The sequence below is a fragment of the Neobacillus sp. K501 genome (assembly GCF_053749995.1).
Genome location: NZ_JBSLYA010000002.1, coordinates 516661 through 574331, shown reverse-complemented (window position 1 = coordinate 574331; position 57671 = coordinate 516661). Strand labels below are relative to the sequence as shown.

Annotated in this window: 62 protein-coding genes, 1 other RNA gene and 3 other annotated features (2 of these 66 only partly in view); of the genes, 52 read left to right on the top strand and 11 right to left on the bottom strand. The window is 38.6% G+C overall.

The window, feature by feature from the left end:
• A protein-coding gene (locus ACWM35_RS07410) for an NAD kinase (protein WP_454816911.1) crosses the window boundary here: on the bottom strand, positions 1-169 show its beginning. The gene continues 632 nt to the left of window position 1, outside the view; only the first 169 of its 801 coding nucleotides appear in the window; its start codon is at positions 167-169; its stop codon lies beyond the left edge, outside the window.
• A gap of 157 nt (positions 170-326) precedes the next feature.
• Here ACWM35_RS07410 and sppA point away from each other — a divergent pair, with 157 nt between their 5' ends.
• The 9 genes from sppA to ACWM35_RS07365 all read left to right on the top strand — a co-directional run bounded on the left by sppA (position 327) and on the right by ACWM35_RS07365 (position 7886).
• Complete coding sequence (gene sppA / locus ACWM35_RS07405) at positions 327-1337, top strand: signal peptide peptidase SppA (RefSeq protein ID WP_454816910.1); 1011 nt, start codon at positions 327-329, stop codon at positions 1335-1337.
• 11 nt (positions 1338-1348) lie between these two features.
• On the top strand, positions 1349-1885 hold the full coding sequence (locus tag ACWM35_RS07400; protein ID WP_454816909.1) for an RDD family protein: 537 nt from the start codon (positions 1349-1351) through the stop codon (positions 1883-1885).
• An 85-nt stretch (positions 1886-1970) separates the two neighbouring features.
• On the top strand, positions 1971-2663 hold the full coding sequence (locus ACWM35_RS07395; protein ID WP_454816908.1) for a DUF2953 domain-containing protein: 693 nt from the start codon (positions 1971-1973) through the stop codon (positions 2661-2663).
• A gap of 17 nt (positions 2664-2680) precedes the next feature.
• A complete protein-coding gene (gene ytfJ / locus ACWM35_RS07390; protein WP_454816907.1) occupies positions 2681-3178 on the top strand; it encodes a GerW family sporulation protein in 498 nt (165 codons plus the stop codon).
• Positions 3179-3332: 154 nt separating this feature from the next.
• On the top strand, positions 3333-3833 hold the full coding sequence (gene tpx / locus ACWM35_RS07385) for a thiol peroxidase (RefSeq protein ID WP_454816906.1): 501 nt from the start codon (positions 3333-3335) through the stop codon (positions 3831-3833).
• A 204-nt stretch (positions 3834-4037) separates the two neighbouring features.
• Entirely contained in the window at positions 4038-5021 is a 984-nt protein-coding gene (locus ACWM35_RS07380) for a class I SAM-dependent methyltransferase (RefSeq protein WP_454816905.1), read from the top strand.
• A gap of 235 nt (positions 5022-5256) precedes the next feature.
• Positions 5257-6441, top strand: a complete 1185-nt coding sequence (locus tag ACWM35_RS07375) for an acetate kinase (protein WP_454816904.1) — start codon at positions 5257-5259, stop codon at positions 6439-6441.
• A gap of 90 nt (positions 6442-6531) precedes the next feature.
• Positions 6532-7374 (top strand): EcsC family protein, encoded by an 843-nt coding sequence (locus tag ACWM35_RS07370; RefSeq protein ID WP_454816903.1) that lies wholly within the window; start codon positions 6532-6534, stop codon positions 7372-7374.
• Complete coding sequence (locus ACWM35_RS07365; protein ID WP_454816902.1) at positions 7371-7886, top strand: MogA/MoaB family molybdenum cofactor biosynthesis protein; 516 nt, start codon at positions 7371-7373, stop codon at positions 7884-7886. The genes ACWM35_RS07370 and ACWM35_RS07365 overlap by 4 nt, the downstream gene beginning before the upstream one ends.
• 37 nt (positions 7887-7923) lie before the next feature.
• Here the strand turns inward: ACWM35_RS07365 and ACWM35_RS07360 are convergent, their stop codons facing one another.
• On the bottom strand, positions 7924-8238 hold the full coding sequence (locus ACWM35_RS07360) for an ABC transporter C-terminal domain-containing protein (protein WP_454816901.1): 315 nt from the start codon (positions 8236-8238) through the stop codon (positions 7924-7926).
• Positions 8239-8310: 72 nt separating this feature from the next.
• Positions 8311-8760 (bottom strand): universal stress protein, encoded by a 450-nt coding sequence (locus tag ACWM35_RS07355; RefSeq protein ID WP_454816900.1) that lies wholly within the window; start codon positions 8758-8760, stop codon positions 8311-8313.
• A gap of 104 nt (positions 8761-8864) precedes the next feature.
• On the opposite strand from ACWM35_RS07355, the gene ACWM35_RS07350 reads away from it, so the two are divergent.
• From ACWM35_RS07350 to ald, 3 genes are all read left to right on the top strand, one after another.
• Positions 8865-9038, top strand: coding sequence for a hypothetical protein (locus ACWM35_RS07350; protein ID WP_454816899.1), 174 nt, complete (start codon positions 8865-8867; stop codon positions 9036-9038).
• A gap of 148 nt (positions 9039-9186) precedes the next feature.
• Positions 9187-9387 (top strand): hypothetical protein, encoded by a 201-nt coding sequence (locus ACWM35_RS07345; protein ID WP_454816898.1) that lies wholly within the window; start codon positions 9187-9189, stop codon positions 9385-9387.
• A 211-nt stretch (positions 9388-9598) separates the two neighbouring features.
• Complete coding sequence (ald, locus tag ACWM35_RS07340; RefSeq protein WP_454816897.1) at positions 9599-10720, top strand: alanine dehydrogenase; 1122 nt, start codon at positions 9599-9601, stop codon at positions 10718-10720.
• A gap of 46 nt (positions 10721-10766) precedes the next feature.
• On the opposite strand, the gene ssrS is transcribed toward ald, so the two are convergent.
• Both ssrS and ACWM35_RS07330 read right to left on the bottom strand, forming a co-directional pair.
• A non-coding RNA gene (ssrS, locus tag ACWM35_RS07335) (6S RNA) lies at positions 10767-10964 on the bottom strand.
• 56 nt (positions 10965-11020) lie between these two features.
• Positions 11021-12118 carry a M24 family metallopeptidase gene (locus ACWM35_RS07330; RefSeq protein WP_454816896.1) on the bottom strand — a complete coding sequence of 366 codons (1098 nt, stop codon included), beginning with the start codon at positions 12116-12118 and terminating at the stop codon, positions 11021-11023.
• 164 nt (positions 12119-12282) lie between these two features.
• Between ACWM35_RS07330 and ACWM35_RS07325 the strand changes: the two genes are divergently transcribed.
• The 3 genes from ACWM35_RS07325 to ACWM35_RS07315 all read left to right on the top strand — a co-directional run bounded on the left by ACWM35_RS07325 (position 12283) and on the right by ACWM35_RS07315 (position 14700).
• On the top strand, positions 12283-12963 hold the full coding sequence (locus ACWM35_RS07325; protein ID WP_454816895.1) for a metal-dependent hydrolase: 681 nt from the start codon (positions 12283-12285) through the stop codon (positions 12961-12963).
• Between the two features lie 64 nt (positions 12964-13027).
• Positions 13028-13261, top strand: a complete 234-nt coding sequence (locus tag ACWM35_RS07320) for a hypothetical protein (protein ID WP_454816894.1) — start codon at positions 13028-13030, stop codon at positions 13259-13261.
• A gap of 119 nt (positions 13262-13380) precedes the next feature.
• Positions 13381-14700, top strand: coding sequence for a DRTGG domain-containing protein (locus ACWM35_RS07315; RefSeq protein ID WP_454816893.1), 1320 nt, complete (start codon positions 13381-13383; stop codon positions 14698-14700).
• Positions 14701-14737: 37 nt separating this feature from the next.
• On the opposite strand, the gene ACWM35_RS07310 is transcribed toward ACWM35_RS07315, so the two are convergent.
• A complete protein-coding gene (locus ACWM35_RS07310) occupies positions 14738-15046 on the bottom strand; it encodes a YtpI family protein (RefSeq protein ID WP_454816892.1) in 309 nt (102 codons plus the stop codon).
• A gap of 100 nt (positions 15047-15146) precedes the next feature.
• On the opposite strand from ACWM35_RS07310, the gene ACWM35_RS07305 reads away from it, so the two are divergent.
• Positions 15147-16085, top strand: coding sequence for a DHH family phosphoesterase (locus tag ACWM35_RS07305; protein ID WP_454816891.1), 939 nt, complete (start codon positions 15147-15149; stop codon positions 16083-16085).
• A gap of 321 nt (positions 16086-16406) precedes the next feature.
• Here ACWM35_RS07305 and ytrI read toward each other — a convergent pair whose 3' ends face one another.
• Together ytrI and ACWM35_RS07295 are read right to left on the bottom strand one after the other, a co-directional pair.
• Positions 16407-16910 carry a sporulation membrane protein YtrI gene (ytrI, locus tag ACWM35_RS07300; RefSeq protein ID WP_454816890.1) on the bottom strand — a complete coding sequence of 168 codons (504 nt, stop codon included), beginning with the start codon at positions 16908-16910 and terminating at the stop codon, positions 16407-16409.
• Positions 16907-17242: a YtrH family sporulation protein gene (locus ACWM35_RS07295; protein ID WP_454816888.1), complete on the bottom strand. Its 336-nt coding sequence runs from the start codon at positions 17240-17242 to the stop codon at positions 16907-16909. Before ACWM35_RS07295 ends, ytrI begins: the two co-directional genes overlap by 4 nt.
• A 198-nt stretch (positions 17243-17440) precedes the next feature.
• Between ACWM35_RS07295 and dnaE the strand changes: the two genes are divergently transcribed.
• The 8 genes from dnaE (at position 17441) to ACWM35_RS07255 (ending at position 28455) form a co-directional block, all read left to right on the top strand.
• Entirely contained in the window at positions 17441-20806 is a 3366-nt protein-coding gene (gene dnaE / locus ACWM35_RS07290) for a DNA polymerase III subunit alpha (RefSeq protein WP_454816886.1), read from the top strand.
• Between the two features lie 128 nt (positions 20807-20934).
• Positions 20935-22173 carry an NAD(P)-dependent malic enzyme gene (locus tag ACWM35_RS07285; protein ID WP_454816884.1) on the top strand — a complete coding sequence of 413 codons (1239 nt, stop codon included), beginning with the start codon at positions 20935-20937 and terminating at the stop codon, positions 22171-22173.
• A 56-nt stretch (positions 22174-22229) separates the two neighbouring features.
• Positions 22230-22802 (top strand): FadR/GntR family transcriptional regulator, encoded by a 573-nt coding sequence (locus tag ACWM35_RS07280; protein WP_454817113.1) that lies wholly within the window; start codon positions 22230-22232, stop codon positions 22800-22802.
• A 205-nt stretch (positions 22803-23007) separates the two neighbouring features.
• Complete coding sequence (gene accD, locus ACWM35_RS07275; RefSeq protein ID WP_454816882.1) at positions 23008-23886, top strand: acetyl-CoA carboxylase, carboxyltransferase subunit beta; 879 nt, start codon at positions 23008-23010, stop codon at positions 23884-23886.
• The gene (accA, locus tag ACWM35_RS07270; protein ID WP_454816881.1) at positions 23880-24857 is read left to right on the top strand and encodes an acetyl-CoA carboxylase carboxyl transferase subunit alpha; all 978 of its coding nucleotides are present in this window, start codon (positions 23880-23882) and stop codon (positions 24855-24857) included. Before accD ends, accA begins: the two co-directional genes overlap by 7 nt.
• 353 nt (positions 24858-25210) lie before the next feature.
• Positions 25211-26170: a 6-phosphofructokinase gene (gene pfkA / locus ACWM35_RS07265; RefSeq protein WP_454816879.1), complete on the top strand. Its 960-nt coding sequence runs from the start codon at positions 25211-25213 to the stop codon at positions 26168-26170.
• A gap of 32 nt (positions 26171-26202) precedes the next feature.
• A complete protein-coding gene (pyk, locus tag ACWM35_RS07260) occupies positions 26203-27963 on the top strand; it encodes a pyruvate kinase (RefSeq protein WP_454817111.1) in 1761 nt (586 codons plus the stop codon).
• A gap of 105 nt (positions 27964-28068) precedes the next feature.
• Positions 28069-28455 carry an FxsA family protein gene (locus ACWM35_RS07255; protein WP_454816877.1) on the top strand — a complete coding sequence of 129 codons (387 nt, stop codon included), beginning with the start codon at positions 28069-28071 and terminating at the stop codon, positions 28453-28455.
• 51 nt (positions 28456-28506) lie between these two features.
• Here ACWM35_RS07255 and ytvI read toward each other — a convergent pair whose 3' ends face one another.
• A complete protein-coding gene (ytvI, locus tag ACWM35_RS07250; RefSeq protein WP_454816875.1) occupies positions 28507-29622 on the bottom strand; it encodes a sporulation integral membrane protein YtvI in 1116 nt (371 codons plus the stop codon).
• Between the two features lie 209 nt (positions 29623-29831).
• On the opposite strand from ytvI, the gene ACWM35_RS07245 reads away from it, so the two are divergent.
• From ACWM35_RS07245 to ACWM35_RS07130, 24 genes are all read left to right on the top strand, one after another.
• Entirely contained in the window at positions 29832-30293 is a 462-nt protein-coding gene (locus ACWM35_RS07245) for a DUF441 domain-containing protein (RefSeq protein WP_454816873.1), read from the top strand.
• Positions 30294-30656: 363 nt separating this feature from the next.
• Complete coding sequence (gene citZ / locus ACWM35_RS07240) at positions 30657-31775, top strand: citrate synthase (RefSeq protein ID WP_454816872.1); 1119 nt, start codon at positions 30657-30659, stop codon at positions 31773-31775.
• 148 nt (positions 31776-31923) lie between these two features.
• Complete coding sequence (gene icd, locus ACWM35_RS07235) at positions 31924-33192, top strand: NADP-dependent isocitrate dehydrogenase (RefSeq protein ID WP_454816870.1); 1269 nt, start codon at positions 31924-31926, stop codon at positions 33190-33192.
• 87 nt (positions 33193-33279) lie between these two features.
• Positions 33280-34218: a malate dehydrogenase gene (mdh, locus tag ACWM35_RS07230; RefSeq protein ID WP_454816868.1), complete on the top strand. Its 939-nt coding sequence runs from the start codon at positions 33280-33282 to the stop codon at positions 34216-34218.
• A gap of 79 nt (positions 34219-34297) precedes the next feature.
• Positions 34298-34774, top strand: a complete 477-nt coding sequence (locus tag ACWM35_RS07225; protein WP_454816866.1) for a MaoC/PaaZ C-terminal domain-containing protein — start codon at positions 34298-34300, stop codon at positions 34772-34774.
• A gap of 126 nt (positions 34775-34900) precedes the next feature.
• Positions 34901-35617 (top strand): winged helix-turn-helix domain-containing protein, encoded by a 717-nt coding sequence (locus tag ACWM35_RS07220; RefSeq protein ID WP_454816864.1) that lies wholly within the window; start codon positions 34901-34903, stop codon positions 35615-35617.
• Positions 35614-37377, top strand: a complete 1764-nt coding sequence (gene pnpS, locus ACWM35_RS07215) for a two-component system histidine kinase PnpS (protein WP_454816862.1) — start codon at positions 35614-35616, stop codon at positions 37375-37377. Before ACWM35_RS07220 ends, pnpS begins: the two co-directional genes overlap by 4 nt.
• Positions 37378-37395: 18 nt before the next feature.
• Positions 37396-40029, top strand: coding sequence for a DNA polymerase I (polA, locus tag ACWM35_RS07210; RefSeq protein WP_454816860.1), 2634 nt, complete (start codon positions 37396-37398; stop codon positions 40027-40029).
• A 43-nt stretch (positions 40030-40072) separates the two neighbouring features.
• Positions 40073-40900 carry a DNA-formamidopyrimidine glycosylase gene (gene mutM, locus ACWM35_RS07205; RefSeq protein WP_454816858.1) on the top strand — a complete coding sequence of 276 codons (828 nt, stop codon included), beginning with the start codon at positions 40073-40075 and terminating at the stop codon, positions 40898-40900.
• 90 nt (positions 40901-40990) lie between these two features.
• A complete protein-coding gene (ytaF, locus tag ACWM35_RS07200) occupies positions 40991-41626 on the top strand; it encodes a sporulation membrane protein YtaF (RefSeq protein WP_454816856.1) in 636 nt (211 codons plus the stop codon).
• 18 nt (positions 41627-41644) lie between these two features.
• Positions 41645-42247 (top strand): dephospho-CoA kinase, encoded by a 603-nt coding sequence (coaE, locus tag ACWM35_RS07195; RefSeq protein ID WP_454816855.1) that lies wholly within the window; start codon positions 41645-41647, stop codon positions 42245-42247.
• A gap of 168 nt (positions 42248-42415) precedes the next feature.
• Complete coding sequence (locus ACWM35_RS07190; RefSeq protein WP_454816853.1) at positions 42416-43447, top strand: glyceraldehyde-3-phosphate dehydrogenase; 1032 nt, start codon at positions 42416-42418, stop codon at positions 43445-43447.
• Between the two features lie 315 nt (positions 43448-43762).
• On the top strand, positions 43763-44137 hold the full coding sequence (gene speD, locus ACWM35_RS07185; protein WP_454816851.1) for an adenosylmethionine decarboxylase: 375 nt from the start codon (positions 43763-43765) through the stop codon (positions 44135-44137).
• A gap of 108 nt (positions 44138-44245) precedes the next feature.
• On the top strand, positions 44246-44644 hold the full coding sequence (locus tag ACWM35_RS07180; protein WP_454816849.1) for a hypothetical protein: 399 nt from the start codon (positions 44246-44248) through the stop codon (positions 44642-44644).
• Positions 44645-44738: 94 nt separating this feature from the next.
• Positions 44739-45200 (top strand): transcriptional regulator NrdR, encoded by a 462-nt coding sequence (gene nrdR, locus ACWM35_RS07175; RefSeq protein ID WP_454816847.1) that lies wholly within the window; start codon positions 44739-44741, stop codon positions 45198-45200.
• A 96-nt stretch (positions 45201-45296) separates the two neighbouring features.
• Positions 45297-46682, top strand: coding sequence for a replication initiation and membrane attachment family protein (locus ACWM35_RS07170; RefSeq protein WP_454816845.1), 1386 nt, complete (start codon positions 45297-45299; stop codon positions 46680-46682).
• 11 nt (positions 46683-46693) lie between these two features.
• Positions 46694-47623, top strand: a complete 930-nt coding sequence (dnaI, locus tag ACWM35_RS07165) for a primosomal protein DnaI (RefSeq protein WP_454816843.1) — start codon at positions 46694-46696, stop codon at positions 47621-47623.
• A gap of 140 nt (positions 47624-47763) precedes the next feature.
• Entirely contained in the window at positions 47764-48636 is an 873-nt protein-coding gene (locus ACWM35_RS07160; protein ID WP_454816841.1) for a putative sporulation protein YtxC, read from the top strand.
• A gap of 141 nt (positions 48637-48777) precedes the next feature.
• Positions 48778-49020: a binding site (T-box leader), on the top strand.
• Positions 49021-49131: 111 nt separating this feature from the next.
• Entirely contained in the window at positions 49132-51066 is a 1935-nt protein-coding gene (thrS, locus tag ACWM35_RS07155) for a threonine--tRNA ligase (RefSeq protein ID WP_454816839.1), read from the top strand.
• 169 nt (positions 51067-51235) lie between these two features.
• Positions 51236-51367 (top strand) — a sequence feature (ribosomal protein L20 leader region).
• A gap of 126 nt (positions 51368-51493) precedes the next feature.
• Entirely contained in the window at positions 51494-51997 is a 504-nt protein-coding gene (gene infC / locus ACWM35_RS07150; protein ID WP_454816837.1) for a translation initiation factor IF-3, read from the top strand.
• Between the two features lie 17 nt (positions 51998-52014).
• Positions 52015-52215, top strand: a complete 201-nt coding sequence (rpmI, locus tag ACWM35_RS07145) for a 50S ribosomal protein L35 (RefSeq protein ID WP_454816835.1) — start codon at positions 52015-52017, stop codon at positions 52213-52215.
• 36 nt (positions 52216-52251) lie between these two features.
• The gene (gene rplT, locus ACWM35_RS07140; protein WP_454816833.1) at positions 52252-52611 is read left to right on the top strand and encodes a 50S ribosomal protein L20; all 360 of its coding nucleotides are present in this window, start codon (positions 52252-52254) and stop codon (positions 52609-52611) included.
• Between the two features lie 61 nt (positions 52612-52672).
• Positions 52673-52927: a DUF1294 domain-containing protein gene (locus tag ACWM35_RS07135; protein ID WP_454816831.1), complete on the top strand. Its 255-nt coding sequence runs from the start codon at positions 52673-52675 to the stop codon at positions 52925-52927.
• A 61-nt stretch (positions 52928-52988) separates the two neighbouring features.
• Positions 52989-53561, top strand: coding sequence for a TVP38/TMEM64 family protein (locus tag ACWM35_RS07130; protein WP_454816829.1), 573 nt, complete (start codon positions 52989-52991; stop codon positions 53559-53561).
• A gap of 12 nt (positions 53562-53573) precedes the next feature.
• Here the strand turns inward: ACWM35_RS07130 and ACWM35_RS07125 are convergent, their stop codons facing one another.
• Positions 53574-53960 (bottom strand): sigma-w pathway protein ysdB, encoded by a 387-nt coding sequence (locus ACWM35_RS07125; RefSeq protein ID WP_454816827.1) that lies wholly within the window; start codon positions 53958-53960, stop codon positions 53574-53576.
• 99 nt (positions 53961-54059) lie between these two features.
• On the opposite strand from ACWM35_RS07125, the gene ACWM35_RS07120 reads away from it, so the two are divergent.
• Positions 54060-54551 carry a dUTP diphosphatase gene (locus tag ACWM35_RS07120; RefSeq protein WP_454816826.1) on the top strand — a complete coding sequence of 164 codons (492 nt, stop codon included), beginning with the start codon at positions 54060-54062 and terminating at the stop codon, positions 54549-54551.
• A gap of 63 nt (positions 54552-54614) precedes the next feature.
• Positions 54615-55700, top strand: coding sequence for a M42 family metallopeptidase (locus ACWM35_RS07115; protein ID WP_454816824.1), 1086 nt, complete (start codon positions 54615-54617; stop codon positions 55698-55700).
• An 81-nt stretch (positions 55701-55781) separates the two neighbouring features.
• Here ACWM35_RS07115 and sspI read toward each other — a convergent pair whose 3' ends face one another.
• Complete coding sequence (gene sspI, locus ACWM35_RS07110; RefSeq protein WP_454816822.1) at positions 55782-55988, bottom strand: small acid-soluble spore protein SspI; 207 nt, start codon at positions 55986-55988, stop codon at positions 55782-55784.
• A 107-nt stretch (positions 55989-56095) separates the two neighbouring features.
• On the opposite strand from sspI, the gene ACWM35_RS07105 reads away from it, so the two are divergent.
• The gene (locus ACWM35_RS07105) at positions 56096-56845 is read left to right on the top strand and encodes a TrmH family RNA methyltransferase (protein WP_454816820.1); all 750 of its coding nucleotides are present in this window, start codon (positions 56096-56098) and stop codon (positions 56843-56845) included.
• Between the two features lie 60 nt (positions 56846-56905).
• Positions 56906-57144, top strand: a binding site (T-box leader).
• Between the two features lie 74 nt (positions 57145-57218).
• Positions 57219-57671: the 5' end (the start) of a phenylalanine--tRNA ligase subunit alpha gene (gene pheS / locus ACWM35_RS07100; RefSeq protein ID WP_454816818.1), read on the top strand. 585 nt of this gene lie beyond the right edge of the window; 453 of the gene's 1038 nt are visible here — the first part of the coding sequence; the start codon lies at positions 57219-57221; the stop codon falls past the right edge of the window.

The following is a 57671-nucleotide window of genomic DNA, read 5'->3' as shown; positions in this document are numbered from 1 at the left end:
CTTGAAGAAAAGTCCCATCATCACCAATACTGGCGATAATATTGGCTTTCCGATAATCTTTTACAATCGTAAGGCCGTAATTATTCGCGTATTCCTCTAGTTGATTCTTTCTTGAAAGCATGTCTTCATCCTGCTTGTAGTAATAATAAATATTTTTTCGATTTAACATATATTCCCTCCTAATGTTGATTTTGTAAATAGTTCCCCATTTTAAATTTATTATTTGGTAAAATAAAACATAGTCTTAGTTAAGTTTAGCATTTTCATGAAACGATATGAAATTGCATAGGCTAAAATTCAAACAATAGACATAAGGAGGAGAGACTATGAACGGAAAACGATGGGCTGCCTTGGGTATTGCGGCTGCATTATTTTTTGTCTCAATCGTAATCAATTCGCTATCGGCATTCGCCTTTAAAGGTGTTGAAACGGATATAACTGACTTTTTGGCGGCAGCGGAGCTCCCTTTTACAGAGGAGATTATTGAAGAAGGCAATGAATTAAAAAAGATTGCTGTCCTAGATGTTGATGGTGTCATTCAAGATACTGGGGATGCAGAGTCGTTACTGCAAAGTTCTGGTTACAATCATCAAGGCTTTATGGAAAAATTAAAATACATAGAAGAGGATGATACTGTAAAAGGAATCATCATCAAAGTCAACTCTCCCGGAGGCGGCGTAGTAGAAAGTGCAGAAATTCATGATAAACTGGTTGAAATCCAAAAAGAAACGAAAAAACCTGTTTATATTTCAATGGGTTCAATGGCTGCTTCAGGCGGTTACTATATTTCAGCACCAGCGAAAAAAATCTATGCCAGTGAAGAGACACTGACTGGTTCCTTAGGGGTCATCATGGAAGGTGTCAATTATGAAGGTTTAGCGGATAAATATGGAGTCGATTTTGTTACAATTAAAAGTGGCCCATATAAAGACATTATGAGCCCAACTAGAGAAATGACCGAAGAAGAACGGCAAATACTTCAACAAATGATTGATAATTCCTATCAAGGCTTTGTGAAGGTTATTTCAGAAGGTCGCAAGATGACGGAGGAACAAGTGAAAAAGCTTGCTGATGGCCGGATTTACGATGGAAGGCAAGCGTTGGATTCTGGACTTATTGACGGATTTGGTTACTTAGATGATGTCATTGAACAGATGAAAAAGGACGAAAATTTGAAGGATGCGAAGGTCGTTCGGTACACAGATGTTCTTGGTTTTGGTTCCTTGTTTAGTATGAAGCTTCAAAACCTATTGAGCAGTGAAAATGAAATGACAGGCCTTATGGAAATGCTCTCAAAACCAAATTCTCCACGGCTTATGTATTTGTATGCGGAATAGGGGGAGAGCAAATGGAAATGAATGAAAATAATCTGAATCAATCCGATGTAATGGTTAATCATTCTCCCGAAGAAGAGAAATTCGAGGTTAAAGATGAGGATGCTAATACTCCAATACAGGATAGTGAACAGTCGTTCCGATATGCCGGGTTTTGGATGCGCTTCTGGGCTTATCTTCTTGATTTGATTGTTGTTGGGAGTATAGAGCGTCTGTTAGTAAAACCCTTGTTTCGATTACTTGAAATACCATTAGGAGAATTTAATATGTTTGCGCCATTTTCTATTGCCTCAGCAATCATATTTTATTTATACTTCGTGTTAATGACTAAGTATTTCAAACAAACAATTGGAAAAATGGTTTTTGGAATTAAAGTAATTGATTTGAAAAAAGATCAATTATCCTGGGGAACGATTTTATTTCGTGAATGGATCGGTCGATTCATCTCTGTAACCATTGTTATCGGGTATATTATTGTAGCTTTTTTACCAAAAAAACAAGGGCTTCACGACCTGTTTTCCGATACGACAGTAATACATGTTGAACGATGAAAAATGTGATAAACCTGCCAACTATATTTGGCAGGTTTATTTTTTTTGCCTTAAGAGATACTAAAATGTTGAAAGGTTGTGAACAATGTTGATTTGGCTGCTTATTGCCCTTATAATTCTCCTATTTTTAATACTAGTTATCATATTTACGAAATTAACAGTCATTATCAATTATTATCACCATAATGACAATGATGATTTAAAGCTTGAATTTAAGATTTGGTTTGGAATAATAAAATACAAAATCAATGTTCCTTTAATTAAAATTGATGATAATTCACCTAGTGTTGTTGTGAATGGAAATGCACATATGGGGAATTCATCAGATGAATCGGATGAAATGGAACAACAAATCACTCCGAATAAAGTGAAGAAAAGATTAAAAGATTTTAATGAAATTCTTAAACATGTCAATCATATGTTTGTGATTATTAGAAAACTGCTGAATAAAATGACGATCAAACACTTTGAATGGCATTCCCTTCTAGGGGTAGGTGATGCAGCTTTAACTGGAATGGCAACAGGAGCATTATGGACAATAAAAGGCAGTGTTATTGGCATGCTTAGTCATTTTTTAAAGCTAAAGGAAATGCCTGTTTTATCGGTCACACCACATTTCCAATTTGCTGTTATTCAAACCCGGCTTACATGTATTATTCAGTTTCGCATCGGGTATGCTATTTTAGCAGGATTAAAACTAATTAAATTCTGGAAGGGCGGACGCCCAAATCTTGAAATGAATACTGCTTATTCTAAAGAAAAATCTAAATCTGTTTGAAAGAGGAGGTACTCGCTATGTCTGATCATCCAATTCAAGGCTTAATGCACACGGCGATGGAAAGTTTAAAGGAAATGATTGATGTAAATACCATCATTGGTGACCCTGTTGAAACTCCTGATGGAAGTGTTATTCTTACGGTTTCTAAAGTAGGATTTGGGTTTGCTGCAGGTGGAAGTGAATTTAAACTCGATAGTTCAGGGTCACAAGGTCAAAGTCAAGGCCAAGGTCAGGGACAAGGGCAACCAAAGCTTCCATTTGGCGGTGGTAGCGGAGGCGGCGTTTCTATCACTCCCATTGCCTTTTTAATTGTTAATTCTCAAGGGGTGAAAATGCTTCACTTAGATGAAAGCACTCATCTTTATGAAAAAATCTTAGAGCTTGCACCACAGGCTGTTGATAAAATTCAACAAATGTTCTCGAAAAAAAATGAACAGCAACAAGGATCGGGGCAACAGCAGGGATCCCAACAAAATCAGCAGTCCCAAAACAAAATGCAGGAATTTGAAATATAACGTTAAAAGTTAATCTTCCACTGTCCTAGGAAGATTAACTTTTTTCATGGTTTGGTACAGAATAATTGCAAAAAAGATTCTGAAAAGATATATTTACACTGTACATATGTGCGCAAATGAAAGAAGCTCTTTACAAACAAAGGAGGATAAAATAATGGCAAATGTAACATTCAAGGGGAACCCGATCACTTTACTTGGTAATGAAGTTAAGGTAGGAGATAAAGCTCCTAATTTCACTGTACTTGCGAATGATTTATCGCCAATTACATTAGAAAACACAAAAGGTCAAGTTCGTTTAATCAGTGCAGTTCCTTCTTTAGATACTGGAGTGTGTGATGCAGAAACACGCCGCTTTAATGAAGAAGCAAACAGCTTAGGAGATGTTAAAATTCTTACGATCAGTGTGGATCTACCTTTTGCACAAAAACGCTGGTGCGGAGCAAACGGAATCGAAAACGTTCAAACGTTATCTGACCACCGCGATTTTTCGTTTGGAGAAGCTTTCGGTGTTGCGATTCAAGAACTACGATTATTAGCTCGTGCTGTGTTTGTAGTGGATTCCACTGACACTGTTACTTATGTAGAATATGTAAGTGAAGCAACGAACCACCCGAACTACGAAGCAGCATTAGAAGCAGCTAGAAACGCGAAATAATTGAAGAACAAAAGGCCTCGGTATTGACGAGGCCTTTTATACGTTAAAGTGAAAAAATTTAGCACTGAAGATATCTCGACGTAGTTAAAATTTTTAGGAATTAAGTATAAGTGCAACTAGGCAATCTCCTGCTCCTAACGGCTTGGTGCTTGCCAAGTTTTCTTTATACGATTAAAATAATTGGAGTTAAAGGAGAGTGAGACAATGAAAATATCTCCAGTAGAGCAGCTTTTTACTTTATTCAACGAAACAGCTTTAATCTTACAGGAAGAATTAGGTTGTACATATTTAGAGGCCTTGGCCGAAACAGGTGAAAATTTATTTCATGGTTCGATCCTTCAGGATGAGCTTAGTGAATTAACTGAGAAAAGACTTAAGAAACAGTATGAAGATATTCATATAGGCAGATTTTCGAAGGAGGAGATCCGCAAGGCTTTCCAGCTTGTCATCCTAAAAGGAATGAAGGAAAATGTTCAACCTAACCATCAAATGACGCCGGATACGGTGGGAATGTTAGTTGGCTATTTAGTACAAAAATTTATGAAGCAGCCCACATTCCGCCTCCTCGATCCTGCTGTTGGTACCGGAAATTTATTGACCACCGTTTTAAACCAGTTACCAAATAAGATTGATTCACTTGGGGTAGAGATTGATGACCTGTTAATCAAACTCGCCTATGTTAGTGCAAACCTGCAGGAACATCCGATTGAGTTCTTTAATCAGGATAGTCTCGAACCATTATTTATTGATCCTGTTGATGCTGTAATTGCTGATTTGCCGATAGGCTACTATCCGAATGATGTTAGAGCAGCTGATTATCAATTGAAGGCTAATGAAGGACACTCTTATTCTCACCATTTATTTATTGAGCAAAGTATCCGGCACACTAACTCAGGTGGTTATTTATTTTTAATTATTCCGAATGGCCTATTTGAAAGTGAACAAGCACCACAGCTTAAGGAATATTTTAAAGATCATGTTATTGTTCAAGGATTACTGCAATTGCCTATCAGTATGTTTAAAAATAAAAATGCAGCAAAAAGCATTTTAGTTTTGCAGAAAAAAGGGGAAGGGATACAGGCACCAAAACAAGCTCTGCTCGTAGACCTGCCTAACCTTTCGAATGCTTCAGAGATGGACAAGATTCTAACAAAAATTGAAAAATGGTTTAATGAAAATAAACGATAATCCGATATCTTCCTATCGGTTTATCGTTTTTCTTTTTTGTTGTAATCTTTGGAACAATTCGAATTAATTTATATTTAGAGTGTAACCGTTTCCTCCTAAATTCCTCCTTGAAATGAAATATATACAGTGATTAAATGAGGAAATGAGAGCAATATTCAATGTCGGTTTGTGCAAAATAATCTTGTATGAATATGTTGATTATTCCGATGTTGATTTATAAAGGAGCGGTAACCAAATGTCCAAAATCATAGCAATTAATGCTGGCAGTTCTTCATTAAAGTTTCAGTTATTTGAAATGCCTAGCGAAGAAGTCATTACAAAAGGACTGATTGAAAGAATCGGCTTGAATGATTCCATTTTTACGATTTCAGTGAATGATGAAAAAATTAAAGAAACCACAAATATTCCTGATCATGATGTAGCAGTAAAAATGCTTTTAGATAAGCTGACAACATTAGGAATTATCCAGTCCCTAAATGAAATTGAAGGAATTGGACATCGTGTGGTCCATGGGGGAGAAGAATTTAATGATTCCATTCTAATTACTGATGAAGTTCTTGCAAAAATCGATGAACTATCAGAATTAGCACCATTGCATAATCCTGCTAATGTAACGGGAATTAAAGCCTTTAAACAGGTACTTCCCAACGTCCCAGCAGTAGCGGTTTTCGATACAGCATTCCATCAAACGATGCCAGAAAGCTCGTATCTGTACAGCCTGCCGTATGAGTACTATGAAAAGTTTGGAATTCGTAAGTATGGCTTCCATGGAACATCCCATAAGTATGTTTCCCAACGTGCAGCAGAATTGTTAGGACGTCCAGTTGACCAGCTTCGTCTTATTTCTTGTCACTTAGGAAATGGAGCAAGTATTGCAGCGATTGAAGGCGGAAAGTCTATCGATACCTCAATGGGCTTTACACCACTTGCTGGTGTAACCATGGGAACACGTTCAGGAAATATTGATCCAGCGTTAATTCCATTTATTATGGAAAAAACAAACAAGACTGCTGAGGAAGTACTTGATGTACTAAATAAAAAGAGTGGTATGTTAGGTGTTTCCGGATTTTCCAGTGATTTACGTGATATTGAAGTTGAAGCAGGGAAAGGCAATGAGCGTGCCCAGCTTGCCCTCGATGTTTTTGCTAATCGTATTCATAAATATATCGGCTCCTATGCATCACGGATGTTTGGAGTAGATGCGATTATTTTTACAGCTGGTATTGGTGAAAATAGTGATGTTATTCGAGAAAATGTCTTAAAAGGTCTTGAATTTATGGGTGTTTATTGGGACCCAGCACTGAATAAAGTAAGAGGCGAAGAAGCTTTTATTAACTATCCGCATTCACCTGTTAAGGTTATCATTATCCCAACAAATGAAGAAGTCATGATTGCCCGTGACGTTGTTCGTTTAGCCTAATATTCAAAGACAAGCATTCACTAACGGATGCTTGTCTTTTTTTTACATATGGTATACTGAAAGAAAATGGAGGAAGTAAGGAGGAAAGCTATGTCATTGACGAACCGTGAAGCTGAAGTTTTATTTGAAATTCGGGAATGGGAGAAGAATTTATATCAGTATGAAGCCAATGATTTACAACTTACATATGAAAAATATTTAGAGCGCTCCTTCTCGTTATTACCAGAAAAAATTCAGCGTCAGTTTTTTTCTGTAATTGATAGCTGGTTGTTTCACTTACATGGAATGATTCAAGGGTCTCAGCTTCAAATGGATGCAAAGGAAAGAATTCTTTCTTCAGGGCGGATTTTTAACAAGGAAATTGAAAAAATAGACGATTTAAAGCAATTAGATATGAATCAATTACAGTATATTGCGATGCAGCAAATTGCGAGGCATCGTTTATATTCCTTCGCTCAAGGTGGTTTAGCTGGAACTGGAGGCCCCCTTCTTCTTGGTACGGATATACCTGCAATAGCGGTAATCAATCTACGGGCGATTCAATTAATTGCTATGACATATGGCTTTGAAGTTAACACACCTCATGAAATGATGACTTCTTTGAAGGTCTTCCATACAGCAACATTACCTGCACGTCTCCAAAAAGAGGGATGGTCCGTATTAGTAAATGAAATTGGTTCAAGTAAGGATCACTATTTTTATCAAGGAAATGATGAAATTACCGATGTGACCTGGCTCGAGCAGCCTATTCAGCAATTGTTTAAGGCGTTAGTTATTAGCTTATTTCGAAAAAAAGTAATACAGGGAATCCCACTTGTCAGCATGACAATTGGGGCAGCTGCCAATTATCAATTAACAAGAAAAGTAACAGAAGTCGCTCATAAATATTATCAGCTTCGATATTTGAAAGAGAAAGAGGAGTTAGAGGGATGAGTACAGCTGAGCATAAAAAAACAGCTCAAAAAAATGTAAAATGTAAAGTTATAACAGTGAGCGATACAAGAGATAAAGATACAGACAAAAGCGGAAAGCTAATGATAGATCTGCTTGAAGAATCCGGGCATACGATTGTGGATTATGTGATTGTTAAGGATGAAGCTGAGCCGATTCATGCTGAAATCTTAAAAGGCTGTGAGCAGGAGGATATTGATGTTATCCTAACAAACGGTGGAACAGGAATCGCCAAAAGAGATGTAACGATTGAAACCGTACAGGGAATCCTTGAAAAAGAGATGGTTGGTTTTGGTGAATTGTTCAGAATGTTGAGCTATCAGGAGGATATTGGCTCAGCCGCCATCCTTTCACGCGCAATAGCAGGAGTTGCTAAAAATACAGCCCTTTTTTCAACGCCAGGTTCTACCGGTGCTGTTAAGCTGGCAATGAATAAACTTATCTTGCCAGAGCTTGGACATGTGGTGAAGGAGATTAAGAAGGATTTATCATAAAAAAAGTAGAAGCGCCTTGATGGTGCTTCTACTTTCTTTATGAGTGCATTTTCCCTGAGATGGTTTGATTCGCCCTGTACCATAGCCATAAATCATTGATAATCGAAGCGAGGTCAGCGATTTCGTTGTTGAGTTGACAGGAACGGGTAAAATTACTTTCGTCAGAAAGCTGAGCTTGTTTTTGATTAATGTTTTTTTCAAGTTCAGCAATTCGGTCAGGGATGGTGCCACGAATTTTCTCCCAATAGAAGAGAATTTCATTTTGGATGTTTTCACTATAATGGTCCCATTCTTCTGAGATATCAGGGATCAGTATGCCAAGCCGGTGGTCGAAAGAAAAATATTCTTTCATGTTATAGCCTCCAAGAAGTAAGTATTACATTCATTCTACTATACAACAGGAGTTCATTCACAATAAGTTTGTTTAGGATTCTTTTTTTGTACGGACAACGAGGACATCACAAGGGGCAAATCGAGTAATATGTTCAGAAACACTGCCAATTAGGAACCTCTCAACTGCATTCATTCCCGTGGCACCACAAATAATTAAATCAATGGAATGTTTTTTAGCTAGCTCTTTAGGTATTTTGACTTTGGGAGAGCCATATTCTATCTCATAGTGAACTTGTGCTACTCCTCGATCGAGTGCTTCTTGTTGATATCCTTCAAGCATATCGATCGCAAGCTTATTGGCCCGCTCTGCAATATCTGGGTCATAGGAATCAATTAACAAAAATGATCTTGTGTCAATAATATGTGCTAATAATAACTTCGCCTGATTTCGATTGGCGATGTCAATGGCTTTTTTTAACGCCCACTCCGCTTCAGTAGAACCATCCACTGCGACTAATATATGTTCATATTTTCCGTTCATTAATTATCCCTCCTTACTTTAATTATACAATTTTTTCTAGGAATAATTGTTTCAATTTTTCGAAACATATAGAAGTAATACATTTCTAGAGGGAGGTTAGTCTTATGTCAATACAGGATCCGAATAGAACATTTTCTTTTGAGTTTGATGAGACGGGGGCAAATGAAGTAAGCGAGCAAATTATGAATTCGTATAATAGCGGATTTATCGGCGAAGGTGAGGCAGAGGCAAGTAGGGATGATTTTCAGGCTGCTGAGGGTTTTCATTTAACAGAATGATAAATGGGATGCTATTCACATTCGGGTGGATAGCTTTTCTATGTAGATAACTAGAAATTCTATTCGATAAGGACATTTACCCAAGAATCTATCCGTTTTTGTGCATATTCTTTAGTGTGAGTTAGAAACTAAGAGGAGGAATATGCACATGTATCAACATGATATGAGAATTCGTCCAGGATTCGGGTTCGGTGGCTTTGGCGGCTTTGGTCGTCGTCGCTTTGGATTTGGATTTCCATTAGGATTCTTAGGAGGATTAGCACTAGGAGCAGCGGTTAGACCATACCCGTTCTATCCATACCCATATCCATATCCTTATTACCCTTACCCATACTTTCCATGGTACTAAATTTTACCGAAAAGGCAAAGCTTTGCAGTTCTCTGCTGCAAAGCCTTTTTAATACATTTTATTAAAGTTTGGGTACCATCACAGAATTTGGTACATTGTAGTTGTTTTTAAATTAGTGGTAAAGTACTGGAAATCTTTACTGCCAAAACAGAAATATAAAAGCTTTATTTGTATATATTTTACAATAGATAATATTTTTGGAGGTAATCACATGCGAATCGGTGTTCCTAAAGAGATAAAAAATAATGAAAACCGTATTGCCATGACACCTGCTGGGGTTGTTAGCCTGATAAATTTTGGTCATGAGGTTTTTATCGAAAAAGGGGCAGGATTAGGTTCGGGTTTTACCGATGAAGACTATGCAGCTGCAGGGGCAAGTATAGTGGAAACTGCTTCAGAAGCATGGTCAATGGAAATGGTTATGAAGGTAAAGGAGCCGCTTCCAAGCGAATATCAATATTTTCGGGAAGGATTAATACTCTTTACATACTTACATTTAGCTCCCGAACCTGAATTAACGAAAGCATTAATTGATCGCAAAGTTGTTGGAATTGCTTATGAAACAGTCCAACTTAATAACCGCTCTTTACCTTTGTTAACTCCAATGAGTGAAGTAGCCGGCAGAATGGCTGCCCAAATTGGTGCACAATTCCTTGAAAAAGTTCATGGAGGTAAAGGAATACTTCTTTCAGGAGTTCCAGGTGTTCAACGTGGGAAAGTAACGATTATTGGCGGAGGGGTAGCGGGTACCAATGCCGCGAAAATGGCGATTGGACTAGGGGCAAAGGTAACGATTATCGATTTGAATCCAGATCGTCTACGCCAGCTGGATGATATTTTTGGCTCAAATGTTTCGACTTTAATGTCCAATCCTTATAATATTGCCGAAGCGATTAAAGAGTCTGACTTAGTGATTGGAGCGGTTCTGATTCCTGGTGCAAAAGCTCCAAAGTTGGTAACCGAAGAAATGATTAAATTGATGAAACCTGGCAGTGTCGTTGTGGACATTGCAATCGACCAAGGTGGAATCTTTGAAACAACTGACCGGATTACCACACATGATAACCCAACTTATATTAAATATGGAGTTGTCCACTACGCTGTTGCGAATATGCCAGGTGCAGTACCAAGAACTTCAACGATTGCGTTAACAAATGTAACAGTACCTTATGCTGTCCAAATTGCCAATAAGGGCTATCGGAAGGCATGTTTAGAGAATGAAGCTTTATTAAAAGGTATTAACACTCTTGGTGGATATGTAACTTATGAGGCTGTGGCAGAAGCTCACGGACTAGTTTACTCGAATACAAAAACATTATTAGAACAGCAGTAAAATAAAAAACCAGCTTCTTTAGAAGCTGGTTTTAAATATCATTTCAATTATAGCCGCATTTGCCGTACCTCATATAAGAAAGTTTTAAACCACCACTCCTCAAAGTGGGTGTTCGCGCGAAGCTTCCTGCATGTCCTCCATGTCAATTTAGACAGAGGCTTGTCATTATGACCTCGAATATAAAACTCCCTATTACAGCTTAAAGGTTAAAACTTTATTATCACTACGAACAACGCAGCCTGTATTAGTAATATACAGCATCTATCACGATATTTCAAATGTTAATAAAATCCAAAAATATTAGCGGATGATCTGCAGTTCTTTAGGGAACATTGTTAGGACCTTCGCGCCGTCAGCCGTGATATATATATCGTCTTCGATCCGGACACCTGCTACATTCGGTACGTAAATACCTGGTTCAATCGTGTAGACCATTCCTTCTTCAAGGATTAGCCCATTGGTTTCCGTCAAAGAAGGATACTCATGAACACTAATTCCAAGCCCATGACCGAGTCGATGCGGGAAATATTCCCCGTAACCAGCTTCAGCAATGATTCTGCGGGCAGTTAAGTCAACTTCTGCAGCCGTTACGCCTGGCTTACTTGCTTCCACTGAAGCTAATTGTGCTTTTAAGACAGTGTCATATATTTCTTTTTGCTTTTCATTGATATCACCATAGGCAACGGTTCTCGTAATATCTGAGCAATACCGATCCACGACAACACCTAAATCAAATAACACCAAATCCCCTTTTTGGATTTTCGTCATCCCTGGATTACCATGCGGAGAAGCACCATTGGCACCAGTAAGTACCATAGTCGAAAAGGACATTTCTGTAACCCCTTTTTTCTTAAGGGCATACTCAACAGCATTGAGGACATCTAATTCGGTTTTTCCTTCATGGATTTCACTGCAGCCAACTTCAATTGCATAATCGGCTAAGGCGCAAGCCTCTTCAATCACTTTTAATTCTTTAGCATCTTTTATCATTCGCAGTATTCTTAACTTTTCTTCGGCAGAAACAATCGCAGCTTGCGGGAATAAAGTTGAAAGTTGTTCGTAGCGTTCTACATTCATGTGTTCTTTTTCAATGGCAACTTTTCCGATACTGCTTATTCTTCTCGCAATAGCTCGCTGAACTAGTTCCCATGGATTTTCGATATCGCTATATCCGATGATTTCATGGTTCCAACCAGAATTTTTGACATCATGAATTTCCATTCCCGGACAAACTAGGAATGGTTCTTCCTCTTGAAATACCGCTAATGCCAGTAGTCGCTCATGTGGATTTGAAAAAAATCCACTTAAATAAAAAACATTCTCAGAAGAGGTAATGAAGCTGACTTCGATTTCATTTTCCTTCATCCACGCTTGTAATCTTTCTAAACGCTGACTCATTTTTTTCTCCTCCTAAAAAATAATCCTTACTGAGCGTATCAATATTACTGAAAAAAGTAAAATGTCTACTTCTATCACAGAACAATAATGGTAATAAATGAGGAAGGAATTTCAATGTTTTTATGGAAGTATTTTAGATAACAACCATTAAAGGAGATGAGAGAATGAAAGTATCTTATCATGGCCACTCTGTTGTCCAAATTAACACAAATGGGAAAACGATTTTTATTGATCCCTTTATTACGGGAAACACGTTGACCGATCTTAATGTGGAAGAGGTCAAACCGGATGTAATCATTTTAACACACGGTCATAATGACCATGTCGGTGATACAGTTGCATTAGCGAAAAAGCATGATGCCCTTGTAATTGCTCCTCATGAGCTTTCTGAATTTTTGAGCTGGCAGGGAGTGAACACTCATGGAATGAGTATTGGCGGCTCTTATCAATTTGAATTCGGTAGAGTGAAACTGACTCAAGCTTTTCATGGTTCTAGCTTTGTGACAGCTGATAATCAAATCGTTTATTGCGGAATGCCAGCAGGAGTTCTATTTATGAATGAAGGGAAAACCATTTACCATGCAGGTGACACAGCTTTATTTTCTGATATGAAGCTGATCGGTGAAAGGCACCCAATTGATATTGCCTTTTTACCGATTGGAGATAATTTTACAATGGGACCAGAGGATGCAGGCTATGCGGCAAAACTATTACAAGCGAAAACAGTTGTGCCGATCCACTTTAATACATTCCCACCTATCAAACAGGATCCAAATAAGTTTATCGAAATGCTAGAAGAACATAACGGAATCGTTCTTGCACCAGGCGAATCTCTAGAATTATAATACTTTTTTTCTCCTTTCAAGCATAAAGATTAACCAAGCATTCTATTCTTGAGGGGGAAATAACTTGAAACAAAATCGATTTTTACTTTGTCTTTTGCTTTGCGGATTTATGCTTTATTATGCCGTTCCAAAACTATCCATTTTTGCAGAAGGTATGGAGGGAGTATTCGCCATTACTTGGCTTTCGTTCGCTTTAATCGTGATTGCCGGTAATTTAACGGCAATGCTTTATAGTCCAAAACGAAATGCTAAAAACCGCCAGCCGCAGCAATTAAAAAGAAAATCACGTTCCTTTTAATGAAAATATGTGATAAACCGCATTTGAATCAAGGCTTTTTACACTTTATAATGAATTTAAGTTATTCTGGAGATATAGAACTCTACTATAAGGGAATATAAATATAAAGGGTGAAGGTCTTGGCTACTAAGCATGAACAGATTCTACAATACATTGATGAACTTCCTGTTGGGGAAAAAATATCAGTGCGTCAGATCGCCAAGGCGATGACTGTCAGTGAAGGAACTGCCTACCGAGCAATTAAAGATGCAGAAAATAAAGGCTATGTCAGTACGATAGAACGGGTAGGAACGATTCGGATTGAACGAAAGAAAAAAGAGAATATCGAAAAGCTTACCTTTGCAGAGGTAGTAAACATTGTGGATGGACAAGTTTTAGGTGGTAAAGCTGGCTTGCATAAAACACTAAATAAATTTGTCATTGGTGCGATGAAATTAGAGGCGATGATGCGTTACACTGGTCCCGATAATCTGTTAATTGTCGGAAACAGGACACAGGCACATGAACTTGCTTTAAAAGCTGGAGCAGCGGTTTTAATAACGGGTGGCTTTGATACGGAGGATCATGTCAAAAGATTAGCAGATAATCTGGAAATGCCGATCATTTCAACAAGCTATGATACATTTACTGTAGCAACAATGATTAACCGTGCTATTTATGACCAGTTAATCAAGAAGGAAATTATTCTTGTCGAAGACATCTTAACTCCATTAGCAGATACCTTTTATTTAAAAACAACGGATAAGGTAGCAAAATGGCATGAGTTTAATCAAAAAACAACCCACAGTCGCTATCCCATTGTTGATCAAAATATGAAAATTCAAGGGATGATAACGTCTAAGGATATACTAGGGCAGAGTGTTGATGTTTCAATAGACCGAATTATGACCAAGCAGCCTATGACAGTTAGCGGCAAGACAAGTGTTGCTTCAACTGCACATATGATGGTTTGGGAAGGAATTGAAGTTCTACCAGTAGTGGACGAAGCCAATCGGCTAGAGGGAATTATAAGCAGACAAGATGTCCTAAAGGCATTGCAAATGAACCAGCGACAGCCTCAGGTAGGGGAAACAATCGATGATATTGTTACCAACCAAATGGAATTAATGAGGGGAAAAGCGAAGGGGGAAGAAGTCTATACCTGTGAGGTAACCCCGCAAATGACCAACCACCTTGGTACCATTTCCTATGGTGTTTTCACTACGATTGTTTCAGATGCGGCCAACCGGATTTTACGAAGCTATAAAAAGGGCGACCTCGTGGTTGAAAATATGACAATCTATTTTATCAAACCTGTTCAAATGGAAAGTATATTAGAAATTTATCCGAAAGTGCTTGAAGTGGGACGGAAGTTTGGGAAGGTAGATGTTGAAGTATTCAGTGAAGGTATTTTAGTTGGGAAAGCAATGATGATGTGTCAATTGCTTGATAGGAATTAATAAAAGCCGCTTTATCTCCAAAAGCGGCTCTCGTTCATTAATTTACTTTCATACTTCTAGCTTCTTCGATAGCAAAAGGAAGATAATGTTTATATTTTTTTATTCCAACGAAGGTAAAAACACCGCCATAAATCATAAACACTACCGAAACAATAATGGTGACGGTGGTTTGGGAAATGAAAAGTAAATGGTTAATTCCGAATAGAGCTACAAACAATCCAAGCGCGATATTAGATTTGGCAGCAAGCCATTTCTTTTCAACTGGACGATTGCTTCTAAAGTATTTTGTTTTATAAAATAAATAGAAAACAAATAAAATAACAATTAAGAAAACAAGAACTGACATTGGTGTTCCTCCAAGTTCCAAAAATATATGATTTTATTCATACATAACTATTTTACCAGAATTACATGATTGATTCAAAATACTCTTAATAGGTGATAAGATGAAAGCGAAAATATTAGAAGCGATTGAAAAATACGAAACAATCATAGTCCACCGCCATGTCCGTCCTGATCCGGATGCTTATGGATCTCAGTGTGGATTAGTAGAAATTTTAAAAGCTTCTTATCCTGATAAAAAGATTTATGCAGTTGGGAAAGAAGAAAAGTCACTCCATTTCATGCGCCGGTTAGATTCGATTGAAGATGAGGTGTTTAAAGGGGCATTAGTAATTGTCTGTGATACGGCTAACCTTGAGAGAATCTGTGACAGCCGTTATCCACTTGGAGATATGCTGATTAAAATTGATCATCATCCAAATGAAGATCCATATGGAGATTTATTATGGGTGGATACATCTGCAAGTTCATGCAGCGAAATGATTTACGAGTTTTATCTATTCGGTAAAGATAAGGGACTGACAATGAATGATGAGGCAGCCCGTCTTTTATTTGGCGGGATTGTTGGTGATACAGGGAGATTCCTATTTCCGAGTACAACGGACAAGACCTTTGCTTATGCTGGGGAGTTAATTCATTATAATTTTTCACGTACTGAACTCTATGACAGTATGTATGAATTAGATACAAATATCATTAAATTAAATGGCTATATTCTTCAAAACTTTGAGATGCAAAGTAATGGACTTGCCTCTGTAGTTCTAACGAAGGAACTGCTCAATGAGTATGGAGCAGTGCCAGCTGAGGCATCCTTACTTGTTGGGACTTTGGGAGATGTTAAAGGAATTAAAGCTTGGGTCTTTTTCATTGAGGAGGACGACCAAATTAGGGTTCGCCTTCGTTCTAAGGGCCCAATCATTAACACCGTCGCGCGAAAGTTTAAAGGTGGCGGCCATCCACTTGCTTCCGGTGCCTCTATATATTCATGGGATGAAGTAGACAATGTATTAAAAGAATTAAGCGTAGTTTGCGATAATTACTAAAAATAAGGAATCGGCCACGAATTTTTTTCGGGCCGATTTTTATTTTGATAAGATAGAAAAAATTCGACTTTGAGAATTGTCTAGCTCCAGCGCCTAGAGGCTCGGGTCATAAGCTTGTCTAGTTCCGGCTCCTTGGGACTCAAGTCGTAAGCCGCCCACTGAATGAAGGCAAAAAGCGCCTTCTTTCAGTGTTCGTCTTACGCCTGTGTCCCAGTACAGTCGCCTCCACTTTTCGGTCAATCCGTCAAGAAGGTTTAAGAACAACCTTCTCGCCGGCTCGTCTTATGCCTGTCGCCCCTGGACAAGGCGCTTGCGCTTTTCTTATTTTTCAAATTCGAGTTCTATATGAATGGTGAGGGTTGAATAAAATACCATTTCTTTTACTTGGAGATTATATCGCTTCTCTTGAATTTTAACCGTTTTATTATGAATAATTTTTTTTATTAATTCCTTACTTTTATAAACGGTATCCAAATCCTTTGCGATCATCATACTAATATCATCTTTGATTGCGTCTTCAATCTCTGAAACACTTAACAAGTCGAGATCGTATTTTTCCCCATTTGTTAATTTTACATTGATTTTTTGAATCGTAAGCTGTTCTATCGTTCGTTTATTAATCTCTTTATATTCCTCCTGCCAGATCTTTTTTTCATTTTCAAGATCAAGGATATCCTCTGTTTGTTCTTTAATAAGTGCCGTGTGCTTTTCCTGCCAAACACCAAAAATATATAAAAAAATACACCAGCTAATCGCTCCACCTATGGCCATACCAGCAAAGAAACGCTGCCAAGAGGGATATCGGTAATAAGGGGGAATTCTCATGAAATATACTCCTGTGTTAACCAATTAATTAACAGTGCTCCGGTTTGGGCTCCGCCTAAGGCAGATATGATGACGAGGATTTGTTTGAAAAGATCTCTTGTTTCAGCATTAAGTATCCCTCTTTCAAAACTATATACTGCATCAAAGGTACCGCCAATTGCCGCGACGATCGCCCAAATTCTTAAGTCTGTTGATAATCGGTAAACCGTTGTGAGCGGAGGTTGTCCTGTCAGGAAGGAAGCGATTCCCCCAATCAATGCTCCTCCAAGAATTACTCCTAATGCAATAAAATAGCTCTCAATAAAAGTAGGAATAAAACCGATTTCCTTCATTTTTTCAACCGCCCTTACAAATATCCTCTTACCCATGTATATGGACAAACAGACATGTTTATGAATGAAGATAAAATTGTCTAGCTCCACCGCCTAGGCAAGGTGCCTCCGGTTTTCTATAAATAAGAACATATTTTCCTTTTTTGGCTTTTAGCACTATAATAAAAATAAGAGAAAAAGTTGAAAGGGGTGACAAAAATGTCTTTTATTCACCTTCACGTTTATAGCGCTTATAGTTTATTATCAAGTACCGCCTCGGTCCCTGATTTGATTGAAAATGCAAAGAAAAAAGGATTTACAAAACTTGCTCTAACGGACCGAAATGTTATGTACGGAACGATTGAATTTTATAAATTATGCAAGAAAAATAATATAAAACCGATTATTGGGTTAACGGTGGATATCCAAAGTGACTGGGAAACGGAGCAATCATTTCCACTTGTTTTGTTAGCGGAAAATATTAAAGGGTTTAGGAATCTATTAAAAATTTCAAGTGCTGTACAAACAAAGTCAGAGAACGGCCTACCTTTTAAGTGGTTAAAACATTATTCAGATGGGCTTATTGCAATAACGCCAGGAGTTGAAGGGGAAATTGAACAGCTCCTATTAAGAAATGATCGTGATAAGGCTGTCGAGTTAGTGACGAAGCTTCAAATGATTTTTGGTAAAGGGAACCTGTTCCTAGCCGTACAAGATCACTTACTCGAAGATGAAGAACTAATCAACAGACAATTTAAAGGGATTTCAAAAGAATTAAACATTCCTTTAGTTGCAACAAACCGAGTCTTTTACTTAGAAAAAGAGGATATGTTCGCTCACGAATGTCTGTTAGCCATTAAAAATGGTGAAAAATTGCAGGATGATCATCGGGAAAAATTAGAAAATGATCATTATTATTTGAAAACAGCAGAAGAAATAGTGGAACAATTCTCGGAGATCCCTGAGGCCTTGGAAAACAGCATACATATTGCAGAAAGGTGTACGGTAGATATTGATTTGAATAAGACGTATTTGCCTTCCTTTCCGACGGAAAACGGCCATTCTTCAGAGGATTATTTAGAAATACTTTGTAAAAAAGGGCTAAATGAGCGTTTTTCAGCGCCAACAGAAGAATATTATCAACGTTTAACTTATGAACTTGAAGTTATAAAACGGATGAAATTTAGTAATTATTTTTTAATTGTTTGGGATTTTATGAGATATGCGCGGGAAAATGGTATTTTGACAGGACCTGGAAGGGGATCAGCTGCAGGATCGCTTGTCGCGTATGTTCTTTATATAACAGATGTTGACCCTATCACTCATGATTTATTATTTGAACGATTTTTAAATCCAGAGCGGATTTCAATGCCAGATATAGATATTGATTTTCCTGATCACAGGCGGGATGAAGTGATAGAATATGTCGCAAAGAAGTATGGAGAATTACATGTTGCCCAAATCGTTACTTTTGGAACAATGGCGGCAAAAGCGGCGATCCGAGATGTTGGCAGAGCTTTTGGTTTAAATTCGAAAGAATTGGATCAATTATCAAAGCTGATCCCCGGGCGATTAGGGATGAATTTAACAGATGCGTACAAAGAATCCCCAGGCTTAAGAAGATTTATTGATGAAAATCCTCTGAACAGAAAATTGTATGAAACGGCATTGAAGCTTGAAGGATTGCCACGGCACACCTCTACACATGCTGCTGGGGTTGTTATTAGTGATAAACAATTAGTGGAATTAATCCCCATTCAAAAAGGACATAACAATATTTATTTAACCCAATATTCGATGGAACACCTCGAAGAAATCGGGTTATTGAAGATGGATTTTCTTGGGTTGAGAAATTTATCGTTAATTGAAACCATTGTAGCTTCCATCGCTCGAAAAAAAGGAAAGAAGCTGGATGTCCGGACCCTTCCATTGGATGATGAAAAAACATTTGAATTATTAGCAAGAGGCGAGACAACGGGAATTTTCCAGCTCGAATCAGAGGGAATGAGGAAAGTTTTACTTCGATTAAAGCCATCAAGATTTGAAGATATCGTTGCCGTGAACGCACTATATCGTCCTGGCCCAATGGAAAATATTCCGCTTTTTATTGATCGAAAACATGGAAGTCAGCCGGTGGAATATCCACATCCTGACTTAAAACCCATTCTGGAGAACACCTATGGAGTGTTAATTTATCAGGAACAAATCATCCAAATTGCTTCGACAATGGCAGGTTTTTCCTTAGGGGAAGCAGATCTGTTAAGAAGAGCAGTCGGGAAAAAGCAGAAGGAGGTTCTTGATCGAGAGAGAAATCATTTTGTCCAAGGTGCATTAAAAAAGGGTTATCATGCGTCGCTTGCCAATGAAATTTATGATTTAATCGTTCGGTTTGCTAACTACGGATTTAACCGGAGTCATGCTGTAGCCTATAGTATGATTGCCTACCAGCTTGCCTATTTAAAGGCCAATTATCCACTGTATTTTATGGCAGGCTTGCTGACGTCAGCGATTGGGAATGAAACAAAAATAGCTCAATATATTCTAGAAGCAAAACAGAAGGATATACCTGTCTTACCACCCTCAATTAATTTTAGCGGCTTTTCCTTTCAAGTAGAACATTTAGGAATCCGCTATAGCTTAGCAGCGATAAAAAGTGTTGGAGCTGTCGCTTTAAGGGAAATCTTTCAGTCGAGAAAGATGAAGAGGTTTGAAGATTTATTTGACTTTTGTACTAGAGTTTCATCAAAAGCGATTAATCGGAAAACGCTTGAGGTTCTTGTCCATTCAGGAAGCTTTGATGAATTTGGAGAGGATCGAGCTGTTTTATTAGCGACTCTTGATGTAGCACTTGAACATGCCCAATTGTTTAAGGTAGACGATTCGAATCAATTCGAATTATTTGCTGAAGAAGAAATGCAGTTAAGGCCTAAATACGTACAGGTGGATCCAATCAGACAAGAGGATAAATTGGCTTTTGAAAAAGAAGCCCTTGGATTTTATCTTTCTGATCATCCTGTTTCATTATACGAAAAACTACTTAAACAGGCTGGAGCACAGGTTCTACTAGAATTAGGCATCGAACATAAACGAGCAGCAGTAGGCGTGTATATTACCACTGCGAAAAAAATCCGGACTAAAAAAGGCGAATCGATGGCCTTTTTGAATATAAGTGATGCCAGCGGAGAAATGGAGGCTGTTTCTTTCCCAAATGTCTTTAAGAAATTCTCTAATTTGTTAGCACAAGGGGAATTTGCTGTGCTGGAGGGGAAGGTCGAGGAACGGGATGGAAAGAAGCAGTTTATTATCCAGAACGTATCAGAAATCGAACAATGGATTCAAGCAAATATGAAAAAGCAATCGGTTCTATATTTGAAAATTGTTCCAGAAAAACAAGACGAGCAATCATTAAGGCAATTAAAACAATTTTTCAAGGGAAATAATGGGAGTTCTGACATTGTGTTATTTTATGAGGACACTCGGAAAACCATTAGGCTTGGACCGGAGTTTAAGATTCATCCTAGCCAGCAATTATTAGATTTATTAAGGGATTTCCTTGGTTCTGAAAATGTTGTACTGAAAGAATAATTCTTTACAACTTTATCAAATATGTTATATTGAAAGAGAGATGGGATGGTCTGACCACTATGGATTCAGACTGTATTCACGGTCATAAATCATAATCTTATTTGGAAAAAATTAAGGGGTGAAATAACTTGACTTTACGGGAAGAAGCACTACATATGCATCGAATTAATAAAGGAAAGTTAGAGTCTAAATCAAAGGTACCAGTCAGAAATGCCAAGGATTTAAGTTTAGCCTATTCACCGGGAGTGGCTGAACCATGTAAGGACATCTATGAAAAACCAGAAACTGTTTATGACTACACGATGAAAGGCAATATGGTTGCAGTTGTAACAGACGGTACCGCTGTCTTGGGTCTTGGAAATATTGGACCAGAAGCTGCTCTTCCAGTAATGGAAGGAAAAGCAGTATTGTTTAAAAGCTTTGCAGGTGTAGATGCATTTCCAATCTGTTTGAATACAACTGACGTAGACAAAATCGTTGAAACCGTAAAGTTACTTGAACCAACTTTTGGTGGTGTGAATCTAGAAGACATTGCAGCACCAAATTGTTTCGTTATTGAGGAAAGATTAAAAAAAGAGACAAATATTCCAATCTTCCATGATGACCAGCATGGCACTGCGATTGTTACGGTAGCAGGACTTGTTAATGCGCTAAAGTTAATTGGCAAGAAAATAACTGAAATTAAAGTCGTGGCTAATGGTGCTGGAGCAGCAGGAATTGCGATTATAAAACTATTATACAGCTACGGTGTTAGAGATATTATTATGTGTGATACAAAAGGGGCTATATATGAAGGCCGCCCTCAAGGAATGAATGAAGTCAAAGCAGAAGTGGCTAAATTTACGAACAGAGACAATCTTCAAGGTTCTCTTGAAGATGTCATTAAAGGGGCCGATGTGTTTATTGGTGTTTCTGTTGCGGGTGCCTTAACAAAAGAAATGGTTGCTTCCATGAATAAGGATGCAGTTATTTTTGCGATGGCTAATCCAGTGCCAGAAATTATGCCAAGTGATGCGAAGGAAGCTGGTGCAAGAGTGGTAGGTACAGGCAGATCTGATTTTCCTAACCAAGTGAACAACGTACTTGCCTTCCCAGGAATCTTCCGTGGAGCACTTGATGTACGTGCCACACATATAAATGAGAAAATGAAGGTGGCAGCTGTACAAGCCATTGCCAATTTAATTGACGAATCAGAGCTTAGTGAGGATTATGTTATCCCTGCTCCGTTTGATCCACGTGTAGCTCCTGAGGTTGCAGCAGCAGTAGCTAAAGCTGCAATGGAGACAGGTGTTGCACGTTTAAAGCTCGATCCTGAAGATGTGAAAGAAAAAACCATGAGGCTCGCGATTATCGGTAAAAGTGAGTGATAACGTAAGTGACGAACACGAAGGTTTATTTAGGGATTGTAAGAAAACTTAGAGAGATGATATCTGCGGACGGTCTGAAATCTGGAGATAAAATCCCATCTGAACGGGAATTGTCTGAGCGCCTGAATGTCGGGCGCTCTTCCGTTCGAGAAGCACTAAGAGCACTAGAACTGCTGGGATTAATTGAAACAAGACGTGGTGAGGGAACGTTTATTCGAGACTTTCGGGAAAACCAACTCGTCCAGCTGCTCGGGACATTTGTTCTTCAAGATTCAAAAGCAAAGCATGATGTAGTAGAAACGAAGAACCTAATCGAAATGGATTGTCTCCGTCTCGTTCTTGCTAAAATTGACGAAAAGAAAATCCTTACGTTAAGGAACCTAGCAGAAGTGAATTTTGTGGATGTCGATCAATTCTTTCAGCAGATTATTGAAATGGCAGATAACCATTTAATGTCGAGAATTTGGCTAATCTTGAAGGATTATCAATATTCATTGCAATTGAAGAAAGATGATGTGGACCCAAGCCGCCTTAGATTATTAGTCATTGCTTTAGCTGAAAAGAATGAGGAAAAGACAATTCTTGCTTACCGGCAGTTAAGAAATTTGTCTAATTTTACCGACAAATAATAACAGATTTTGTAAAGCATTTACTTTATAGTAGAAAAGACAAGCAGCAAAGCCCAATTCGAAGTGGGCATTTTTAATTCTATAGTGGTCTGACCACTTTTTGGGGCTAAATAGGTTTGAATTGTCTGCAATAAAGGTAAGACTTCAATGTAGTATCAAAATATCAATCTGGCTTCATTTTTTTATTAAGGGAGGTTTATCCAACTTGCTTCTTAAAGAGCTTTTTACTAAAAATCAAAATAAAAAGAAAAAATATGCGACGATTCCAACTGAAGCGGCGAAAAGTGATGTACCTGAAGGTATTATGACGAAATGTCCTTCGTGTAAGACAATCATGTATACAAAGGAACTCAATAAAAACTTAAAAGTTTGTTCACAATGTGGATACCACTTTCCGATGAATTCAAAAGAGCGTATCGATAGCTTTATCGATCAAGGCAGTTTTGTGGAATTCGATGAAAGCATGGTTTCTGAAAATCCGCTTAACTTCCCTGATTACCTGGAAAAGTTAGAAAAAGACCGTCAAAAAACGAAAATAAATGAAGCGGTTGTTACTGGTTCAGGTACGGTTAATGGAAATAAGATTGTCACAGCAATCATGGATTCAACATTTCGGATGGGAAGTATGGGATCAGTAGTAGGTGAGAAGATCACACGTGCCATTGAAAAAGCAGATGAAATGTCTGTACCGTTTATCATCTTTACAGCATCTGGCGGTGCACGTATGCAAGAAGGTGTTCTAAGCTTAATGCAAATGGCGAAAACAAGTGTAGCATTAAAGAAATTCAGCGAGAATGGTGGATTAATCATTTCGATGATGACTCATCCCACTACAGGAGGTGTTTCTGCTAGCTTTGCTTCTTTAGGGGATTATAACTTTGCAGAACCAGGAGCATTAATTGGGTTTGCTGGCCGCAGGGTTATTGAACAATCAATCCGGGAAGAACTTCCTGAAGATTTTCAAACAGCAGAATTTCTCTTAAAGCACGGTCAACTTGATGCCATTATTTCTCGTCTTGAGCTAGTTGACAAAATCACAAATCTATTAGAAATTCATCAACCAGGAGGTAATCTCGAATGGTAGGAGAATTAGAATTTGAACGCCCGATTGTTCAATTGAAAAACAAAATTATCGAATTAAGAGAGTTTACCAAATCAGCTGATGTTGATTTATCATCAGAAATTGAAAAATTAGAAATGCGGCTTGAAAAACTGGAAAAGGATATTTATGAAAATATCAAACCATGGGATCGAGTGCAAATTGCCCGCCATCCGAACCGCCCGACAACTCTAGACTATATTTCTCATCTTTTTGAAGGTTTCTTTGAATGTCATGGCGATCGAACCTTTGGTGATGATGAAGCAATCGTTGGTGGTATTGCGAAATACAGGGGGCTGCCGGTCACAGTCATTGGCCACCAAAGAGGAAAAGATACAAAGGAAAATATCCGTCGAAACTTTGGTATGCCTCATCCGGAAGGTTATCGAAAGGCACTCCGTTTAATGAAGCAGGCAGACAAATTTAATCGTCCCATTATTTGCTTTATTGATACAAAAGGGGCATACCCAGGAAAAGCGGCTGAGGAAAGAGGACAAAGTGAAGCGATAGCTCGGAATCTGTTCGAAATGGCCGGTTTAAAGGTTCCTGTAATTTGTATTGTTATCGGTGAGGGCGGAAGCGGCGGTGCGCTAGCTCTGGGCGTTGGTAACCGCATGTATATGCTTGAGAATTCTACTTACTCCGTTATATCACCTGAAGGTGCTGCGGCTATTTTGTGGAAGGATGCCTCACATGCTAAGCAAGCTGCTGAATCGATGAGGATCACAGCCCCAGACTTAAAAGAGCTTGGAATTATTGATGATATTATTCCAGAATTAAAAGGCGGAGCTCATAAAGATGCGAGTAAACAAGCGGAAGCCATTGACGAACTGCTAAAAAAATCATTAAAGGATTTACTAGAGCTTTCAGAAGAAGAATTGATTATCGATCGTTACAATCGATTCCGAACCATTGGTGAATATTCTTTCTCTAAAGACTTTATCAGTGCTTTATAAACGTGCTCTTTGGGCACGTTTATTTTAATGGTGACTATTTTAATGCATGATTACAACACTGATTTTATTTTTTTTCAATTCACAAAGTTGTCAAGGCTTTTACCAGTAAATAACAAAGAATGCGGTTACAAACATAAATGAAGCGCTTGCAGTTCACTGATTATTCCGTCTTTTAAATTTACTAATGTGATGGAGTTGTTATAGGGATTTCTTCATGTTATTTTATAAATATTCCCTATATAATTGCTAATAATAAATGAAGTACTAGGGAGACTAAAACGAATTAATTAAGATATTTTGTAACTTCCTGAGTTTATACATAGGATAATGTAATCCAATGAGGTGATAGAAAAATGAAGAAAATTGGTGTGCTTACAAGTGGAGGAGATTCTCCAGGAATGAATCCTGCAATTCGTGCAGTTGTCCGAAAGGCAATATTTCATAACGTAGAGGTCTACGGAATCTACGGTGGATATTCTGGACTAATCTCTGGGAATATAAAAAAACTTGAGCTAGGATCTGTTGGTGATATTATTCATCGAGGAGGAACCATGCTCCATTCTGCACGTTTACCTGAATTTAAGAATCCAGAGGTGCAGCAAAAAGGGATTGAGCAATTAAAGGCCCTAGGAATTGAAGGTTTGGTCGTTATTGGTGGGGATGGTTCCTATCGTGGGGCGAAAGCTTTAACAGAACAGGGTTTTCCATGCGTGGGTGTGCCAGGAACGATCGATAATGATATCCCAGGTACAGAATTAACCATCGGGTTTGATACGGCATTAAATACGGTTATTGATGCGCTAGATAAAATTCGCGATACTGCTACTTCACACGAAAGAACCTTTGTCATTGAGGTTATGGGACGAGACGCTGGTGACATCGCCTTATGGGCTGGACTAGCTGGTGGTGCAGAAACAATCTTAATTCCGGAAGAAAATTATGATATGAATGAAATTGCTGAACGCTTGCGCAAAGGACAGGAACGTGGGAAAAAGCACAGTATTATCGTGGTGGCAGAAGGCGTCTGTAGCGGAGTTGAATTTGCAAAACAATTGCAAGAAGCCTCTAACCTTGATACAAGAGTATCCGTATTGGGACATATTCAACGTGGTGGTTCTCCAACAGCTGCTGACAGAGTGCTTGCAAGCCGATTAGGCGCTAGAGCGGTTGAATTGTTAATTGAAGGAAAAGGCGGACGTGCAGTCGGGATTGAAAAAAACCAGCTGGTTGATTACGATATTATTGAGGCGTTAGGCAGGAAACATACATTGGATCTTGACCTGTTTAAACTTTCAAAAGAATTATCTATCTAGGAATTGGTATGATTAGGGAGGATACAAAGATGTTGCGTAAAACTAAAATCGTTTGTACGATTGGTCCTGCTAGTGAAAGCGTTGATAAGCTTACACAATTAATTGAAGCAGGTATGAATGTGGCTCGGTTAAATTTTTCACATGGTGATTTTAACGAGCACGGTCAAAGAATTAAAAATATTCGTGAAGCCGCAAAACGTGCTGGAAAAACTGTAGCGATTTTGCTTGATACAAAAGGACCTGAAATTCGTACACATAATATGCTTGATGGAGCAATCGAACTAGTATCTGGAAATAATGTTATTGTTTCGATGAACGAGGTTGAAGGAACGACAGAGAAGTTTTCGATTACATATCCAGGTTTAATTGAAGATGTACATGTGGGTTCAAAAATCTTATTGGATGATGGTCTAATCGGGCTTGAAGTCCTTAGTATTGATAAGTCGGCAAATGAGATTACCACGAAAATATTAAACAGCGGTACGTTGAAAAATAAAAAGGGTGTTAATGTTCCAGGAGTATCCGTGAACCTTCCAGGGATCACAGAGAAGGATACCCAGGACATTCTTTTCGGGATTGAACAAGGAATAGACTTTATTGCCGCATCTTTTGTAAGACGTGCAAAGGACGTATTAGAAATCCGTCAGCTTCTAGAAGAAAAAGAAGCAACACATATTCATATCATTCCAAAGATTGAGAATCAAGAAGGCGTAGACAACATCGATGAAATCCTTGAGATTTCTGATGGCTTGATGGTTGCCCGTGGTGACCTTGGAGTTGAAATTCCGGCGGAAGAAGTACCATTAGTGCAAAAAATGTTGATTAAGAAATGTAATTATATGGGCAAGCCTGTCATTACAGCAACACAAATGCTTGATTCAATGCAGCGAAACCCTAGACCAACTCGTGCAGAAGCAAGTGATGTTGCCAATGCCATTTTTGATGGTACGGATGCTATCATGCTTTCAGGTGAAACAGCTGCTGGATTATATCCAGTTGAAGCAGTTCAAACGATGAATAATATTGCTTCACGAGCAGAACAAGCTCTAGATCATAAAGAAATCCTTTCTGCCCGCAGTAAAGATACGGAGCATAATATCACAGACGCTATTGGGCAATCTGTTGCTCATACGGCATTAAATCTTGATGTAAATTCCATTATCACACCAACTGAGAGTGGACATACAGCAAGAATGATTTCAAAATATCGTCCAAAAGCACCGATTGTGGCCGTTACATCAAACGAAAATGTTCATCGCCGTTTATCGCTTGTATGGGGTGTGTATCCACAGCTTGGTCAAATTTGCAGCTCTACAGATGAAATGCTTGATAGTGCTGTTGAAGAAAGCGTCAATAGTGGAATTGTGAAGCATGGAGATCTAGTGGTAATCACTGCGGGTGTTCCTGTGGGTGAAGCTGGAACTACCAATTTGATGAAAATCCATGTAGTTGGAGATGTAATCATCAGAGCACAAGGAATTGGCCGTAAGTCTGCATTTGGTAAAGTAGTAATTGCTCATACTGCACAAGAGGCGATTGAAAAAGTAAATCCGGGTTCCATTTTAGTGACAATCGGTTCTGATCGTGACATGGTTCCAGCCATTGAGAAATGTGCAGCTTTAATCACTCAAGAGGGCGGCTTAACAAGCCATGCTGCAGTGGTCGGACTAAACTTGGGAATTCCAGTCATCGTAGGCGTTGAAAACGCAATGGAAATATTCAAAGACGGTCAAGAAATCACGGTCGATGCAACCCGTGGAGTTATCTATAACGGACACGCAAGCGTACTATAATAAAAAAAGAAGGGGGGATCCTCTTCTTTTTTATTTGTATATGAAAGCATTTTTTATCTTAAATAATATATAATGTAAACAAGCTGATATAGAAGGAGATACAAAATGCGCTATTTAGCTTTATTAATTATTATCATTCCTGCAATTGATATTGGCGTCCTGTTAGTTTCCGGGAAAACTCTTGGAGTATTTCCGACTATTGCTTTAATTATTGTAACAGGGGTAGTTGGAGCCTATTTAGCAAAAAGGGAGGGCCTGCAGACCATTAAAAGAGCCCAGGAACAGCTTGCCTATGGTCAAATTCCTGGGGAATCGGTCCTAGATGGTATTTGTATTCTAATCGGTGGAACCTTGCTATTAACTCCAGGATTTATAACTGATGTTGTCGGATTTTTGTTACTTTTTCCACCATCAAGAAAACCGTTTAAGTATTTCATGATAAAAGCTTTGCAAAAGAGGATTGAAAGAGGAAATATGAAAATTATAAGATAAAAACGTCAACTTCCAAGTGGAGGTTGACGTTTTGCTTTGAGCTTGTACATTTCAATCTTCTTCCCCTTTAATAAAATTCCACACATCGTGAAAGACCTTTGCGCGGTAAAGGGTGCTAATAATAACTAGGGTAACAGGACCAGCAATTAATCCTAAAAAACCAATTAATTTAAAACCTACAAACAAGGCAATCAATGTAGCCAACGGGTCGAGGCCAATATTGGATGAAAGGACCTTTGGCTCCATAATTTGCCTTTGGACGATGACCACGATATACAAAATACCCAAGCCGAGTGCAAGAGCAATATCACCAGACAACGCCTCATAAATAATCCATGGAACAAAAATGGCTCCAGTACCTAGATAGGGAATGATGTCCACGATACCAGTTATCAGGGCAATCGTAATGGCATAATCCACTCGGAGGATAACCAAACCAATTAAAATGATGACAGTGGTAATCGAAATAAGGGTTAACTGTGCTTTAAGAAAACCAAATAAAGCCTTTTTCAAATCAACAAAAACAGTACGGCTGCTCGTTTTTGCCTTTTCCGGTAATAATCTGCCGCCGAGTCCTGATAAACGATCCCAATCCTTACTAATAAAGAAGGTAGCTAAAAAGGAAAAAATCAAGACGGTAGCTGCATTTGGGAACCAGGATAGGATAACAGGGATACTGCCGAAAAGATTTTGAATGAAATTTCCGACCGTTTTTCCGATTGTGGCTCCGACATTTTGAATATTATTAATTATCGTATCCTGCTGGCCAGCATCAAGCTTATCAAACACACTTGCAAGCTGATTATAAAATGGAATGATTTGCGATGTGATAAAGTCTTCAATATATCCTATTAATTTATCAAGATGCTCTGGTACAACCTTAGCGAGGTAATTTGCTCCTGAAACGATTTCGGCAATTAATAAGGTTACTAATCCCGCTACTAGAGCAAATATGATGATTATTGCTGCAAAAACGGCAAATCCCCGTGGCATTCGCAGTTTTTTTTCAAACAGGTTCACAACGGGATTCATTAAGAAGGCAATGACTAGTGCAATCAGAAATGGATACGTTACTTTTGATAAATAATAAAATAATAGGATTGCCGAAACAACAATGGCAATAACAAACAAGAATCTGAAGGTTCGATTTATGTATTTATGATTCAATAATAAACAGCCTCCTTTTCAGATAATACTGACTACTTAAGTTTACCATTTATTGTGATATTCTGCATGTTTATACAATCCTCCAATTTAGAAATTAAACCTGATTAAGTTTCAACAGCAAATATACGTTTCACCTATGTGAAAACGGTGGTTATTAAAAGATGAAGACGTTATGGTACAATAATGATTGAGAAGGGATGGATCATGGGATGTTCAATCAAGCTACATTATTCCTTTTATTGTTATTGGTCATTGGAATCATTGCGAAAAACAATTCATTATTAATTGCGATTTTTGTCCTCTTAGTATTAAAAATTAGTGGACTAGAAACCAAATCATTCAATTTTATCCAAAGTAAAGGGATTAATTGGGGAGTGACGATCATCACCATAGCTGTATTAGCTCCAATTGCGAGTGGTGAGATTGGCTTTAAGGATTTATCTAATGCATTTAAATCACCAATAGCATGGATTGCGCTAATTTCAGGTATGCTCGTGGCCCTTTTGGCAAAAGGTGGATTATCATTATTGGCAAATGATCCGCAAGTCACAACTGCCCTGGTGTTAGGTACGATTTTAGCTGTATCTATCTTTAAAGGAGTAGCAGTTGGGCCATTAATCGGTGCGGGAATTGCTTACACAGCGATGAGATTGATCGATTTTTTTCGTTAGATATTTTGTAAAATAATATTTTTTTCTACTTTTCAGCTCCTTTTCATTCACAAAAATCTGATAATTGTTTATAATAGGACTTGAAAGCGCATCCTTTATTACATAAACCTCATATATATGCTAGATTACTTGTAAAATAACTTTCTCATAAAAATAAAGTTATTTTGCTCGAAACCCGAGCAAGCGCTCAATCTAGAGTTGTATTAAAGCGAAGCGCTGACTGTCTTGGTCATGATTTAAAATGAATTTAATGAAGGATGCTTTATTTCAACCTAGCTTAAATCGCTTGCGGTTTTAGCTGATAATAATATCTTTATACGAATGGATAATGGGGAATATTAGAATGCGAAGGAGAGATTAATGATGACAGTAACACGTGGTCTTGAAGGGATTGTGGCAACAACATCCTCAATCAGCTCAATTATTGATGATACGTTAACGTATGTTGGTTATGACATCGACGATTTAGCTGATAATGCAAGCTTTGAAGAAGTAATCTATTTATTATGGCACCGCAAACTGCCTACTGAGCCACAATTGGCTGAATTAAAAAAACAACTTGCGGAAAATGCTGATCTTCCAAAAGAAGTAATCGAACATTTTAAAATGTATCCGATTCAAAATGTTCATCCTATGGCAGCACTTCGCTCTGCAGTTTCTTTATTGGGACTTTATGATGATGAAGCTGATGTAATGGATGAAGAATCTAATTATAAAAAAGCCATTCGTCTTCAAGCGAAAATGCCTGCCATTGTAGCCACTTTTGCACGTGTAAGAAAAGGACTTGAGCCAGTAGCACCTAGACAGGATTTAAATTTTGCAGCTAATTTCTTATACATGCTGACCGGTCAGGAGCCAGATCAAATTGCGGTTGATGCAATGGATAAAGCACTTGTGCTGCATGCAGACCATGAATTGAATGCCTCTACCTTTACAGCACGCGTCTGTGTTGCTACTTTATCAGATGTCTATTCTGGCGTTACAGCAGCTATTGGCGCACTGAAAGGTCCTTTACATGGCGGAGCAAATGAAGCAGTCATGAAAATGCTCAAAGAAATTGGAACGATTGAAAATGTAGAACCATATGTACGCGGTAAACTTGAGAATAAAGAAAAAATCATGGGCTTCGGTCACCGTGTGTACCGTTTAGGCGATCCACGTGCGAAGCATTTAAGAGCAATGTCTAAGAAATTAACAGAACTTACAGGCGAGCCGCATTGGTATGAAATGTCTGAAAAAATTGAAAGCATCGTGACAGGTGAAAAGAAATTGCCGCCAAACGTTGATTTCTATTCAGCATCTATGTATCATAGCCTTGGTATTGATCATGATTTATTCACACCAATTTTTGCAGTTAGCCGGGTTTCAGGATGGCTTGCACACATCCTAGAACAATATGAAAATAACCGTTTAATTCGTCCTCGTGCCGATTATACTGGTCCTGGCATGCAGAAATATGTTCCAATTAATCAAAGAGGTTAAAATTTTACTTTTTTTCGAAAAATTGTTCTAATAAGAATGGGATGATGAGGTTAGAAAACTAGTTATGGCTAGCAGGGTCCGAGAGGCTTTTCCTTCTAACCTCTAATCCATTAATTGATTTTTATACATAACAGGAGGGAGAACAACTATGCAAGGCGAAAAAATCACGGTTTCAAACGGAGTATTAAATGTACCAAATAATCCAATTATCCCATTTATTGAGGGTGACGGAATCGGTCCTGATATCTGGGCTGCATCTGAAAGAGTTTTAAATGCTGCAGTTGAAAAAGCATATAAAGGCGAACGAAAAATCGTATGGAAAGAAGTTTTAGCAGGAGAAAAAGCGTTCAATCAAACAGGTGAATGGCTTCCGAAAGAAACGCTTGATGTCATCAACGAATACTTGATCGCAATCAAAGGTCCATTAACTACACCAATCGGTGGCGGAATTCGTTCTTTGAACGTTGCACTTCGTCAAGAGTTAGATTTATTCGTATGCTTACGTCCTGTTAGATGGTTCGAAGGGGTACCATCACCTGTTAAACGTCCAGAAGATACCGATATGGTTATTTTCCGTGAAAACACGGAAGATATCTATGCCGGTATTGAATATAAACAAGGCTCAGAAGAAGTAAAAAAATTAATCAATTTCTTACAAAATGAAATGGGTGTTAACAAGATCAGATTCCCTGAAACTTCAGGTATCGGTATCAAGCCTGTTTCTGAGGAAGGAACAACACGTCTAGTACGTGCGGCGATTAACTATGCAATCAAAGAGGGCCGTAAATCCTTAACACTTGTGCACAAAGGTAATATCATGAAATTTACTGAAGGTGCATTCAAAAACTGGGGTTATGAGCTAGCTGAAAAAGAATTCGGTGATAAAGTATTCACTTGGGCTCAATATGACCGTATTAAAGAAGAACAAGGAACAGAAGCTGCTAACAAAGCACAAGCTGACGCAGAAGCTGCTGGAAAAATTATCGTAAAAGATGCGATTGCAGATATCTTCTTACAACAAATCTTAACTCGTCCACGTGAGTTCGATGTTGTTGCAACAATGAACTTAAACGGTGACTATATTTCTGATGCACTTGCAGCGCAAGTTGGAGGAATTGGTATTGCTCCAGGAGCAAACATTAATTATGAAACTGGACATGCGATTTTCGAAGCAACACATGGTACTGCGCCTAAATATGCAGGTCTTGATAAAGTAAATCCATCTTCCGTCATTTTATCAGGTGTATTATTACTTGAGCACTTAGGCTGGAATGAAGCTGCGAAAATGGTTATTAAATCAGTAGAAAAAACAATCGCTTCTAAAGTAGTAACATATGACTTCGCTCGTTTAATGGAAGGCGCTACAGAAGTTAAAACTTCTGAGTTTGGTAACGAATTAATTAAGAATATGGAATAAGCATAGCTGTAATTGGTCTCACAAGTAAGGAAGGGCTGTTTTCTAAGCAGCCCTTATCATTGATTACTTACAAAGGGGAGAAATAAAATGTCATTACAACGTAAAAAGATTTCAGTTATTGGCGGCGGCTTTACAGGGGCAACTACAGCGTTTTTATTAGCACAAAAAGAATTGGGTAACGTTGTATTAGTGGATATCCCACAAATGGAAAATCCAACTAAAGGCAAAGCCTTAGATATGCTTGAAGCAAGCCCAGTTCAAGGATTTGATGCAAACATTAACGGAACATCAAACTATGAAGATACAGCTGATTCTGACATCGTTGTAATTACTGCAGGTATCGCACGTAAACCGGGTATGAGTCGTGATGATTTAGTACAGACCAATCAAAAGGTAATGAAGAGTGTAACACAGCAAATAGTGAAGTACTCTCCAAACTGTACAATCCTTGTCTTAACAAACCCTGTTGATGCAATGACATATACCGTTTTTAAGGAATCTGGCTTCCCGAAAGAACGTGTAATTGGCCAATCCGGTGTTCTTGATTCAGCGCGATTCCGTACCTTTATTGCTCAAGAATTAAACCTTTCTGTAAAAGACATTACTGGCTTTGTATTAGGTGGACACGGAGATGACATGGTTCCACTTGTTCGCTATTCCTATGCTGGTGGTATTCCATTAGAAACATTAATTCCAAAGGACCGTTTAGACGCGATAGTCGAGCGTACTAGAAAAGGCGGCGGCGAAATTGTTAACCTTTTAGGAAACGGAAGTGCCTATTATGCACCAGCAGCATCGCTTGTTGAAATGTGTGAAGCGATTCTCAAGGATCAGCGTCGAGTTCTTCCTTCCATTGCCTATCTTGAAGGTGAGTATGGTTACGATGGGATTTATCTAGGGGTGCCAACGATCCTTGGAGCAAATGGAATTGAGAAAGTAATCGAGCTTGAGTTAACAGCTGATGAAAAAGCAGCTTTAGACAAGTCGGCTCAATCTGTTCGCAGTGTCATGGAAGTATTAGTTTAATTCGAAAAGGAAAATTCGGGGCATGCACTCCCGAATTTTTTTCAAATTTATTGAAATCGCTTACAAAGAGGTGGAGTATATGCTTTTAGGTAAATCTAGAAGACTGGGAAGGCAGATCCTTGAAATAAATGTAGGAGAAAAACTTGCTTTAACGGAGAAAGTCGAAGATAAAGATATTCTTCTGTATTTAGGTTTAACGGATGACGCGAATCCCTTATTTATCCAGCATGATTATGCATCACAAACTCCATTTAAGAAACCGATTGTTCCATCGATCATGCTAACCGGAATGATTTCTTCTGCAGTCTCAAAATATTTGCCGGGACCTGGGAGTCACATCATCAGTCAGGATATTGAATTTCCTAAACCCGTATACCATTATGGAACGGTTCAGCTATTGCTGGAAGTAATCGCTGTAAATAATGATGATCACTCTGTAGTGATTTCTGTTGTTGGCACAAACGAAAAAGAGGAAATTGTGATTACAGGTAAGATAAAGGTGTGCCCTCCCCATCGCTTAGAAGCCATGAATGGTCATGTTTTAGATAACTTTTAATAGGTGTAAAAAGGAATGTGAGATAAACATTCCTTTTTTTTATGAAAAGTTTGATTAGAAGTATTATTGGTAGTTCTATATTATAATGAAAGGAAGATGGAGTAGAAAAAATCTCGGAGGGTATTTATGAAAAATAGAGTGCTTGTTGTCGATGATGAACAATCGATTGTAACGTTGCTTCAATACAATTTAGAGCAGGCTGGATTTGATGTCATCACTGCTATGGATGGGTTAGAGGGTAAAAAAATGGCTGAATCCATGGCCCCTGACATTATTGTTTTAGATTTAATGCTGCCGAAAATGGATGGAATTGAAGTCTGCAAAGAGCTTCGCCAACAAAGAATCATGACTCCTATTCTGATGTTAACGGCAAAAGATGATGAGTTTGATAAGATATTGGGTCTTGAGCTTGGTGCTGATGATTATATGATCAAGCCGTTTAGCCCACGAGAAGTGATAGCCAGAGTCAAAGCAATCTTAAGAAGAGTACAGATACAACCAAATACAGATGATAACGTCCAAGAAGATACTCCCGAGATTGTGATTGGTCATCTTAAAATCTTCCCTGATAAATATGAAGCTTACTTTAAAAATCAACCATTAGATCTAACCTTAAAGGAGTATGAATTGCTCCATTACTTGGCTCAAAATAAAGGTCGGGTCTTAACAAGGGATCAATTATTAAGTGCTGTATGGAATTATGAATTTGCTGGCGATACTCGTATTGTAGACGTTCATATTTCACACCTTAGAGAAAAGGTCGAAGAAGATACTCGCAAACCAGTTTATATTAAAACAGTTCGTGGGCTAGGTTATAAACTAGAGGAGCCGAAGGGTGAATGACCAATCTTCGGACAAGGCTCCTTCTAGCCCTAATTACATTAATCATTACCATTTTAGTCGGCTTAGGAATTTTACTTGGACAACTTTTTAAAAGTTATTATCTTGATACATATAATGAACGTCTAAAAAAGGAAATCGATCTTTTAAGTTATTATATTGAACAAAATGGTGGAGTCTTTTCGATCAACCGTAATGATGTTTTAGAAATCAGTCAAATGTTAAATGTTAGACTTGCGATTACGGATACTAAGGGAATGATTATTTACGATAGTGGACTAACGAACAATTCAAATCTTACAGAGCTAAAAGAAAACATTAATGATGTCATAAAGAAAAAGACAAAAAGTAAAACGAAGCTAATTGAGCGGGATGATTATGATTTACATTATTCTTGGAAGACGATCGAAAAAGCGGGTGAACCCGAAGGATATCTTTTCATTATCACGAAAACAAGTGAGTTAAAAATGGCCTACGGGCAAATCTGGTGGATTTTATCGATTAGCTTAGGAATCGCTTTAATTTCTTTTATTTATCTGGGAATTAGAATCACTTCGAGGTATACAAAACCAATTGAGGCTGCGACCTCGGTTGCGATTGAACTTGCAAAGGGAAATTATCGAGCTAGAACTGAAAGTGATGATATTCATGAGACAACGATGTTAAGTTCATCCATTAATGTGTTAGCACAAAACCTTGAGGAAATGAGTAAGGCTCAAGAAATGCAGTCGGATCGCTTAACGGCGTTGATTGAAAATATGGGTGCTGGATTATTACTGATTGACAGTCATGGCTTCGTCAATCTAATCAATATGGGCTATACAGATATCTTCCAAGTGAACTCGAAAGATTTTCTCTATAAATTATATTACGAAGTAATTGAGCAGGAGGAAGTTTGCCAATTAATTGCCCAGGTTTTTCGCACAGAGCAAAAGGTCAGCAGACAGCTCCGGATTCCTTTGGGAATTGAGAGAAGATACTTTGTCGTCTACGGTATTCCCATTATTGGCACGAACAATGTATGGAAAGGCGTTCTACTTGTTTTCCATGATATAACCGAAATTAAAAAGCTTGAGCAAATGAGGAAGGATTTTGTTGCCAACGTCTCACATGAATTAAAGACGCCCGTGACATCGATAAAAGGCTTTTCGGAAACGCTGCTTGATGGGGCAATGAATAACCATGAAACGCTAGAGGCATTTCTGTCGATCATCTATAAGGAAAGCGACCGCCTTCAGTCCCTTATACAGGATCTATTGGATTTTTCAAAAATTGAGCATCAAGAATTTAGATTGCAAATACAGAGGTTTGACTTGTTTTCTTTACTCACTGAAGTCATGACCTTGCTTGAGAAAAAAGCAGGTGCCAAGGATATTCGTCTAGAGCTAGAGTGTGATCGGGAGGAATTATTGATTGAAGGTGATATTGACCGCCTAAAGCAGGTTTTTATCAATTTAATCAGTAATGCTATTTTATATACCCCACCAAGCGGACAAGTCAGGGTGTCTCTGCATGAATTCGATCAAAAAATTCGCATTCATGTAAAAGACTCAGGGGTAGGGATTGAAAAGAAAGAGATCCCCCGTATTTTCGAGCGTTTTTACCGGGTTGATCGTGCCAGAAGCCGAGACTCAGGCGGAACCGGTCTTGGGTTAGCGATTGTTAAGCATTTAGTTGAGGCACACCACGGAAATATTACTGTCAGGAGTAAAGTAGGGGAAGGCAGTGAGTTTATCATTGAACTTCATAAATATATGAAATGACCTGAAAGGGGTTAAGAGATGGAAAAGAAAAAACTAGTATTAATCGATGGGAATAGTATTGCATACCGTGCTTTCTTTGCGCTGCCCCTATTGAATAATGACAAAGGCATCCACACAAACGCTGTGTACGGTTTTACCATGATGCTGATGAAAATAATTGAAGATGAACAGCCCACGCATATTCTCGTAGCTTTTGATGCAGGTAAGACAACGTTTCGCCATAAAACCTTTGGAGAATATAAAGGCGGAAGACAAAAAACTCCACCAGAACTATCAGAACAGTTTCCTTATATCCGTGAGCTCCTTGATGCCTATGGAATCCAGCGCTATGAGCTTGAAAACTATGAAGCGGATGATATTATTGGAACACTATCATTATCGGCAGAAAACGATGGCTATGAAGTAAAGGTTATATCCGGAGATAAAGACTTAACTCAGCTTTCATCCGAAAGTACCACAGTCGGAATTACCCGGAAAGGGATTACCGATATTGAAGAGTACACACCAGCACATATCATGGAAAAGTACGGCTTATCCCCTGAGCAAATTATTGATATGAAGGGGCTGATGGGAGATACATCTGATAATATTCCTGGTGTTCCTGGAGTCGGTGAAAAAACAGCGATAAAGCTGCTTAAGGAATTTTCAACCCTCGAGAATTTATTAAATTCTGTTGATCAAGTAAGCGGGGCTAAGTTAAAAGAGAAGCTTGAAGAGTTTAAGGACCAAGCGTTAATGAGTAAAGAGCTTGCGACGATTGAAAGACAAGCCCCGGTGGATGTTGCAGTAGATAGCGTTATTTACGAAGGCTATATAAGGGAAAAGTTGATTGCGCTTTTTAAAGAGCTTGGATTTCATTCACTGCTTGATAAGCTCGGAGAAAATCCAACTGAATCAGAGCAACTGGAACTAGAAGAAATTGAGTATCAAACCCCTGATGTCATTACAGATGATTTATTTGCAGCTGAGAATTATTTTTATGTTGAAGTCCTTGAGGATAACTACCATTATGCTGACATCATCGGATTTTCCCTGGTGAATGAAAACGGCTATTATCATTTACCTGTTGAACTTGCTTTGAAATCAGATAGCTTTAAAAGCTGGGCAGAGGATGAAACGAAAAAGAAAACCGTCTATGATGCGAAGCGCTCTGAAGTTTCCTTAAGAAGGCATGATATTCATTTAAAAGGAGTCGATTTTGATACCTTTTTGGCCGCTTATATAATTAATCCAACAGAAACGATTGAGGACCTTTCAACTGTTGCAAAGAGCCATGGAGTTATTCTTCAAAGTGATGAATCTTTTTATGGAAAAGGAGCAAAACGAAAAATTCCGGAAGCAGTGGAGCTTGCTGAGTTCCTTGTCCGTAAAAGTGTAGCCATGTCTGATTTAAAGGACAAGCTGGAGGACGAATTAAGAAGAAACGAACAACATGAACTGTTCACTGAATTGGAAATGCCGCTGTCACTGATTTTAGCCGATATGGAATCGTGCGGGATTAAGGTTGACCGAGAACGTCTCCAACGAATGGGTGGTGAGATCCACGACCGCCTGATTGACATTGAAGGGAAAATCTATGAATTAGCTGGTGAAAAGTTCAATATTAATTCAACCAAGCAATTAGGTGTCATATTATTTGAAAAATTAAACATGCCGGCGTTTAAGAAAACCAAGACCGGATATTCTACATCCGCAGATGTGCTGGAAAAATTAGCGGATGATCATGAAATTATTGAATACATTCTCCATTACCGGCAGCTTGGCAAGCTTCAATCAACCTATATTGAAGGCTTACTAAAAATGATCAATCCGAAAACCGAAAAGGTCCATACAAGATTTCAGCAGGCTCTTACTGCAACTGGACGATTAAGCTCGATTGATCCAAATTTGCAAAACATCCCCATTCGCTTAGAGGAAGGAAGGAAAATCCGCCAAGCCTTCATACCTTCTGAGCCTGGCTGGGTCATTTTTGCAGCAGATTATTCACAAATTGAGCTTCGTGTTCTGGCAGATATCGCTGGAGATGAAAAGCTAATTCAGGCCTTTAAAGAGGATCTTGATATCCATACGAAAACAGCGATGGACGTCTTTCATGTTGGAAAGGATGAAGTTACATCTAATATGAGACGCCAGGCAAAAGCCGTTAACTTTGGGATCGTCTACGGAATTAGTGATTATGGTCTTTCACAAAGCTTAGGAATTACTCGTAAGGAAGCGGGTAATTTTATTCAAAGATACCTTGACAGCTTTCCAGGGGTAAAAGAATATATGGATGATATTATTCATTCGGCTAAACAAAAAGGCTATGTATCCACCCTGCTGCATAGGAGGAGATATATTCCTGAAATTACGAGTCGTAATTTTAACATAAGAAGCTTTGCCGAGAGAACAGCGATGAACACACCAATCCAAGGAAGTGCTGCTGATATTATTAAAAAGGCAATGATCGATATGGCAGATGCACTAAAGGACTATAAGTTGAAAACAAGATTGTTATTGCAGGTTCATGACGAACTAATCTTTGAAGCACCAGAAGATGAAATTGAAACGCTAAAAAAATTAGTTCCAGAGGTCATGGAACAGGCTCTCGAATTAAAAGTGCCATTAAAAGTAGACTATTCATATGGCCCAACATGGTTTGACGCTAAGTAAAAAAGCAGAAGCCCCTAGGCGCTGGACAAGAGGAAGGGATTTTATGCCTGAGTTACCAGAAGTAGAGACAGTAAGAAAAACATTAAAACAACTTGTTTCTAACAAACAAATCGAAAATGTCACTGTTTACTGGGGGAAGATTATTAAAAATCCAGTAGAGGTGGAGCAATTTATCGATGCCCTTAAAGGTGAAACGATAGAGGATGTCGGCCGTAGAGGGAAGTTCTTAATCATTTACACTCTGAACTTTGCATTGGTATCACATTTGCGGATGGAAGGGAAGTACGGTCTTTTTCCGAAGGAGGAACCGTTTGATAAACATACCCATGTCATTTTTCATTTTACCGATGGCAGTGAGTTAAGGTATCGTGATGTTCGTAAATTTGGCACCATGCACTTATATAAAAAAGGTGAGGAATTTTTAAAAGCGCCTCTTATCGATCTTGGGCCAGAGCCTTTTTCAGAAGAATTTACGAAAGCGTATTTAGCTGGGAAGTTAGCAAAGACCAACAGGAAGGTAAAACCAACTCTCCTCGATCAAAAGCTTTTTGTCGGCTTAGGTAATATCTATGTTGATGAGGCGCTTTTCCGCGCTGGAATTCACCCAGAAAGGCTCGCTAATTCTTTGGATGATGCTGAAATTACTCTTCTTCATCAAGAAATTGTGAAGACGTTAGAGGAAGCGGTTAAAAAGGGCGGGAGCACGATTCGCTCGTATGTCAATTCTCAAGGAGAAATCGGCATGTTCCAGCTGGAATTATTTGCCTATGGCCGCACGGGAGAGGAATGTAAAAAGTGTGGAACGCCGCTTGAAAAAACGACGGTTGGTGGAAGAGGGACGCATTTTTGTCCAAGCTGCCAAAGACTTTAAGGAATTAGTAAAGTATTGACAATTTAATAACAAAGGATAGGCTCCGCCCATATACTATCGTAGTGATTGACGGAAGGAGCCCTATTCATCATGGTTCAATTGTTCTCACTTCTCCTCCTGGCTTTTGCTCTCAGTCTTGATAGCTTTAGCGTGGGGTTTACGTATGGCCTGAGGAAGATGATCATACCGATTAAATCTGTACTTGTTATTGCAACCTGTTCAGCGATTTCATTAATGGTTGCGGTCTCCATTGGGCATGGTCTCAAAAAAGTATTATCAGCGAATATCACGGCAAGCCTGGGAGGCTTCATCCTAATCGTTCTTGGTGCATGGGTATTGTATCAATTTTTTCGGCCGGAAAAAGAAAAAGAGCTCCTTGAGCATGAAAAAATGATCGTCAATTTTGAAATTCGCTCACTTGGGATAGCGATTAATATATTGAAAAAACCGATGTCGGCGGATTTTGACAAATCGGGGACGATTACCGGGATTGAGGCATTTATGCTTGGTTTCGCCTTATCCCTTGATGCTTTTGGCGCCGGAATTGGTGCAGCCATGCTTGGATTTTCACCCTTTTATTTAGCACTCACTGTTGCTGTAATGAGCTCACTATTTGTTTTGTTAGGCATAAAAAGCGGAGCCTTTTTTCATAAATATGATTGGGTTCAAAAACTTAGCTTTTTGCCGGGAATTCTTTTAATCATTATTGGAATTTGGAAATTGTAAATAAGAAAGGAAAAGAGTATGTCACTTGTGATTGGATTAACAGGCGGAATTGCCAGTGGAAAAAGTACCGTTTCAAATATGCTGAAGGAAATGAACATTACAGTAGTCGATGCAGACATAGAAGCCCGCCTTGCCGTTGAAAAAGGTGAACCGGCATATCAAAAAATCATTCGGGAATTTGGTAAGGAAATTTTATTAGAAAATGACGAGATTGATCGGCAGAAGCTTGGTTCCATCATTTTTCATGATGTAGAAAAAAGACATCTCTTAAATTCAATTGTACATCCTGAAGTAAGAAATAGAATGAACAATAAAATTGAGTCAGCCATCAAGGGCGGGGAACAAGTAGTAATTCTTGATATTCCTTTGCTATTTGAAAGTAAACTAACTCATATGGTGCAGAAAACGATCCTTGTTTACGTTGATCGCGAAGTACAGCTAAAACGTCTTATGGAAAGAAACAGTCTTTCACTAGAGGAAGCGGAGGCAAGAATAAAGTCGCAAATGCCTCTTTCAGAAAAAGTCGCCTTAGCCGATGCGGTCATTGATAATAATGGTTCACTGAATGAAACGAAAAAACAGCTCAACGAAATTATAAATGGCTGGGGAGTTACATTTTAAGAAGGGGAGAACCCTTCTTTTTTTGTTGGTCTTATAGTTAATTAGTTATCTGAATTGTAAAACATTTAAAAATCCGCATTTTATATATCGCTTATTTCGTTAAATATGTTATACTAATACCAACAAACAAGTTAATAAGTATAACACTAATGCGGAAGGGGCCGTAAAATGAAGGCGAGAATTGCAATTAACGGATTTGGGAGAATTGGAAGGATGGTTTTTCGAAAAGCGATCCTTGAAAATAAACTTGATATTATTGCGATAAATGCGAGCTATCCAGCAGAAACTTTAGCTCACTTAATAAAATATGATACTGTTCACGGTCAATTTCAAGGGGACATCATTGCTTTAGACGAAGAACTAATTGTCAATGGTAAACGGATAAAATTATTAAGTAATCGTAATCCAGAAGAACTGCCATGGAAAGAGTTAAATATAGATCTGGTGATTGAAGCGACTGGAAAATTCAACTCACGTGAAAAGGCTGCCCTGCATTTAGCAGCAGGTGCGAAAAAAGTCATTTTAACAGCACCAGGTAAAAACGAAGATGTGACGATTGTAATGGGTGTTAACGAGGAAATGCTTGATATTCATCAACATGATGTGATTTCAAATGCTTCTTGTACTACAAACTGCCTAGCACCGGTTGCAAAGGTTCTTGATGACAAGTTTGGAATTGAAAGTGGATTAATGACAACGATTCATGCTTATACAAATGACCAGCGTAATATTGATAACCCACATAAAGATTTACGTCGAGCACGTGCGTGTGGACAATCTATCATTCCTACCTCGACGGGTGCTGCGAAAGCGTTGTCACTTGTTTTACCTCAATTAAAGGGTAAATTGCACGGGATGGCGCTTCGTGTACCAACACCAAATGTTTCTTTAGTTGATTTGGTTGTTGATCTGAAACAGGATGTTACCGTTGACGACATTAACCAGGCATTTATCGAGGCAAGAAATGGTTCATTAAAAGGAATTTTGGATTTCACAATGGAGCCGCTTGTATCCATAGATTTTAACAGCAATCCTAATTCTGCCATCATAGATGGACTTTCAACCATGGTCATGGGAACAAGAAAAGTGAAAGTTCTAGCTTGGTATGATAATGAATGGGGCTATTCTTCACGTGTTGTCGACCTTGCTCTTTATGTAGTGCAAGAAATGGTCACGAAGAACCAAGTGAAAGTAAGTTAAAAAGCTGTCGATTGACAGCTTTTTTTGTTGCAGAAATTGTAATTCCGCATAAAATAACTTAAAATGCTTTTTTGAGGGAAAATGTCCTTTTATCCATATTAACGAAATGATGTAAAAATTTTTATATTGATAGGTTGCAAAAAAAATATAAACTTAGTATACTAGTCATCGTGAACTTCTTGAAATTAGGTAACGATTAATTACTTAAAGGGTTAGGACCTCTCTGGACTAACTTTCCCCCGTGGTAATTACCTGGTACCGTCAATAACAGGATTTCAAGATCGAAGCGAAAATGGTTAAAGGGGGAAAATGAATATGGAAACAATGGGACGTCACGTAATCTCTGAATTATGGGGTTGCGATTTTGAAAAATTAAATGATATGAACTTTATTGAACAGACATTTGTTGAAGCAGCTTTAAAATCAGGAGCAGAAATTCGCGAGGTAGCTTTTCATAAATTTGCTCCACAAGGTGTAAGCGGTGTGGTCATTATTTCTGAATCTCACTTAACGATTCATAGTTTCCCAGAGCATGGATATGCGAGCATTGATGTGTATACTTGCGGCGATTTGAATCCAAATGTTGCTGCTGATTATATTGCAGAAGCATTGAATGCACAAACACGTGAAAATATCGAAATTCCACGTGGTATGGGCCCTGTTCACGTTAAACAGGCAAACGCTCTTTAAGCTTAATAATTTGGTGAAAACGGCAAGAGGTGTATGTATTTTACACCTCTTTTTATATTACCTTGAAATATTGTAAAATAGAGTAAACAATCTTTTTTGGAGGTAGAAATGTCGATTTTTGGTGATTTATTTATTCGTTTTAGTAAACAAATTGAAACTTCTGATGGACAGAAAGATGATTCTTTGAAAACACATTATTATAAAGCTACTTTTAATCAGCTTTTTCAATCTGTGGAAGAGTTATTCAGACAGGATGCGGATTGCAGAATTACCACGGTATCAAAAGAGCGTGGGGAGATTGCCGTTGAAATTAATAAACCGGCCCCTTGTTTTTTAATCGTAACAGTCGTTTCTGTAAGACCATTAGAAACAGCTGTAGACTTTACCATTTCATCTGAATCATTTTCTCTGACCGGATCGTACCCAACCTTAAAGAAGAGGATCCAATCGTATTATCAACGTCTTAATCAAATACATACGTTTATTAGAGCAGGAAAAAACAATTAATACTTAGACTTGTGTAACCTATTTCTTTCTAATAAGATTAGATTAGGAATACCGCGAAAAAAAGTGTTAGGATTTTTTGGGGAGTTGATCAGCAATGAAATGCCCTTCTTGTCAAAATTATGGTACACGTGTGCTTGATTCCCGGCCTGTTGATGAGGGGCGCGCTACCCGAAGAAGGCGGGAATGTGAAGAATGCGGATATCGCTTTACCACGTTTGAAAAGATTGAAGAAATTCCATTAATTGTGGTAAAGAAAGAAGGAACAAGGGAAGAGTTCAGCCGCGATAAGATTTTACGAGGCTTAATTAAGGCCTGTGAAAAGCGTCCAGTTGCTTTAAAGCAATTAGAAGATATCACACAAGGCGTGGAAAAAGAGCTTCGAAATCAGGGGATTTCTGAGATTAAAAGTGAATTGGTGGGTGAAATGGTAATGGACAGGCTCGCACATGTCGATGAAGTAGCCTATGTTCGTTTTGCATCCGTTTACCGTCAGTTTAAGGATATAAATGTTTTTATTGAAGAATTAAAGGAATTAATTAAGAAAGAGAAATCTTAGGGAGCTGAGGAATTTGGCTCTCTCTTTTGTTCGAAAAGCTCCAGCACCTAGGCGCTGGAGCTGGACAAAAATTTGAAGGAAAGGTCTGAATGAAAAATGGCGCAGCATTGGCAGGAGTTAATTCCCATTGACCGTTATAAAGTAGGGGCAAATGGTTTGCTGCATGAGTATGATCGCAAAGTGCTGACGTTTTTGTATCAGCCCTTAATTGGTTCAACCTGTTTTAGTTTATATATGACTCTCTGGGCAGAGGTAGAGGAAAATAGACTATGGTCTGAGCCTTCAACCCATCACGTTTTAATGAATTTACTTAGTGCTAATTTAAAGGATATTTATGAATCCCGTTTGATGCTTGAAGGCATTGGTTTATTAAAAACTTATGTGAATACGGAGGAGGGGCAGCGTTCATTTATTTATGAACTACAGCCTCCATTAACTCCAGAGCAATTCTTTCTTGATGGAATGTTAAATATTTATTTATATCGAAAGATCGGGAAAAATCACTTTGCCCGGCTAAAACGCTTTTTCAGCGACCAACAAAAACCTCCGCAGGAAGATTATGCAGAGGTAACAAGAGCCTTTCAAGATGTATTTGCTTCCGCAACACCTAGCAGTCTTCAGTACATGCAAGAACATTCTGAGGCACTAGAAACGGAGCCGAATCAACAGTTTATTGGGCGGACTGAGCAAACCCCGATTCAAATCGAAAATCAAGAATTTAATTTTGAGATGTTAAAGGCAGGATTAAATGATTCACTCGTCCCTAAGAAGGCCTTATCTAAAAAGGTAAAAGATGTGATTAGCAATCTTGCATTTCTTTATAATATTGATCCAATTGAAATGAAAAAGTTCGTTCTAGGCGCTATTAATGAGAATGATGAGATTGATATCGAAGAGTTAAGGAAGGGTGCCCGTGACTGGTATCAGTTTGTCAATTATGATCAGCTTCCAAGCTTGATTACCCGAATCCAGCCGGTGGCCCATCAGGTTCAATTGACCGAACCGAAAACTCCTGAGGAAAAATTAATTCGTTATTTTGAAACAAATCCTCCGTTACAAGTTTTTAAAGAGCTTTCAGGGGGAGTAGAGCCTTCCAATTCGGATCTGAAAATATTAGAAGAACTTATGATTAAGTATAAGCTTCAGCCTGGTGTCATTAATGTCTTGATTGATGTCGTCATGAGAAAAACCGATATGAAATTCACAAAAGGATTTGTCGAGTCGATCGCTAGTCACTGGGCAAGAAAACAAGTGAATACGGTGAAAGACGCAATGGAAATTGCGAAGAAAGAAAATAGCTGGACGAATAACAAAAGTACTGGAAAGACAACGAAACAAAAACCAATACGCAAAGAAGTTTTACCTGATTGGTTTGATGATAAAACGGAAGAAACAGGAAAAGATGCTGTGGGTCAGACGGACAAAGACCTAGAAGCGAAAAAACGGGCGATTGAAGAAAAATTAAAAGCCTTTCGGAAATAGGGGTGAGATAGTTGGAAAGGATTAATCAAACACTGAAGCGTTTGGCTTCAAATGAAAACTTTCAGAAGCGATATGAACAACAGCGGCAGCAGGTCCTTCAAAATCCGGAAATAAAGGCCTTTTTAACCGAACATAAAGACGAGATTAACCAAGCGATGGTTGAAAAAAGTATGATGAAACTTTATGAGTATACGAACCAAAGTAAAGAGTGTAACCGGTGTGAGAGTCTTGATGGATGCATTAATTTTTTGAAGGGGCATCACCCAGAATTAGTATTAACACGAAATACCATAGATGTTGTATATAAGAAATGCCCAAGGAAAATAATGGCGGATGAACAAAAGAAAAATCAAAGGCTGATTAAAAGTCTTTATGTCCCAAGAGACATTTTGGAAGCAACGTTTGAACAATTTGAAGGGGATCAGGGCAGATTGGATGCAGGTGATAAGGCTGCTACTTTCCTCATGAATTATGAAGCGGGCTTAAAGCCTAAAGGTTTATACCTTTATGGTAAGTTTGGAGTGGGAAAATCATATTTGTTAGGTGCCATCGCGAATGAACTGGCGAAAAAACAAATTGGCTCGATGATTGTCTACGTCCCTGAGCTGCTCCGAGAAATGAAAAGTTCGATCGCTGATTCCACCTTAAATGAAAAAATTGAGGCATTAAAAAAAGAGCCAATCTTGATGCTTGACGATATTGGTGCTGAAGCCGTTTCGAGCTGGACGAGAGATGAGGTCCTAGGGCCGATTCTCCAATTCCGGATGCTGGAGAAACTCCCAACCTTTTTTACCTCGAATTTTGATTTTCAAGGCCTTGAGCATCACTTGACTTATAGTCAGCGTGGGGAAGAAGAAAAAATGAAAGCGCGCAGAATCATGGAGCGTATTCGCAGTTTAAGTGAGCCCGTGCTCGTAGACGGACCAAACCGACGTCACTAATAAAAGGATTACCGATTTCTTTTCGGTAATCCTTTTAATTTTAAATAAATATTGGAAAAGCTGTTCTGTCTTAACTTCTATTTTGGTCAAGTCCCCCATATAAATAGTAAAACAGAGATTGGTGACTAGGGGGGATTTGGTTGGCAGAAATCATCTTCCAAAGCAGGATGGATGCGAAAAGATTTTATCTTCACTTGCTTAAGTGCGTACAGGATCATTCAGATATTCTTCTTTCAGAAGATAACCATATAGTGAAAATTATGGATAACAGATTAGCTGGAATTACATTTGAAAAAGTAAAAGAAGCATTTTATGAGTTTATTATTAAAATAAAGCGAGATGACTGGTTTCGAGCCATTTTACAGGAGGAATATTTCTTTGAAGATCCTGATGAAATTCAGCAAATTATGGAAATTATTTATTCTGTACTTGCAGGGAATCGGGAGGATCTTGCTGTATTTTTAAAGGAGAACACGGAAGAACCGAAGATTAGAGAAGCAGTCGAGGAGCTTTTTAAAGGGAATATCTCGTTTTCTTTTGATGCATTTTTAAAGTTTCGCCTTCGTCCGTATTTACAACTGCTTGAGAGTTATGTTGAGATTTCTATTGACGAATATAAAATGGAGCAGGAATATCAAATGTTCGTGCAGACGCTCCGTGATTTTTTAGTGAAGCGGGAACCTAAAATAGAAACCTTGAATTTATTATTGGATGAGGAAATTAAATTTTTTAATGAGGAATTTGCTGAAATAAAAAGGGCAGAGCTAATGAGGATGGTGGACCGCAAGCTCTTGTTTAACCATCCCGTTTACGTAGATTCAGCCTCAATTGCACCATTATTATCGATAGCACCAAGAAATATCATTCTCTATACAAAAAATTCGGATGAACCGCTTGTACGAACAATAAAGAATATCTTTGAAGAAAGAGTGACAATTAAATTGTACACGGGCTTACGACATATAAAAGAGTGGATACAACAGGAAAACGAAGCTAGTGAAAATGGTGCTTAGAAAATTAGGTGTTTACCGTATTGATTTTTCAAAAAATAGTCATTATAATATCTTACATAGTCCGAAAAGCGGAAGCGCTTTGAACAGGGGCTTATGACCCCGAGCCACTAAGCGCTGGAGCTAGACATAGCAAAATAAACAGTAAAAGTAATGATAAGGACAATAGTATTTTTTCACGGTTATCAGAGAGGGAGGACATGGCTGAAAGTCTCCTAGCACGGATTGAATGCTTACCACCTTTAAACTTCAGCGGTGAACGCTTCTTTGAAGACTGTAATCGCCTGACGGGAAACAGCCCGTTACCCTGTCCTAAAGTCATTTTTGAGATTTTTTTAAAAATGAAAAATTGGGTGGAACCACGTGTTTATTAAACTCGTCCCTTTTCCATAGGGACGGGTTTTTTTATTTTTATTAGAAAAGCGGAAGCCCCTAGGCGCTGAAGCTGGACACTAAATTAAGTCGAAACTGACTTTTAAATCAAAAGGAGGAGTTACCATGTCAAACGTTGTTAAAATTGCGTTTCCAGATGGAGCAGTGAAGGAGTTTCCTCGTGGAACAACAACGGAAGATATTGCCGCATCCATCAGCCCGGGCCTAAAGAAAAAGGCGATTGCCGGGAAATGGAACGGACAAATGTATGATCTTCGTCGTCCAATCGAAGAGGACGGTTCAATAGAAATCGTTGTGCCAGATTCTAACGATGCATTAGAGGTTTTACGCCATAGTACAGCACATTTAATGGCGCAAGCGATTAAGCGGCTATATCCAAATGTAAATCTTGGAGTTGGTCCTGTTATTGAAAGCGGCTTTTACTACGATATCGATATTGAAGAGTCATTAACACCTGAAGATCTTCCAAAAATCGAAAAAGAAATGGCGAAGATCGTCAATGAAAATATTGAAATTGTTCGTAAGGAAGTAAGCCGAGCCGAAGCCGTTCAGATTTTTAAGGAAATGAATGATCCCTATAAGCTTGAATTGATTGAAGCAATTCCGGATGAGGAACAAGTAACAATCTATGAGCAAGGTGAATTCTTGGACCTTTGCCGCGGTGTCCATGTTCCTTCAACAGGAAAGCTAAAAGAATTTAAGCTATTAAGTATTGCAGGTGCCTACTGGCGAGGAGACAGTAAGAATAAAATGTTGCAGCGTATTTATGGAACAGCTTTCTTTAAGAAAGAAGATCTTGCTGAACATTTGCGTTTACTGGAAGAAGCCAAAGAACGTGATCACCGAAAAATCGGGAAAGAATTGAGCCTTTTCACAAGTTCACAATTAGTTGGCCAAGGATTGCCGCTATGGCTTCCTAAGGGAGCAACTATCCGCCGCGTGATTGAGCGCTATATTGTCGACAAAGAACAACGTCTTGGTTATGACCACGTCTATACACCAGTAATGGGTAGTGTTGATCTTTATAAAACTTCCGGTCACTGGGATCACTATCAGGAAGATATGTTCCCTGTGATGGAAATGGATAATGAGCAGCTAGTGTTAAGACCAATGAACTGTCCACATCACATGATGGTTTATAAGAATAGCATTCACAGCTATCGTGAGCTTCCGATTCGGATTGCTGAGCTTGGAACTATGCATCGCTATGAAATGTCTGGTGCTTTATCAGGCTTACAGCGTGTTCGTGGAATGACTTTGAATGATGCTCATATATTTGTCCGCCCAGACCAAATCAAGGATGAGTTCAAAAGAGTAGTAAACCTTGTTTTAGCTGTTTATAAGGACTTTAATATTAACGATTATTCCTTCCGCCTATCCTACCGTGATCCTCAAGATACTGAAAAGTATTATGATGATGATGCGATGTGGGAAAAGGCACAGAGCATGCTGAAGGAAGCGATGGATGACTTGGGGCTTGATTACTACGAGGCAGAAGGAGAAGCAGCTTTCTACGGTCCTAAGCTGGACGTCCAAGTAAAAACAGCTTTAGGTAAGGATGAAACACTATCCACTGTACAATTGGACTTCTTACTTCCAGAGCGTTTCGATTTAACTTACGTAGGGGAAGATGGTAAACAGCATCGTCCAGTCGTTATCCACCGCGGAGTGGTTTCGACAATGGAACGCTTTGTTGCCTTCTTAATTGAAGAGTACAAAGGTGCATTCCCAACTTGGTTGGCACCAGTTCAAGTTCAAGTAATACCAGTATCACCTGGGGTACACTATGATTATGCTAAACAAGTTCAAGAGCAGCTTCAAAACGAAGGCTTCCGTGTTGAGCTTGATGGCCGTGATGAAAAAATCGGTTACAAGATCCGCGAAGCACAAATGCAAAAAATTCCATACATGCTTGTTGTCGGTGACAAAGAAGTCGAAGAAAATGCCGTTAACGTCCGTAAATATGGTGAGCAAAAGTCCGAAACAATTGGATTTGCAGCATTTGTTGACAGCATAAATGCAGAAGTAAAACGTGGATAATTTTTCAAAAGGGAGGCTCGCCTCCCTTTTGTTTTTCAGAAATAAAAATTTTCCTATTGAATAATTTTTCGTTTCTTGTTAAAATAAATTTCGTTGTCATAAGAAATGTACGTTTGACATTAGGTCTTTGCTTATGTTATAGTTATTAAGGTAAAAATTGAATACTTATTTAGGAAAGAAGAAGCACCCGCTTCTCACCTGATTGACGCATCAAGCAGTTGGCAGGTTTTACGTGAACTATTTTGTTCTTTACTTATGTTTCGTAAAGTGTGGGTGTATGCATCCGCACTTTTTTATTTGTAAATAAAGTATTAAGTTGTTCAGTACTTGCCGAAGCAGCAGGGTGAAAAAGAAGCTTTTCGGTTCTTCTTAACCTGAATGTTGTATTCGTGATTAACCTTGGAGGTGGCTAATTATTAGCAAAGACATGTTGTTAAATGAGGGCATTCGCGCTCGCGAAGTTCGTCTAATTGACCAAAATGGCGAGCAATTAGGAATCAAATCCAAATTTGAAGCGTTAGAGATTGCTGGACGAGTGAATCTTGATTTGGTACTTGTAGCACCAAATGCAAAGCCTCCGGTAGCCCGCATTATGGATTATGGCAAATTTAAATTCGAGCAGCAAAAGAAAGAAAAAGAAGCTCGTAAGAATCAAAAGATCATTACAACAAAAGAAGTTCGTCTAAGCCCAACAATCGATGAGCACGACTTTAATACAAAGCTTCGTAATGCGATTAAGTTTTTGGAAAAAGGCGACAAGGTAAAAGCATCAATCCGCTTTAAGGGCCGAGCGATTACCCATAAAGAAATCGGTCAACGTGTGTTAGACCGTTTTGCTCAAGAGTGTAAGGAAGTTTCGAGCATCGAGTCTCATCCAAAAATGGATGGACGCAGTATGTTCCTAGTTCTTGCACCTAAAATCGAAAAGTAATAAGGAGGACTATTCCAATGCCAAAAATGAAAACTCACCGCGGCGCTGCAAAGCGTTTCAAGAAAACTGGTTCTGGTAAACTGAAGCGTTCACACGCTTATACTAGCCACTTATTTGCAAACAAATCAACAAAAGCTAAGCGTAAGCTTCGTAAAGCTGGTATCGTATCTAAAGGCGATTTCAAGCGCATTCGTTTCTTATTAACAAACATCAAGTAATCGTAAGCTTACGATTTATTATAGGAGGGAAAATACATGCCACGTGTTAAAGGCGGTACTGTAACGCGCAAGCGTCGTAAAAAAGTTATTAAATTAGCTAAAGGTTATTATGGTTCAAAACATACATTATACAAAGTTGCTAACCAACAGGTTATGAAATCTTTAATGTATGCATTCCGCGATCGTCGCCAGAAGAAGCGCGACTTCCGCAAATTATGGATTACTCGTATCAACGCAGCTGCACGCATCAACGGTCTTTCTTACAGCCGTTTAATGCACGGTTTAAAGCTTGCTGGTATCGAAGTAAACCGCAAAATGCTTGCTGAATTAGCAGTAAGCGATGCTCAAGCTTTCGCTCAATTAGCTGAAGTAGCTAAACAACAAAACAATAAGTAATTAATATAAAGCCATTCTCTACGCGAAGAGGATGGCTTTTTCTATAGGTGAGGTGATTAGGATGACATTACTGGCTATTGCCATTATGAATGTGGTCGGACTAGCGATAATGCGTATCGATAAAACACGTGCAAAACGCCACCAGTATCGCATTAGTGAAAAAACCTTGTGGCTTGTAGCGATATTTGGCGGAGCAATAGGAGCTACAGCAGGGATGCAGCTTTTCCGTCATAAAACCAAACATACATCGTTTAAGTTTGGTTTCCCTTTGCTGGCTATTATTCAAATCATTCTTCTATATTTGTTTTTGGCATAATTGACTTGACCGCTTTATATATTTAACTAACAAGCTAGTTTTTCAACAGGGGGCATGGTAAATGAATGAGGATCTGTCAGTATTGTTAGTATTTGTGGAAGCAGGGGGAATTTTTGCTCCATTGGCATTCATACTTTTTCATTTACTCAGATCGTTTATATTCCTTCCTGTATCAGTGGTTGTCATTGGGGGCGGTGTCCTTTTTGGAACTGTTTTGGGTACCCTTTATTCGATTATCGGCTTGATGGGAGTCAGCCTCTTGTTCTTTCTCTTCATCGAGAAAATGCCAAAAACGCGTGATCGCCTTATCCGGCTGAAAAATCGCTGGTTTGGAGAGTATCGTAATTTGACTGCCGGCCAAATTGCACTTTTAAGGCTTATTCCATTTGTTCACTATCATTTATTAAGTTTTTGCCTTTTGCAAAGAAAGCGAAATTTTAAGGAATATATGAAAGCCTCGTTTTTGACCAATGTTCCGTTAGCCCTTTTTTATACGGTATTTGGAGGGTATATTAGTCGATTTACCCCATCGCTGATTATCGTCCTGCTTATTGCTTTAACATGTCTTATTTACTTGTTAAGGGAAAAACAAAATATTATCAAATGGAAAGAATTTTTTAAAGCCACAACGTAAATAGCCGCTGATTCAGCGGCTATTTTTGCTGCTATAAACCTGGATTGGACTTTTCCAGTGGATTTCGGCAGCTGGATATTTTTCGAGAATTTTGTTCTCGATGTAAAAAAAATCTTCCTTCCTCAGCCTATTTAGCAGAGTTGGATTTTCTAGTGAAAGTGATATTGAAACAACGTCAATGCTGTTTTTTGTAGTCCCCAAATATTTTTCTCCAGTGAAGATAACCCCATTGTAGGTTAGGTGAAAATTCTTTAACGCTTCTTCATGATCTAACAGCAAAAATCGTTTATGTTTTCGCGCCGATTCTAATTTGCGTTTGGGTGTAAATAGAAACTTTATTGTCAAATAAATCAGGGAAAAGAGAAAAATAACGATCACTAAGCGCAACAGCCAAATCATTGGTATGCCTCCTAGCTTTTTTCCTAATATACGATTGAAGCTGAAAAAGGTTTCATGTCATTCTGGTTTTGATATAATTTTGTTAAGGAGTGATAATAAATGCAGCTAGAAAAATTATTTGAAATGCAAAAGGCATTGGATCAACATATTGAAGAAAAGCACGAGCTAGAGACTGAAGATTTATTTAATCGGAAAATCCTTGCTTTATTAGTGGAAGTATCTGAGTTAGCAAATGAAACCCGATGCTTTAAATTTTGGAGTATCAAACCATCTTCAGCTAAACAGGTGATTTTAGAGGAGTATGTGGATGGTATTCACTTCATCTTATCGCTGGGAATTGAATGTGATTTTCATAATCTGTCATTATTGATCAAGGCTGAGCCAACTAATAAAAATGTAACAGAGCAATTTCTTTTCATAAATGAAAAAGTTAGCCATTTTCAAAAATCTAAGTCTATCACCGACTATACCTCACTTTTTGAGGCATATTTGCAGTTGGGTGAATTGCTTGGAATTACATACAATGAAATGGAACAAGCATATTTTCAAAAAAATGAAGTAAATTATCAAAGACAACAAAATGACTATTAGCTGATAATTTTTTTTATTTTCTGTATAATGAAGTCCTACATATTCAAATAGGGGGCACAGGCAATGGTGAAATTAGATGAAACTTTAACGATGTTAAAGGAATTAACAGATGCCAAAGGTATTCCTGGAAATGAACGAGAAGTTCGTGAGGTAATGAAAAAATACATAGCACCATATGCAAATGAGGTAACAACAGATGGACTGGGAAGTTTAATTGCCAAGAAAGTAGGCAAAGAAGGCGGTCCGAAAATCATGGTTGCCGGTCACTTAGATGAAGTTGGTTTCATGCTCACGCAAATTGATGACAAAGGATTCCTTCGTTTTCAACCCGTAGGAGGCTGGTGGTCACAGGTTATGCTTGCCCAGCGCGTTACGATTGTAACGAAAAAAGGCGATGTCATTGGGGTTATCGGCTCGAAGCCGCCTCATATTCTTTCGCCAGAAGCACGTAAAAAACCAGTAGAAATTAAAGATATGTTTATTGATATTGGTGCCTCAAGCCGCGAAGAAGCAATGGAGTGGGGTGTTCGTCCAGGGGATATGGTCGTACCATATTTTGAATTTACGGTGATGAACAATGAAAAAATGCTGTTGGCTAAAGCTTGGGATAACCGAATTGGCTGTGCCATTGCCATTGACGTTTTGAAACAATTGAAGGGTGTTGATCATCCAAATGAAGTCTACGGTGTAGGGACGATTCAAGAAGAAGTAGGACTTCGTGGAGCACGTACATCCGCAGCGAAAATCCAACCGGATATCGGTTTTGGAGTGGATGTCGGTATTGCTGGTGACACACCGGGAATTTCTGAAAAAGAAGCGATGAGTAAAATGGGCAATGGTCCACAAATCATTCTCTATGACGCTTCATTAGTATCTCATAAAGGTTTACGGGATTTTATTACGGATCTTGCGGATGAACTGGGCATTCCGTATCAATTTGATGCGATCCCTGGGGGAGGAACCGACGCTGGTTCTATTCATATGACTCATAACGGTGTTCCAACCTTAGCGATTACGATTGCAACCCGTTATATTCACTCCCATGCAGCCATGCTTCACCGTGATGATTATGAAAACGCAGTGAAACTAATCGTTGAAGTGATCAAGCGCTTAGACCGTGAAACGGTTGATAAAATTACCTTTGATTAATATATCCATTCTTTCCTCGACGATCATGTCGGGGATTTTTTAAATAAAAAAACTGCCGATAATATCGGCAGCACACACGAGTTATTTTAGTCCACTCTCAAGGGATTGAAGCATTTCTTTTTTCTCTTCTTCGGATGAGTTCTTCCAGATGATTTCGAATAATACACCAAGGCCAGGAAGCATTTTTTCCTCTCCGTTTTGTATTGCATCGACAATCGTGTCTTCTAATTCTGCTTGTGAATTTCCGGAAACATTGTGAATAATGGCATTTCGTAAGTTAAGGTTCATGGTTATGCACTCCTTTATTAACCTATTTCTTTTTTATGATTTCTTATTTTGGTTTTATTATGTATTTTTGTTAGGATATAATGAGAAAAAACAGAAGGAGCACTATCTTGAAACATATTCAATCCATCAATAATCCACAAGTAAAGCAATGGAAAAAGCTTTTAACAAAAAAAGAACGAGATAAATCCGGAACCTTTATCGTCGAGGGCTTTCATTTAGTAGAAGAGGCGTTAAAAGAAAAAGAGCAAGTGATTGATATTATTATTTCTGAAAAAGTAGGGCTTCCGCCAGGCTGGGATACTGGTTCAGCAGGTGTAACGCTTGTTACCGAAGAAATTTCTAATACACTATCTGATACCGAAGCACCACAAGGAATTTATGCTGTTTGCTCCCAAATTGAAAAGGAAGCCCCCCATGCAAAAACGTATCTTTTAATCGATGCTGTCCAGGATCCTGGGAACCTTGGGACAATGATTCGCACCGCTGACGCAGCAGGAATTGATGCGGTGATTGTCGGTCGAGGAAGTGTAGATGTCTTTAACTCAAAGGTATTACGTTCTGCACAAGGAAGTCACTTCCACCTGCCGATCATTAGAGGGGAACTTTCTGAATGGATCGATAAACTAGCAGGAAAAAATATTCCAGTTTACGGTACAGCACTCGAAGGAGCTTCTGCATATACTGATACTTCCACCAGTGATTCATTTGGCTTAATCGTCGGAAATGAGGGGAATGGTGTCCATAAAGAACTGTTAGCCAAAACAACGGCCAACCTCTATATCCCGATATATGGCAAGAGTGAATCCTTAAATGTAGCCGTAGCTACCGGGATTCTCTTATATTCTTTAAAAAAATAGGCAATACTAGTTTGAATCAACTGCAAAGTTGATATATAATAATGAACTATATTGAAAATATCAAAAACGATGACGGAGAAAAGTATCTTGTCCATGACCATCAAGGGAGAAAGTGCCGTGACTGCAAGCACTTTTATGGAAATGATGAGAGAAGTTCACCTCCCGAGTTGGCACCGGGACCATTTTCTTAAATGTAAAGGTGCATCGGCAGAAGCCGTTATCTCAATGAAGCGAACGCTAGTGTTTTATACATAAGTGTTTACAAGGGTGGTACCGCGAACATAAACCTCGTCCCTTTCCAGGGATGGGGTTTTTTTATGTTTCGTCCCTGGCACCACCCGAAAATTGTCGAATAAATAAGGAGGAACTTTTTATGCAAGAACGTTTAAAGGAATTGCAGCAGGAAGCGATTCAAAAAGTTGAACAGTCTTCCAGCTTAAAGGAATTGAATGACATCCGAGTTGCTTATTTAGGAAAAAAAGGACCGATTACGGAAGTTTTGAAAGGAATGGGCAAGCTTTCAGCAGAAGAGCGGCCAATCATGGGGGCACTGGCAAACGAAGTTCGCGATGCGATTACAGCCAAGATTGAAGCTAAGCAAGCGGAACTTGAAGAAGCAGCTGTGTTAGAAAAACTGGCTTCTGAAAGCATCGATGTCACCCTACCTGGCCGTCCGGTTAAGGTTGGGAACCATCATCCTCTAACAAGAATCATTGAAGAAATCGAAGATCTTTTCATTGGAATGGGTTATGAGGTCGCAGAAGGTCCAGAGGTTGAGCAGGATTACTATAACTTTGAAGCCCTCAATCTACCAAAGGGACACCCT

What these genes read in the sequence shown, in the direction of transcription:
- sppA (WP_454816910.1), top strand. Translation starts at nt 327, where the DNA reads ATGAACGGAAAACGATGGGCTGCCTTGGGTATTGCGGCTGCATTATTT.
- ACWM35_RS07400 (WP_454816909.1), top strand. Translation starts at nt 1,349, where the DNA reads ATGGAAATGAATGAAAATAATCTGAATCAATCCGATGTAATGGTTAAT.
- ACWM35_RS07395 (WP_454816908.1), top strand. Translation starts at nt 1,971, where the DNA reads ATGTTGATTTGGCTGCTTATTGCCCTTATAATTCTCCTATTTTTAATA.
- ytfJ (WP_454816907.1), top strand. Translation starts at nt 2,681, where the DNA reads ATGTCTGATCATCCAATTCAAGGCTTAATGCACACGGCGATGGAAAGT.
- tpx (WP_454816906.1), top strand. Translation starts at nt 3,333, where the DNA reads ATGGCAAATGTAACATTCAAGGGGAACCCGATCACTTTACTTGGTAAT.
- ACWM35_RS07380 (WP_454816905.1), top strand. Translation starts at nt 4,038, where the DNA reads ATGAAAATATCTCCAGTAGAGCAGCTTTTTACTTTATTCAACGAAACA.
- ACWM35_RS07375 (WP_454816904.1), top strand. Translation starts at nt 5,257, where the DNA reads ATGTCCAAAATCATAGCAATTAATGCTGGCAGTTCTTCATTAAAGTTT.
- ACWM35_RS07370 (WP_454816903.1), top strand. Translation starts at nt 6,532, where the DNA reads ATGTCATTGACGAACCGTGAAGCTGAAGTTTTATTTGAAATTCGGGAA.
- ACWM35_RS07365 (WP_454816902.1), top strand. Translation starts at nt 7,371, where the DNA reads ATGAGTACAGCTGAGCATAAAAAAACAGCTCAAAAAAATGTAAAATGT.
- ACWM35_RS07360 (WP_454816901.1), bottom strand. Translation starts at nt 8,238, where the DNA reads ATGAAAGAATATTTTTCTTTCGACCACCGGCTTGGCATACTGATCCCT.
- ACWM35_RS07355 (WP_454816900.1), bottom strand. Translation starts at nt 8,760, where the DNA reads ATGAACGGAAAATATGAACATATATTAGTCGCAGTGGATGGTTCTACT.
- ACWM35_RS07350 (WP_454816899.1), top strand. Translation starts at nt 8,865, where the DNA reads ATGTCAATACAGGATCCGAATAGAACATTTTCTTTTGAGTTTGATGAG.
- ACWM35_RS07345 (WP_454816898.1), top strand. Translation starts at nt 9,187, where the DNA reads ATGTATCAACATGATATGAGAATTCGTCCAGGATTCGGGTTCGGTGGC.
- ald (WP_454816897.1), top strand. Translation starts at nt 9,599, where the DNA reads ATGCGAATCGGTGTTCCTAAAGAGATAAAAAATAATGAAAACCGTATT.
- ACWM35_RS07330 (WP_454816896.1), bottom strand. Translation starts at nt 12,118, where the DNA reads ATGAGTCAGCGTTTAGAAAGATTACAAGCGTGGATGAAGGAAAATGAA.
- ACWM35_RS07325 (WP_454816895.1), top strand. Translation starts at nt 12,283, where the DNA reads ATGAAAGTATCTTATCATGGCCACTCTGTTGTCCAAATTAACACAAAT.
- ACWM35_RS07310 (WP_454816892.1), bottom strand. Translation starts at nt 15,046, where the DNA reads ATGTCAGTTCTTGTTTTCTTAATTGTTATTTTATTTGTTTTCTATTTA.
- ACWM35_RS07305 (WP_454816891.1), top strand. Translation starts at nt 15,147, where the DNA reads ATGAAAGCGAAAATATTAGAAGCGATTGAAAAATACGAAACAATCATA.
- ytrI (WP_454816890.1), bottom strand. Translation starts at nt 16,910, where the DNA reads ATGAGAATTCCCCCTTATTACCGATATCCCTCTTGGCAGCGTTTCTTT.
- ACWM35_RS07295 (WP_454816888.1), bottom strand. Translation starts at nt 17,242, where the DNA reads ATGAAGGAAATCGGTTTTATTCCTACTTTTATTGAGAGCTATTTTATT.
- dnaE (WP_454816886.1), top strand. Translation starts at nt 17,441, where the DNA reads ATGTCTTTTATTCACCTTCACGTTTATAGCGCTTATAGTTTATTATCA.
- ACWM35_RS07280 (WP_454817113.1), top strand. Translation starts at nt 22,230, where the DNA reads ATGATATCTGCGGACGGTCTGAAATCTGGAGATAAAATCCCATCTGAA.
- accA (WP_454816881.1), top strand. Translation starts at nt 23,880, where the DNA reads ATGGTAGGAGAATTAGAATTTGAACGCCCGATTGTTCAATTGAAAAAC.
- pfkA (WP_454816879.1), top strand. Translation starts at nt 25,211, where the DNA reads ATGAAGAAAATTGGTGTGCTTACAAGTGGAGGAGATTCTCCAGGAATG.
- ACWM35_RS07255 (WP_454816877.1), top strand. Translation starts at nt 28,069, where the DNA reads ATGCGCTATTTAGCTTTATTAATTATTATCATTCCTGCAATTGATATT.
- ACWM35_RS07245 (WP_454816873.1), top strand. Translation starts at nt 29,832, where the DNA reads ATGTTCAATCAAGCTACATTATTCCTTTTATTGTTATTGGTCATTGGA.
- citZ (WP_454816872.1), top strand. Translation starts at nt 30,657, where the DNA reads ATGACAGTAACACGTGGTCTTGAAGGGATTGTGGCAACAACATCCTCA.
- icd (WP_454816870.1), top strand. Translation starts at nt 31,924, where the DNA reads ATGCAAGGCGAAAAAATCACGGTTTCAAACGGAGTATTAAATGTACCA.
- mdh (WP_454816868.1), top strand. Translation starts at nt 33,280, where the DNA reads ATGTCATTACAACGTAAAAAGATTTCAGTTATTGGCGGCGGCTTTACA.
- ACWM35_RS07225 (WP_454816866.1), top strand. Translation starts at nt 34,298, where the DNA reads ATGCTTTTAGGTAAATCTAGAAGACTGGGAAGGCAGATCCTTGAAATA.
- ACWM35_RS07220 (WP_454816864.1), top strand. Translation starts at nt 34,901, where the DNA reads ATGAAAAATAGAGTGCTTGTTGTCGATGATGAACAATCGATTGTAACG.
- pnpS (WP_454816862.1), top strand. Translation starts at nt 35,614, where the DNA reads ATGACCAATCTTCGGACAAGGCTCCTTCTAGCCCTAATTACATTAATC.
- polA (WP_454816860.1), top strand. Translation starts at nt 37,396, where the DNA reads ATGGAAAAGAAAAAACTAGTATTAATCGATGGGAATAGTATTGCATAC.
- mutM (WP_454816858.1), top strand. Translation starts at nt 40,073, where the DNA reads ATGCCTGAGTTACCAGAAGTAGAGACAGTAAGAAAAACATTAAAACAA.
- ytaF (WP_454816856.1), top strand. Translation starts at nt 40,991, where the DNA reads ATGGTTCAATTGTTCTCACTTCTCCTCCTGGCTTTTGCTCTCAGTCTT.
- coaE (WP_454816855.1), top strand. Translation starts at nt 41,645, where the DNA reads ATGTCACTTGTGATTGGATTAACAGGCGGAATTGCCAGTGGAAAAAGT.
- ACWM35_RS07190 (WP_454816853.1), top strand. Translation starts at nt 42,416, where the DNA reads ATGAAGGCGAGAATTGCAATTAACGGATTTGGGAGAATTGGAAGGATG.
- speD (WP_454816851.1), top strand. Translation starts at nt 43,763, where the DNA reads ATGGAAACAATGGGACGTCACGTAATCTCTGAATTATGGGGTTGCGAT.
- ACWM35_RS07180 (WP_454816849.1), top strand. Translation starts at nt 44,246, where the DNA reads ATGTCGATTTTTGGTGATTTATTTATTCGTTTTAGTAAACAAATTGAA.
- nrdR (WP_454816847.1), top strand. Translation starts at nt 44,739, where the DNA reads ATGAAATGCCCTTCTTGTCAAAATTATGGTACACGTGTGCTTGATTCC.
- ACWM35_RS07170 (WP_454816845.1), top strand. Translation starts at nt 45,297, where the DNA reads ATGGCGCAGCATTGGCAGGAGTTAATTCCCATTGACCGTTATAAAGTA.
- thrS (WP_454816839.1), top strand. Translation starts at nt 49,132, where the DNA reads ATGTCAAACGTTGTTAAAATTGCGTTTCCAGATGGAGCAGTGAAGGAG.
- infC (WP_454816837.1), top strand. Translation starts at nt 51,494, where the DNA reads ATGTTGTTAAATGAGGGCATTCGCGCTCGCGAAGTTCGTCTAATTGAC.
- rpmI (WP_454816835.1), top strand. Translation starts at nt 52,015, where the DNA reads ATGCCAAAAATGAAAACTCACCGCGGCGCTGCAAAGCGTTTCAAGAAA.
- rplT (WP_454816833.1), top strand. Translation starts at nt 52,252, where the DNA reads ATGCCACGTGTTAAAGGCGGTACTGTAACGCGCAAGCGTCGTAAAAAA.
- ACWM35_RS07135 (WP_454816831.1), top strand. Translation starts at nt 52,673, where the DNA reads ATGACATTACTGGCTATTGCCATTATGAATGTGGTCGGACTAGCGATA.
- ACWM35_RS07130 (WP_454816829.1), top strand. Translation starts at nt 52,989, where the DNA reads ATGAATGAGGATCTGTCAGTATTGTTAGTATTTGTGGAAGCAGGGGGA.
- ACWM35_RS07125 (WP_454816827.1), bottom strand. Translation starts at nt 53,960, where the DNA reads ATGATTTGGCTGTTGCGCTTAGTGATCGTTATTTTTCTCTTTTCCCTG.
- ACWM35_RS07120 (WP_454816826.1), top strand. Translation starts at nt 54,060, where the DNA reads ATGCAGCTAGAAAAATTATTTGAAATGCAAAAGGCATTGGATCAACAT.
- ACWM35_RS07115 (WP_454816824.1), top strand. Translation starts at nt 54,615, where the DNA reads ATGGTGAAATTAGATGAAACTTTAACGATGTTAAAGGAATTAACAGAT.
- sspI (WP_454816822.1), bottom strand. Translation starts at nt 55,988, where the DNA reads ATGAACCTTAACTTACGAAATGCCATTATTCACAATGTTTCCGGAAAT.